General features: G+C 59.2%; 54 protein-coding genes, 2 pseudogenes and 1 riboswitch (1 of these 57 running past the window's edge). Of the genes and pseudogenes, 30 read left to right on the top strand and 26 right to left on the bottom strand.

Going from position 1 to position 57,083, the window contains the following annotated elements; all coding sequences use genetic code 11:
- The 3 genes from BM062_RS21170 to BM062_RS25335 form a co-directional block, all read right to left on the bottom strand.
- A protein-coding gene (locus BM062_RS21170; RefSeq protein ID WP_092400533.1) for an energy transducer TonB crosses the window boundary here: on the bottom strand, positions 1–149 show its start. 505 nt of this gene lie to the left of the window's left edge; the window shows 149 of its 654 coding nt (coding positions 1–149); the start codon lies at positions 147–149; its stop codon lies off the left edge, out of view.
- A 351-nt stretch (positions 150–500) separates the two neighbouring features.
- Entirely contained in the window at positions 501–3,182 is a 2,682-nt protein-coding gene (locus tag BM062_RS21165) for a TonB-dependent receptor (protein WP_092400531.1), read from the bottom strand.
- A gap of 54 nt (positions 3,183–3,236) precedes the next feature.
- Positions 3,237–3,467, bottom strand: a complete 231-nt coding sequence (locus BM062_RS25335; protein ID WP_139220152.1) for a hypothetical protein — start codon at positions 3,465–3,467, stop codon at positions 3,237–3,239.
- Between the two features lie 305 nt (positions 3,468–3,772).
- On the opposite strand from BM062_RS25335, the gene BM062_RS21160 reads away from it, so the two are divergent.
- The 10 genes and pseudogenes from BM062_RS21160 to BM062_RS21115 all read left to right on the top strand — a co-directional run bounded on the left by BM062_RS21160 (position 3,773) and on the right by BM062_RS21115 (position 17,485).
- Complete coding sequence (locus BM062_RS21160; RefSeq protein WP_254785198.1) at positions 3,773–5,446, top strand: ABC transporter substrate-binding protein; 1,674 nt, start codon at positions 3,773–3,775, stop codon at positions 5,444–5,446.
- Between the two features lie 337 nt (positions 5,447–5,783).
- A complete protein-coding gene (locus BM062_RS21155; protein WP_092400527.1) occupies positions 5,784–7,580 on the top strand; it encodes an ABC transporter substrate-binding protein in 1,797 nt (598 codons plus the stop codon).
- Positions 7,581–7,680: 100 nt separating this feature from the next.
- Entirely contained in the window at positions 7,681–9,480 is a 1,800-nt protein-coding gene (locus tag BM062_RS21150; RefSeq protein WP_092400525.1) for an ABC transporter substrate-binding protein, read from the top strand.
- 77 nt (positions 9,481–9,557) lie between these two features.
- Positions 9,558–11,573, top strand: coding sequence for a M3 family metallopeptidase (locus BM062_RS21145; RefSeq protein WP_175501113.1), 2,016 nt, complete (start codon positions 9,558–9,560; stop codon positions 11,571–11,573).
- Positions 11,574–11,584: 11 nt separating this feature from the next.
- Positions 11,585–12,523 carry an ABC transporter permease gene (locus BM062_RS21140; RefSeq protein WP_092400522.1) on the top strand — a complete coding sequence of 313 codons (939 nt, stop codon included), beginning with the start codon at positions 11,585–11,587 and terminating at the stop codon, positions 12,521–12,523.
- A gap of 9 nt (positions 12,524–12,532) precedes the next feature.
- Positions 12,533–13,723, top strand: coding sequence for an ABC transporter permease (locus BM062_RS21135; protein ID WP_254785197.1), 1,191 nt, complete (start codon positions 12,533–12,535; stop codon positions 13,721–13,723).
- Positions 13,724–13,731: 8 nt separating this feature from the next.
- A complete protein-coding gene (locus tag BM062_RS21130; protein WP_092400520.1) occupies positions 13,732–15,459 on the top strand; it encodes an ABC transporter ATP-binding protein in 1,728 nt (575 codons plus the stop codon).
- Positions 15,460–15,609: 150 nt separating this feature from the next.
- The gene (locus BM062_RS21125) at positions 15,610–16,242 is read left to right on the top strand and encodes a trimeric intracellular cation channel family protein (RefSeq protein WP_175501112.1); all 633 of its coding nucleotides are present in this window, start codon (positions 15,610–15,612) and stop codon (positions 16,240–16,242) included.
- A 50-nt stretch (positions 16,243–16,292) separates the two neighbouring features.
- A pseudogene (locus BM062_RS21120) lies at positions 16,293–16,496 on the top strand (MFS transporter); the annotation flags it as partial.
- A gap of 38 nt (positions 16,497–16,534) precedes the next feature.
- The gene (locus BM062_RS21115) at positions 16,535–17,485 is read left to right on the top strand and encodes an AraC family transcriptional regulator (RefSeq protein ID WP_092400518.1); all 951 of its coding nucleotides are present in this window, start codon (positions 16,535–16,537) and stop codon (positions 17,483–17,485) included.
- 71 nt (positions 17,486–17,556) lie between these two features.
- On the opposite strand, the gene BM062_RS21110 is transcribed toward BM062_RS21115, so the two are convergent.
- Positions 17,557–18,474, bottom strand: a complete 918-nt coding sequence (locus BM062_RS21110) for a LysR substrate-binding domain-containing protein (RefSeq protein WP_092400541.1) — start codon at positions 18,472–18,474, stop codon at positions 17,557–17,559.
- A 131-nt stretch (positions 18,475–18,605) separates the two neighbouring features.
- Between BM062_RS21110 and BM062_RS21105 the strand changes: the two genes are divergently transcribed.
- Positions 18,606–19,895 carry an MFS transporter gene (locus BM062_RS21105; protein ID WP_092400516.1) on the top strand — a complete coding sequence of 430 codons (1,290 nt, stop codon included), beginning with the start codon at positions 18,606–18,608 and terminating at the stop codon, positions 19,893–19,895.
- Positions 19,896–19,944: 49 nt separating this feature from the next.
- On the opposite strand, the gene BM062_RS21100 is transcribed toward BM062_RS21105, so the two are convergent.
- Entirely contained in the window at positions 19,945–21,372 is a 1,428-nt protein-coding gene (locus BM062_RS21100; RefSeq protein WP_092400514.1) for a MocR-like pyridoxine biosynthesis transcription factor PdxR, read from the bottom strand.
- Between the two features lie 115 nt (positions 21,373–21,487).
- Between BM062_RS21100 and BM062_RS21095 the strand changes: the two genes are divergently transcribed.
- The 4 genes from BM062_RS21095 (at position 21,488) to BM062_RS21080 (ending at position 23,889) form a co-directional block, all read left to right on the top strand.
- Positions 21,488–21,925: a carboxymuconolactone decarboxylase family protein gene (locus BM062_RS21095; RefSeq protein WP_092400512.1), complete on the top strand. Its 438-nt coding sequence runs from the start codon at positions 21,488–21,490 to the stop codon at positions 21,923–21,925.
- Between the two features lie 71 nt (positions 21,926–21,996).
- Positions 21,997–22,752 carry an SDR family oxidoreductase gene (locus tag BM062_RS21090; protein ID WP_092400510.1) on the top strand — a complete coding sequence of 252 codons (756 nt, stop codon included), beginning with the start codon at positions 21,997–21,999 and terminating at the stop codon, positions 22,750–22,752.
- Between the two features lie 76 nt (positions 22,753–22,828).
- Positions 22,829–23,281: a GNAT family N-acetyltransferase gene (locus BM062_RS21085; protein WP_092400508.1), complete on the top strand. Its 453-nt coding sequence runs from the start codon at positions 22,829–22,831 to the stop codon at positions 23,279–23,281.
- The gene (locus tag BM062_RS21080) at positions 23,278–23,889 is read left to right on the top strand and encodes an FMN-dependent NADH-azoreductase (protein ID WP_092400506.1); all 612 of its coding nucleotides are present in this window, start codon (positions 23,278–23,280) and stop codon (positions 23,887–23,889) included. The genes BM062_RS21085 and BM062_RS21080 overlap by 4 nt, the downstream gene beginning before the upstream one ends.
- Before the next feature lie 172 nt (positions 23,890–24,061).
- Here BM062_RS21080 and BM062_RS26005 read toward each other — a convergent pair whose 3' ends face one another.
- A complete protein-coding gene (locus tag BM062_RS26005) occupies positions 24,062–24,226 on the bottom strand; it encodes a hypothetical protein (protein WP_254785196.1) in 165 nt (54 codons plus the stop codon).
- On the opposite strand from BM062_RS26005, the gene BM062_RS21075 reads away from it, so the two are divergent.
- On the top strand, positions 24,225–25,040 hold the full coding sequence (locus tag BM062_RS21075; protein ID WP_254785195.1) for a polysaccharide deacetylase family protein: 816 nt from the start codon (positions 24,225–24,227) through the stop codon (positions 25,038–25,040). The genes BM062_RS26005 and BM062_RS21075 overlap by 2 nt on opposite strands.
- A 60-nt stretch (positions 25,041–25,100) precedes the next feature.
- Positions 25,101–25,406 (top strand): NIPSNAP family protein, encoded by a 306-nt coding sequence (locus BM062_RS21070; RefSeq protein WP_092400502.1) that lies wholly within the window; start codon positions 25,101–25,103, stop codon positions 25,404–25,406.
- Between the two features lie 13 nt (positions 25,407–25,419).
- Here the strand turns inward: BM062_RS21070 and arsH are convergent, their stop codons facing one another.
- The 6 genes from arsH to BM062_RS21040 form a co-directional block, all read right to left on the bottom strand.
- The gene (gene arsH / locus BM062_RS21065; protein ID WP_092400500.1) at positions 25,420–26,142 is read right to left on the bottom strand and encodes an arsenical resistance protein ArsH; all 723 of its coding nucleotides are present in this window, start codon (positions 26,140–26,142) and stop codon (positions 25,420–25,422) included.
- Positions 26,123–26,554, bottom strand: a complete 432-nt coding sequence (gene arsC / locus BM062_RS21060; protein WP_092400498.1) for an arsenate reductase (glutaredoxin) — start codon at positions 26,552–26,554, stop codon at positions 26,123–26,125. Before arsC ends, arsH begins: the two co-directional genes overlap by 20 nt.
- Positions 26,555–26,599: 45 nt before the next feature.
- Entirely contained in the window at positions 26,600–27,667 is a 1,068-nt protein-coding gene (arsB, locus tag BM062_RS21055) for an ACR3 family arsenite efflux transporter (protein ID WP_092400496.1), read from the bottom strand.
- Positions 27,668–27,690: 23 nt separating this feature from the next.
- The gene (locus tag BM062_RS21050) at positions 27,691–28,032 is read right to left on the bottom strand and encodes an ArsR/SmtB family transcription factor (protein ID WP_092400494.1); all 342 of its coding nucleotides are present in this window, start codon (positions 28,030–28,032) and stop codon (positions 27,691–27,693) included.
- A gap of 97 nt (positions 28,033–28,129) precedes the next feature.
- Positions 28,130–28,591, bottom strand: coding sequence for an SRPBCC family protein (locus tag BM062_RS21045; protein ID WP_092400539.1), 462 nt, complete (start codon positions 28,589–28,591; stop codon positions 28,130–28,132).
- Positions 28,592–28,656: 65 nt separating this feature from the next.
- Positions 28,657–29,592, bottom strand: a complete 936-nt coding sequence (locus BM062_RS21040) for a LysR family transcriptional regulator (RefSeq protein WP_092400492.1) — start codon at positions 29,590–29,592, stop codon at positions 28,657–28,659.
- A gap of 111 nt (positions 29,593–29,703) precedes the next feature.
- Between BM062_RS21040 and BM062_RS21035 the strand changes: the two genes are divergently transcribed.
- Entirely contained in the window at positions 29,704–30,561 is an 858-nt protein-coding gene (locus BM062_RS21035) for an NmrA family NAD(P)-binding protein (RefSeq protein ID WP_092400490.1), read from the top strand.
- Positions 30,562–30,748: 187 nt separating this feature from the next.
- Here the strand turns inward: BM062_RS21035 and BM062_RS21030 are convergent, their stop codons facing one another.
- Positions 30,749–31,195 (bottom strand): Lrp/AsnC family transcriptional regulator, encoded by a 447-nt coding sequence (locus tag BM062_RS21030; protein WP_092400488.1) that lies wholly within the window; start codon positions 31,193–31,195, stop codon positions 30,749–30,751.
- A gap of 142 nt (positions 31,196–31,337) precedes the next feature.
- Here BM062_RS21030 and BM062_RS21025 point away from each other — a divergent pair, with 142 nt between their 5' ends.
- On the top strand, positions 31,338–32,498 hold the full coding sequence (locus BM062_RS21025) for a saccharopine dehydrogenase family protein (RefSeq protein WP_092400486.1): 1,161 nt from the start codon (positions 31,338–31,340) through the stop codon (positions 32,496–32,498).
- 100 nt (positions 32,499–32,598) lie between these two features.
- On the opposite strand, the gene BM062_RS21020 is transcribed toward BM062_RS21025, so the two are convergent.
- Positions 32,599–35,328, bottom strand: a complete 2,730-nt coding sequence (locus tag BM062_RS21020; protein WP_254785194.1) for an autotransporter serine protease — start codon at positions 35,326–35,328, stop codon at positions 32,599–32,601.
- Here BM062_RS21020 and BM062_RS25700 point away from each other — a divergent pair.
- Complete coding sequence (locus tag BM062_RS25700; protein WP_175501110.1) at positions 35,327–35,542, top strand: hypothetical protein; 216 nt, start codon at positions 35,327–35,329, stop codon at positions 35,540–35,542. The two genes, BM062_RS21020 and BM062_RS25700, sit on opposite strands and share 2 nt — an antisense overlap.
- Before the next feature lie 181 nt (positions 35,543–35,723).
- Here BM062_RS25700 and BM062_RS21015 read toward each other — a convergent pair whose 3' ends face one another.
- Complete coding sequence (locus BM062_RS21015) at positions 35,724–36,422, bottom strand: glutathione S-transferase family protein (RefSeq protein ID WP_092400482.1); 699 nt, start codon at positions 36,420–36,422, stop codon at positions 35,724–35,726.
- Between the two features lie 121 nt (positions 36,423–36,543).
- Here BM062_RS21015 and BM062_RS21010 point away from each other — a divergent pair, with 121 nt between their 5' ends.
- Positions 36,544–37,494, top strand: coding sequence for a helix-turn-helix transcriptional regulator (locus BM062_RS21010; protein ID WP_092400537.1), 951 nt, complete (start codon positions 36,544–36,546; stop codon positions 37,492–37,494).
- 4 nt (positions 37,495–37,498) lie between these two features.
- Here BM062_RS21010 and BM062_RS21005 read toward each other — a convergent pair whose 3' ends face one another.
- Together BM062_RS21005 and BM062_RS21000 are read right to left on the bottom strand one after the other, a co-directional pair.
- Entirely contained in the window at positions 37,499–38,215 is a 717-nt protein-coding gene (locus tag BM062_RS21005; protein WP_092400480.1) for a DsbA family protein, read from the bottom strand.
- Entirely contained in the window at positions 38,209–39,093 is an 885-nt protein-coding gene (locus tag BM062_RS21000) for an MBL fold metallo-hydrolase (protein ID WP_092400478.1), read from the bottom strand. The genes BM062_RS21005 and BM062_RS21000 overlap by 7 nt, the downstream gene beginning before the upstream one ends.
- A 114-nt stretch (positions 39,094–39,207) precedes the next feature.
- Here BM062_RS21000 and BM062_RS20995 point away from each other — a divergent pair, with 114 nt between their 5' ends.
- Both BM062_RS20995 and BM062_RS20990 read left to right on the top strand, forming a co-directional pair.
- On the top strand, positions 39,208–40,116 hold the full coding sequence (locus tag BM062_RS20995) for a LysR family transcriptional regulator (protein ID WP_092400476.1): 909 nt from the start codon (positions 39,208–39,210) through the stop codon (positions 40,114–40,116).
- Between the two features lie 104 nt (positions 40,117–40,220).
- Positions 40,221–41,465: an MFS transporter gene (locus BM062_RS20990; RefSeq protein ID WP_092400474.1), complete on the top strand. Its 1,245-nt coding sequence runs from the start codon at positions 40,221–40,223 to the stop codon at positions 41,463–41,465.
- 50 nt (positions 41,466–41,515) lie between these two features.
- On the opposite strand, the gene folE is transcribed toward BM062_RS20990, so the two are convergent.
- The gene (gene folE / locus BM062_RS20985; protein ID WP_092400472.1) at positions 41,516–42,136 is read right to left on the bottom strand and encodes a GTP cyclohydrolase I FolE; all 621 of its coding nucleotides are present in this window, start codon (positions 42,134–42,136) and stop codon (positions 41,516–41,518) included.
- A gap of 232 nt (positions 42,137–42,368) precedes the next feature.
- Here folE and BM062_RS20980 point away from each other — a divergent pair, with 232 nt between their 5' ends.
- Together BM062_RS20980 and BM062_RS20975 are read left to right on the top strand one after the other, a co-directional pair.
- Positions 42,369–42,950 carry a DJ-1/PfpI family protein gene (locus BM062_RS20980; RefSeq protein WP_092400470.1) on the top strand — a complete coding sequence of 194 codons (582 nt, stop codon included), beginning with the start codon at positions 42,369–42,371 and terminating at the stop codon, positions 42,948–42,950.
- A gap of 66 nt (positions 42,951–43,016) precedes the next feature.
- On the top strand, positions 43,017–43,337 hold the full coding sequence (locus BM062_RS20975) for a ribbon-helix-helix domain-containing protein (RefSeq protein WP_061541128.1): 321 nt from the start codon (positions 43,017–43,019) through the stop codon (positions 43,335–43,337).
- 5 nt (positions 43,338–43,342) lie between these two features.
- Here BM062_RS20975 and sugE read toward each other — a convergent pair whose 3' ends face one another.
- Both sugE and BM062_RS20965 read right to left on the bottom strand, forming a co-directional pair.
- A complete protein-coding gene (sugE, locus tag BM062_RS20970) occupies positions 43,343–43,663 on the bottom strand; it encodes a quaternary ammonium compound efflux SMR transporter SugE (protein ID WP_092400468.1) in 321 nt (106 codons plus the stop codon).
- A 103-nt stretch (positions 43,664–43,766) separates the two neighbouring features.
- On the bottom strand, positions 43,767–44,771 hold the full coding sequence (locus tag BM062_RS20965; RefSeq protein WP_092400466.1) for a sodium:calcium antiporter: 1,005 nt from the start codon (positions 44,769–44,771) through the stop codon (positions 43,767–43,769).
- A gap of 124 nt (positions 44,772–44,895) precedes the next feature.
- Positions 44,896–45,073, bottom strand: a riboswitch (yybP-ykoY riboswitch).
- 195 nt (positions 45,074–45,268) lie between these two features.
- On the opposite strand from BM062_RS20965, the gene BM062_RS20960 reads away from it, so the two are divergent.
- A complete protein-coding gene (locus BM062_RS20960; protein WP_092400464.1) occupies positions 45,269–45,586 on the top strand; it encodes a hypothetical protein in 318 nt (105 codons plus the stop codon).
- 85 nt (positions 45,587–45,671) lie between these two features.
- Here BM062_RS20960 and BM062_RS25330 read toward each other — a convergent pair whose 3' ends face one another.
- Positions 45,672–45,860, bottom strand: coding sequence for a hypothetical protein (locus BM062_RS25330; RefSeq protein ID WP_139220151.1), 189 nt, complete (start codon positions 45,858–45,860; stop codon positions 45,672–45,674).
- Between the two features lie 1,040 nt (positions 45,861–46,900).
- Here BM062_RS25330 and BM062_RS20955 point away from each other — a divergent pair.
- On the top strand, positions 46,901–47,818 hold the full coding sequence (locus BM062_RS20955; protein ID WP_139220150.1) for a hypothetical protein: 918 nt from the start codon (positions 46,901–46,903) through the stop codon (positions 47,816–47,818).
- 184 nt (positions 47,819–48,002) lie between these two features.
- On the opposite strand, the gene BM062_RS20950 is transcribed toward BM062_RS20955, so the two are convergent.
- From BM062_RS20950 to BM062_RS20930, 5 genes are all read right to left on the bottom strand, one after another.
- Complete coding sequence (locus BM062_RS20950; RefSeq protein ID WP_092400535.1) at positions 48,003–48,923, bottom strand: alpha-amylase family protein; 921 nt, start codon at positions 48,921–48,923, stop codon at positions 48,003–48,005.
- A gap of 46 nt (positions 48,924–48,969) precedes the next feature.
- Entirely contained in the window at positions 48,970–51,195 is a 2,226-nt protein-coding gene (locus BM062_RS20945; RefSeq protein ID WP_092400460.1) for an NfrA family protein, read from the bottom strand.
- Positions 51,192–53,315: a glycosyl transferase family protein gene (locus BM062_RS20940; protein ID WP_092400458.1), complete on the bottom strand. Its 2,124-nt coding sequence runs from the start codon at positions 53,313–53,315 to the stop codon at positions 51,192–51,194. Before BM062_RS20940 ends, BM062_RS20945 begins: the two co-directional genes overlap by 4 nt.
- A gap of 62 nt (positions 53,316–53,377) precedes the next feature.
- Positions 53,378–54,568, bottom strand: a complete 1,191-nt coding sequence (wecB, locus tag BM062_RS20935; RefSeq protein ID WP_092400456.1) for a non-hydrolyzing UDP-N-acetylglucosamine 2-epimerase — start codon at positions 54,566–54,568, stop codon at positions 53,378–53,380.
- Between the two features lie 183 nt (positions 54,569–54,751).
- A complete protein-coding gene (locus BM062_RS20930) occupies positions 54,752–55,411 on the bottom strand; it encodes a type II secretion system protein N (protein ID WP_175501111.1) in 660 nt (219 codons plus the stop codon).
- Between the two features lie 244 nt (positions 55,412–55,655).
- On the opposite strand from BM062_RS20930, the gene BM062_RS25325 reads away from it, so the two are divergent.
- The 3 genes and pseudogenes from BM062_RS25325 to BM062_RS20920 all read left to right on the top strand — a co-directional run.
- A complete protein-coding gene (locus tag BM062_RS25325; RefSeq protein ID WP_139220149.1) occupies positions 55,656–56,189 on the top strand; it encodes a hypothetical protein in 534 nt (177 codons plus the stop codon).
- Positions 56,190–56,537: 348 nt separating this feature from the next.
- On the top strand, positions 56,538–56,798 hold the full coding sequence (locus tag BM062_RS20925) for a hypothetical protein (RefSeq protein WP_139220148.1): 261 nt from the start codon (positions 56,538–56,540) through the stop codon (positions 56,796–56,798).
- A pseudogene (locus tag BM062_RS20920) lies at positions 56,795–57,083 on the top strand (papd-like protein); the annotation flags it as partial. The gene BM062_RS20925 and the pseudogene BM062_RS20920, both read left to right, overlap by 4 nt.

Genomic DNA, 57,083 nt, shown 5'->3' with positions numbered 1-57,083 from the left:
TTGGTTTCGACCGGTTGTTGAATGACTTCGACAACCTTACGGGCTAGCCCTGTAATCAACGCATAAACTAGAGCTACATGCAGAAGAACCACCACGCTGATGCCAACTATATTCTTGGAAGGGTTTCTCCCATCCTGCGTGAAATCCATGCCTCTTTCCTCCGATACTACATTATTCAATTGCCAAAACTACATGCAATCAGATGAGTGAACTACTAGCCTGTTTACCTAACGCAAAAAATGTACCAATCAATCAGCGCCTGCTTTGCAAAATGATTTAGCACCTGGATGAACAATCAGACTTCCTTTCATTGCTAATCAAACAAAAGGATGACTGGTCATTCTCCCCTAATTAGTGCGCGTCTGTAAATACTACATCAATGACTTATAAAACAGCAGAAAGATCTTGCAGCTTACTCCATTCGAAAAAGCCAAAACCACCTGGAAAACTTCCCAGGTGGTTTGCTTGCGAAAAGAACTTAAGCCAATCGATTCCTGTGATTAAAAGAACTGATAGTTGGCGCGGACGAAGAACGCACGGCCGACGATGTCGCCATAACGTGGATCGTAGCCGATCTGGAAGTTATCAACCTGATTACTGGCAGGCGGTTTCTTATCAAGGATATTCTTGATACCACCTGTCAGCGTCAGATTCTTGATACCAGTGTATGTCAACGAAGTGTTGTAACGGGTATATGAACCAACGTTATGCGTATCGTACGGAGCCGACACAGCGTTGTTTGCATCTACGTAACCGGTACTGAAGGTTTGCTGGAACATTGCGCCCCATGGACCATTCTTCCAGTTAAGCGTCGCATTATGGCGCCACCGGAAAACCACTCCTGGCGTGGAGCCGACACCGCCAGCATAAACAGCCAGATTGTTCAGGTAAGGCCCACCCTTTTCGCTCTGGTAGTCATACTGCGTAACGTAAGTGCCGTCGATGGAAAATGCAAAGTCGCCAACGCGGGTCTTAGGCAAACGCCATCCGAGGCCCAAATCGAAACCTTGGGTGTGAACGTTACCCAGATTCTGGTTGGTCTGGACAATGTAGTCCAGCGAGCCATCAGGCTTACGGATGTACAGGTTTGCATACTTGTTAGGATCAGCAAAAATATCAGCTTCGGAAATCACGCCGATCTGGTTTTTGATCTTGATATTCCAGTAATCGATCGAAACAGTCACATCCTTGATCGGTTCAAAAACCGTACCCAGAGTGAACGAAGTCGATTTTTCTGGCTGCAAAGACTTGTTACCGCCGGTTTGCGTGAAGAATTGCGTATTGCAATCGCGCACTTCAACGCCGCCTGCAGCTACGTTACCGCCTGGGCACAGCTTCGGATCGTTATACGAACCGGAAGTGAAAGTGGTCGAGGCAGGCTGGTTCAGTTCGTACAAGCTTGGCGCCCGGAAGCCCGTGCTGTATGAACTGCGGAACATCAGGTTCTGGGCAGGCTGCCAGCGCAAGCCGATCTTTGGATTGATGGTGCTGCCGACGTCGCTGTAGTCATCGTAACGCACGGCTAACTGCGCTTCCAGATTCTTGACGATCGGGATGCTCAACTCAGAAAATACGGCGCCGACATTACGCTTGCCGGATTGAGATTGGGAAGTCGAAGAGCCAGTACTTTCGGACAGGTCGGCAACCGAGTGGATGATGTCGTATTCTGCTGTCTCATGCCGGTATTCGCCGCCGATAGCAAAACCGAGGGGACCAGCCGGCAATTGCGCGATTTCACGGCTTGCCGTGAAATCCAACGACGAGATGGTGGTTTTAGCATCCAGGTATTTACCTGTGTTCTTAATCGCGTCGTACACACCTGGATCAGAGGCGCCAAATGGATTCAGAGTACCGTTCAACAGCGCGGCTCTTACGGCATCGTTATTCAGATAGCCGCTAACCAGTGTTTCCTGCGCCTTGCTGACTGCATAGCTCAGGCCGGTCTTGTAATCCCATCCCCACATCGTGCCGTCAAGGCTCAACAGCAATCGGTCTGCCGTGTTTTTAGCTTCGCTTACGCGGCCGCCAAATCCCGCAGAACGGAAGTTGACCGACAATGGGTCGCCGCTCAGACCAGCGACAGCAGGCGTAGTACCGTTGCCTGGGTAATACTTGCTGGAGCTAGGCAGCAGATAGTCGCTACCGTTACCAGAAAACACGTCGCCCGCGACAGTTTGCTTTACCTTGCTCTCGGAATGCAGGTATTCGATCGACGCATTGTTATCGGCATTCAGCTTGAACGTACCCTTGCCGATCACGGCAAGTTCAGAGGTTTCTGGGACTACATCGATAGTTGAGGAATAATCGTAGCGGCAAGAAGTGCCCTTGGCGTTTGGCGCAAGGTGCGCTGCATTACAGCCGGTTGCCAGCAAAGGATTGCCAGAGACGCCGTTGCCGGTGTCGACAAAGTTAGCCGGAAAGGTATTACCGCTGGTTTGGCTCAAGCCAAGGCTTGGGACATTACCGGTAACTCCGCGCTGTCCGGCAGTGATCCTGCTTTGTTTATGGTAATCGACTACGCCAAAGAAGTTGTAGCCGTCTTTATCCAGGTCGCCGATACCGCCGGACACATTGATACGTCCTTCCTGACCGCCGCTTTTCGACGGGACGATGCCTTCGCCGGAAACGTTCAGGCCGGTATACGATCTTTTGGTGATGAAGTTGATCACCCCGCCGATCGCATCGGTTCCGTAAATTGCAGAAGCACCGTCGCGCAGGACTTCAACGCGGTCTAAGGCAGCAATAGGAATGATGTTCAAATCAACGGTGGAACCGTCAAATGCGCTATTGGCAAGACGACGGCCATTAAGCAGAACCAGCGTTTTGTTCGAGCCCAGACTACGCAAGTCGGCTGATGCACCAACGGTGCCGCCCTTGCCTACGTTAGTCGAAGTGGTAAATTGTGATTGATTTGCAGCGATACTACCCAACGCTTCTGAGGCAGTGGTAATACCGGCTTTGGCAAAATCGTCAGCCTTGATAATCGTGATAGGCGAAACACCTTCGTTCGCAACCCGTTTAATCGATGAGCCAGTAATTTCGACTCGTTGCATTTGTTGTGGAGCATCGTCCGTCTTCGTCTCCTGCGCCTGCACTGAGTGGGCCAACAGACCTAGCCCCACAGCAACGCCGCCTGAAAACATCAGTCGCAGCGAACGTGGCAATCCCCGTTCCTTCATCATAACCAAACTCCCTATGGGTAAAAGTTAGAGTTGAAATTTAAGTTTTGTAATAAATCAAACACGATTTGTTAATCGCCTTCTGAGCGATGCGTCAAAAATCTTTTCACAACAACGACCAAAAAGCAGATTTTCTTTCGCGTGTAAAACAGTACTGGCAGTTATTTTTCTGGGCCCAATTTGTGATTGTTTGCCAGAAATATTTCCACCGACACCTACAAGCAAAAAACATGCCACATGATGTAATGCAGCTAAAATAGTGTATCCTAAAAAAAATAAAAGCTGCATTTAATTTGGTAACGCCTGCGATACTGTTGCTTATATACGCCAAATAACAAATACGCATAGCTGTATAAGAAAAAATGTATAGGCCGGTTTAACGGCGTAACTACGCCATTTCTGACGCGAAAATACGAAACAGCGGGAAACAATCCGCTGTAAAAAAGACAAAAAAGCAAACTGAAACCATGTGGAACTTTAAACAATTCAATCGATCGTGCATTGCACCAATATTGCTCGTTTTTGGCGTTGCAGGCGCCGCGACTTCAGTGCAAGCGGGCAATAATCCAGCGGACCCGTCCAAAGTGGTGCGCGTGGCTCTCGAAGCCCCCGACGATGGCTTCGACTTGGTCCGCACCTACAATGCTTATTCAAACTGGATTGCCGAGGCAATTTTTGAGCGCTTGCTGACTTATGACTATCTGGCACGCCCCGCCAAGCTGGTACCGCAAGCCTCGGAAGCCATGCCCGAGGTGAGCGATGGCGGAAAAAGCTACGTGTTCCATATCAGGAAGGGCATTTATTTCGCCCCCGATCCTGCCTTCAAGGGAGTGCGTCGCGAGCTGACCGCCCAGGACTATGCTTATTCCTTCAAGCGATTTCTCGATCCCAAAAACCGTTCGCCATCGGCCAACGTACTGGAAGGAAAAATCGCCGGCATGGACGAAGCGGTAGCAAAAGCGAAAAAATCCGGTCGTTTCGATTACGATGCACCGGTAGCCGGCCTCCAGACGCCTGATCGCTACACCCTGAAGATCACGCTCACCGCCCCCGATTACAACTTCCTTTACATCATGGGATTCAACGCCTTGGGCGCCCAGGCACGCGAAGTGATCGACGCTTATGGCGAACAGAGCGGCGCCCATCCGGTCGGCACCGGCGCCTATATGCTGGAGCAATACGTACCGCGCAGCAAGATCGTGCTGGTCGCCAATCCTGAATACCGCGGCTATACCTGGGATTTCAAATCGACCGGCAGCGCCTGGGACGAGCAGCTGGTGCACGACATGAAGGGCAAGAAAATGCCGCAGGTCGGCCGAGTCGAGGTCAGCATCATCGAGGAAGAGCAGTCGCGCTGGCTGGCATTCCAGGGCAAGCAGATAGACTTCGACTTCCTGCCCCAAGCCGCAGCGCCGACTGTACTCGACGGCACGGAACTGAAGCCGTCGTTCAAGGCTGAAGGCATTCGCATGAATACCGTGATCGAGCCTGGGCTAGCCTACGTCATCATGAATTTCAGAGACCCCTTGCTCGGCGGCGACAGCCTGGAAAAGAATGCCTTGCGGCGCGCTATCGCCATGTCTTACAACGTCCAGGATGAAATTTCCCAGGTGCGCATGGGGCTTGCAGTAAAGGCGGAAATGGTGATTCCGGAAGGCGTGGTGGGCCACGACCCCAACTATCGCAGCAGCATCGCCTACGATCCGGCGCTGGCAAACAAATTGCTTGACCACTTCGGCTACAAGCGCGGGGCCGACGGTTATCGCACCCTGCCCGACGGTGGCCCGCTGGTTATCAAGATGGCGACCGAGGCCAGTGCGAAAAACGTGGTTTTCTCGGAAATCTGGAAGCGCGGGCTGGACAAGATCGGCATTCGGGTCGATTTCAAGGTCAGCAATTACGCCGACAACCTGAGAGCGGCGACCGAGTGCAAGCTGATGATGTGGAACGGCTCCTGGTCCGCGGATTACCCGGAAGGCGACAATTTCATGCAATTGCTGTACGGCCCCAATGCGGGGCAAGGCAACAACGGCTGCTATAGCTCGCCGGCCTTTGACGCGCTTTACGACAAAGCCAAGGTTTTGCCGCCCGGCCCGGAACGCAACCAGCTCTATATAGCCATGAGCCGCCAGATGGAAGCTGACACTGCCTGGGTGATTACCGTGTCGCGCTCGCGCAACTGGCTGATCAGGCCCTGGATCAAGGGCTTCAAGCGCCATCCCATCCTGCAGGCTGACTGGCAGTACCTGGATGTTGAAAAACACTAGAGAAGCTGTAATTTTTGCAATAACATCGATTTGATTATCTATCTTTTTACGCCGGATTCTGTACTATGCCGCCTTGACCTCGAACGCGCGCAGACCGTCAGGCATAAAAATCAACGACAACGAAGGAGACCAGTGAAATGAATGAATTCCACCCCAGCGCCACAGGCGACGCACTCCGGCTTTAACGGATTTTTAGTGGGAAACAGAAACTATTGATCGCCTATCCGCTTACCGGCGGAGAATGCGATGTCATCGGAGATGACGCTGTTTTGTGATCAGGATAAGCAATCTTGATCGCAGATAGAAAATAACCACTTGCTCAAAAGGCATAAAAAAAATGATCCGTAAAACGTCGAATTTCGTCAAGTTCAAGCATCTATTCCTGGCGCCCGTGCTGGCGCTGGCTACCTTCGCCGGCAGTGCCGAAGCCAATCCGGCGGATCCCGCGAAAGTGATACGCACCGCATTCGAAGCCGCAGACGATGGCTTCGACATGGCCCGCACCCAGAATTTCTATTCGGGCTGGGTCAGCGAAGTCATCTTTGAACCCCTGGTTACCTACGATTACCTGGCCCGCCCGGCCAAGCTGGTGACCAAGACGGTGGAAGCGATGCCGGAAATCAGCGAGGATGGCAAGACCTACACCTTCCACATCAAGAAGGGCATTTATTTCGCTCCCGACCCGGCTTTCAAAGGAGTACGGCGGGAATTGACCGCCGAAGACTACATTTACACTTTCAAGCGCGTCCTTGACCCGAAAAACCGCTCGCCGTCCGCCAATTTCCTGGCCGGCAAGATCGCCGGCCTTGACGAGCTGGCAGCGCAAGCCCAGAAAACCGGCCACTTCAACTACGAAACGCCGATAGCCGGCTTGCAGGCGCCTGACCGCTACACCCTCAAAGTCGTCCTGAACGCCAAGGACTACAACTTCCTGAACGTGGTCGCTTACAGCGCTTTCGGCGCCATGGCGCGCGAGGCCGTCGATGCCTATGGGCAGCAAACCGGCCAGCATCCGGTGGGAACCGGCCCTTATATGCTGGAACAGTATGTCCCGCGCAGTAAAATCGTCCTGGTCGCCAACCCTGAATACCGCGGGTACACCTGGGACTTCAAGCCTTCCACCGACGCCGTCGACAAACAGGTAATCAAGGATATGCAAGGCAAGAAAATGCCGCAGATCGGACGTGTCGAGATCAGCATCATTGAAGAAAACCAGTCGCGCTGGCTGGCGTTCCAGGGCAAGCAGATCGATTTCGACAAGATGCCCGATACTGCAGCGCTAAGCGTGCTGGACGGCGACAAACTCAAGCCGGCCTACGCTGAGCAAGGCATCCAGCTGCAACGCGTGGTCGATACCGGAATTACCTACACCGTCCTGAACATGAAAGACCCCGTCATAGGCGGTTACAGCAACGAAAAAATTGCATTGCGGCGCGCCATAGCAATGGCATATAACAACAAGGAAGAAGCCTCTTTATTGCGCAATGGCCAGGCCATGAAACTGGAAATGATCATTGCGCCCGGAGTCGGCGGCTACGATCCGGCGTACCGGACCAGCATCGATTACGATCCCGCACTGGCCAACAAACTGCTCGATCACTTCGGCTACAAGCGCGGCGCCGACGGCTATCGGACCATGCCCGACGGCTCGCCGCTGCTGCTCAAGTACACCTCCAACCAGGGCGGGATCGGCCAGGAAATGTCCGAGCTCTGGAAGCGCGGACTGGACCTGGTCGGCATCAAGACCAAATTCATCGTCAGCAATTTCGCCGACAACCTGAAGGCCGCCACTTCCTGCGAACTGACGATGTGGGGCGCCGCCTGGATGGCCGACTATCCCGAAGCAGAGAATTTCCTGCAGTTACTGTACGGGCCGAATTCCGGCCATGGCAACCACGGCTGCTACCAGTCCCCCGTTTTCGATTCGCTTTACGCCAAAGCGATGGCGCTGCCGCTCGGCCCCGAGCGCAACCAGATATACCAGCAGATGAACCGGCAGGTCGAGGCTGACACAGCCTGGGTCCTGAACACGACCAGGATCCGCAGCTGGCTGGTGCGGCCATGGGTCAAGGGTTTCAAGAAGCACCCTATCCTGCACGCCGAGTGGCCATACATCGATGTCGAAAAACACTAATTCATCACCTATTCAGTAACAGACAATCCAGCTGCGGCAAACATTGCCTGCCGCAGCTCCAATTTATTTAGCTAGAGATATTTAGAAGGAGACACATGGTATGAACTCGCTTTGGTTACGCGGGATATTGGTTGCGTGTTTGGCGTGCGCCCTGCCGATGAAGGTATCGGTGGCCGCGCCAACTTCACCGGCTGATCCCGACAAGGTATTGCGCTTCGTCTTCGTGGCGCCGGAAACCGGCTTCGACCCGGCCGTGACGCGCGACCTGTATTCGCAACTGGTGAACCAGTCGGTATTTGAAACGCTGTTCGCCTACGAATACCTGGCGCGGCCGGCCAAGCTGATGCCTTCGGCAGCGGCAGCCCTGCCGGAAGTCAGCGCCGACGGCATGACTTATACGATCCGCCTGAAAAAAGGGATCTACTTTGCCGATGATCCGGTATTCAACGGCAAGAAGCGCGAACTGACCATGGCCGATTTCGTCTATTCGTGGAAACGCCTGTTCGATCCGCAGCTGGCTTCGCCGCAAACCTGGCTGCTGGAAGGCAAAGTAGTCGGCCTCGACGAAATTGCCGCAACAGCCAAGAAAACCGGCCATTTCGACTACGACGCCAATGTTCCCGGTTTCGAACTGCTGGATCGCTATACCCTGCGCATCCACTTGAAACAGCCCGATTTCAACCTTGGCATGATCCTGGCGCACCAGCCGACCAGCGCGGTGGCGCGTGAAGTGATCGAAAAATACCGCGACGCCCAAGGCACCGTGATGGGGCATCCGGTCGGCACCGGCCCTTACATCCTGAGCAAATGGATACGCGGCTCGCGCATGGTCTTGACCGCCAACCCGGACTTCCGCGGTTACACATGGGATTTCCAGCCTAGCGCCGATCCTGGCGATGCCGCTATCGTGGCCAAGATGAAAGGCAAGCGCATGCCGCAGATCGGCCGCGTTGAAATCAGCGTGATGGTGGAAGACCAGTCGCGCCTGCTGGCATTCGAGGGAGACGAAGTCGACATCACCGAATTGCAAGGCCCGCTGGCGCCGCAAGTCATGGCCGGCGGCAAGCTGAAACCGGAATTCGTCAAGCGCGGTGTTCAGCTGTCGCGTATCGTCGACCCTGAAATCAGCTACTTCTACTGGAACATGAAGGACCCCGTGCTGGGCGGCCTGAGCAAGGAAAAGATCGCGCTCCGACGCGCCATCGCCATGGCGCACAACGTGCGCGAAGAAATCAAGGTGGTCTGGAACGACGAAGCAATCCCGCTGGAATACCCGATCCCGCCAGGCGTGGTCGGCTACGACCCTGGGTACAAGAGCAGTATCCAGTACGAACCGGAAGTCGCCAATGCCCTGCTCGACAAGTTCGGCTACAAGATCGGCAGCGACGGCTACCGCACCCTGCCGGACGGCAAACCGCTGACGGTACGCTATTCCGCCCGCGCCGATTCGAACGGCCAGCAGCAATCGGAAATGTGGAAAAAAACCTATGACACCATCCACATCCGCATGGTCGGCGACCTGAAAACCTTTCCTGACTTGCTCAAGGCAGAAAAAGAGTGCCAGCTGCAAACCCGCACTGCGCCATGGATCGCAGACTATCCTGACGGCGACAATTTCATGCAGCTGTTCTATGGACCGAATATCGGCCAGAACAACAATGGCTGCACCAAGATCCCTGAATTCGATACACTCTATGCCGCCTCGCAAAAGCTGCCGGACGGTCCCGAACGCGACCTGCTGTACCACAAGATGACGCGCATCCTGGAAGTCTATTCGCCATCGCGCATCGGTTATGCGCGTTACCGCAACATGATTGCGCAGCCAAGGGTGATCGGCTACAAGAAGCATCCGGTGATGCCTACCGAATGGATGTACTACGACATCGACAAAACCAAATAAGCCCGCGGACGGCAGGAAGCCGTCCACCCCTTTCCATATAACTTGAATTTTCACTCAGCCCTTATTTGAGGAAATGCATGAAACCATCATCATTTTTCTTGCCGGTCGCCACAACGTTATTCACGTTGATGCTGAACCAGGCAGCCGCCCAAGGCACGCAACGCCCGTTGATCCCGTTGCTGAAAGCGGACGACATCCCCACCCTGTGCGACAGCACGCTGACTACCCTGCGCAAGCGCGTGTCGACACTGGAAAAGCTGCCGCCGGCGCGCGCCAAGGACAGCAAGAAAGTACTCACCGAATGGAACGACCTGCAGATCGCCTTCGAAGACTTGCAAGGCCCGGTCGACATCCTCAACAATGTCTCGCCTGACGCCAAGGTCCGCAGCACCACCGAAGCCTGCCTGATCGACCTCAACAAGCTGTCGACCGAACTGTTCCAGAACGAAAAGCTGTACGCCCGCTTCAAGGCCATCCAGCCGGCCGATCCGGTGGAAAAAAAGCTGCGCCAGGATGTCCTCTACAGCTTCGACGATACCGGTGTCTCGCTGGCGCCCGAAAAACGGGCGCGCATGAAAGCCATCCTCGACAAACTCAACGAACTGAGCCAGGAATTCGCGCGCAACATCCGCGACAACAACCAGAAACTGGCATTCACCCCGGCCGAAGTGCAAGGCATGCCGGAAGCGTACCTGGCGCGCGCCAAGCGCGACGACAAGGGCAACTACCTGCTCGGTTTCGATTACCCCGACTACAAGCCCTTCATGGAATCGGCCGACAACAGCGATGCGCGCCGCCGCTACCAGATCGCGTTCGCCAACCACGGCACGCCAAAGAACCTGCCGATCCTGAAAGAGGCGATGGACCTGCGCCATGAAATGGCGACCCTGTTCGGCCTGCCTAGCTATGCCGACCTGGTTACCCGCCGCCGCATGGTCAAGAATCCGCAGACCGTGGACAAATTCCTGACGGAAGTGCAAACCGCCGTCACCCAGCTGGAAATCAAGGAAATCGAAGAACTGCGCGTGTTCAAGTCCGAGACGCTGAAGACGCCGCTGGCAGAAACCAAGCTGGAACGCTGGGATTCCGAATACTGGCAACAGAAAATCAAGCAGTCGCGCTACAAGGTCGACCAGGAAGCCTTGCGCAAATATTTCCCTACCGATGCCGCCGTGCCTTGGATCCTGAACGTTTCCAGCACTCTGTACGGCGTCGAATTCAAACGCGTCGAGGTGCCGGTATGGCATCCTGACGTGCAGTACTACGACGTCATCGACAGCGCCAGCAAGAAGCGCATCGCCGGCGTCTACCTCGACCTGTTCCCGCGCGAAGGCAAGTACGGCCATGCGGCAGCCTGGGCCACGCGCGGCGTCAGCACCCTGGCCCACCGCACGCCGGTTTCCACCCTGGTCACCAACTTCGACCGCAACGGCTTGAACAGCGACGAGCTGGAAACCCTGGTGCACGAATTTGGCCACGTCCTGCACGGCGTGCTGTCGAACACCAAGTATGTGACCCAGGCCGGCACCAACGTCGAGCTGGATTTTGTCGAAGCGCCATCGCAGATGTACGAAGAATGGGCGCGCCGCAAGGAATCGCTGACGCTGCTGGCCGGTTTCTGCAAGAGCCCCTGCCCGGCTATCGACGACGCCCTGCTGCAGCGCCTGACCGCAGCCCACAACTACGGCCGCGGCATACGCTATGCCCGCCAGCTGCTGTACGCCGGTTATGACATGGCCATCCACAACGACAAGGCCGACCAGGAACAGCCGCTCGCCGTCTGGCAAAAGATGGAAGGCGCGACGCCGCTCGGTTATGTGGCAGGCACCGAGTTCCCAGGCCAGTTCGGCCACCTGATGGGCGGCTATGCAGCCGGCTACTACGGCTACATGTGGTCGGAAGTGCTGGCGCTGGACATGCTGTCGCGCTATAACGATAAGCTGATGAACCCGGAAGTAGGCCACCTGTACCGCCAGGACATCCTGTCGCGCGGCGCCGAAAAGCCGGCTGGCGAAATGGTCAGCACCTTCCTCGGCCGCGAGCCTAACAGCAAGGCATTCTTTGCCGAAATTTCAGGCCAGCGCCTGCACTGAGGAGAATATCCATGACCGCTTATATCCTGCGCCGACTCTGGCAAATGCTGCCGACCATGCTCGGCGTTATCGTCCTGGTGTTTTTCCTGTTCAACTGGGTCGGCGGCGACCCGGCCTACATCCTGGCCGGGAAGATGTCGAACCCGCAACAGATCGCCAACATCCGCACCCAGCTGGGGATTGACCAGCCGTATTACATCCAGCTGTGGATCTTCATCAAGCAGATCGTCACCTTCAACTTCGGCAACAGCTGGAGCACCGGTGAATCGGTCGCCAATGTCATCATGACCCGCCTCGGGCCGTCCATGACCGTGCTGATCCCGCTGACCATCCTGGAAACCCTGATCGCCGTCGCGCTGGCGCTGGCCGTAGCCTTCATCCGCGGCTCCAAGGTCGACCGCATGGTGATGGTGGCTTGCACCGTCGGCATGTCGATCAGCATCCTGGTCTACATCATCCTGTTCCAGTACTGGTTCGCCTACAAGCTGAGCCTGTTCCCGGTGCAGGGCTGGGGCAACAGCTTCTGGGAAAACCTGTTCCACTATTCGGCGCTGCCGATCCTGATCATGCTGGCGGTCAGCATCGCTCCCAGCTTGCGCCTGTACCGCACTTTCGTGCTGGACGAAGTCAACCAGGACTACGTCCGCACCGCGCGCGCCAAGGGCGTCAAGGAACGCCGCATCCTGTGGGTGCACGTCTTGCGCAATGCCGCGATTCCTATCATCACCAACGTCATGTCGAACCTGCCCGCGCTGCTGATCGGCGCTTTCCTGATCGAGCGCTTCTTCTCGATCCCAGGCATTGGCCGCGAGGTGATCCTGGCGGTTGAACGCAGCGATTTCCCGGTGATCAAGGCGATCACGATCTACGTCGCCGCCGCCACCATGATATTCAACCTGCTCACCGACTTGCTGTATCAAGCAGTCGACCCACGCGTTCAACTGAAGTAAGGAGCCGCCATGACTCAAAGTATAAATTCGGCCCCTGCCCAGGCGGCGCCTGAAGCAACCGCAGCAACCGTAGCTCTCAACAGCGCTCCCGGCGCCACCCATTCGCCAGGCCTGTGGGCCCTGGCCTGGCGGCGCTTGCGCGCCGACCACGTCGCCATGGCGGCGATGGCCGTGGTCGGCCTGTACCTGATCATGCTGGTGCTGTCAGCCAGCGGCCTGCTGGCCAAGGACTGGGCCAAGGAAATCGGCGTCAACTATGCGCCGCCTACTTTCATGGGCGCCCAGACCGACGCCGAGCGCGGCTTCAGCGACAACGACGCCGTCGTCGCAGCGCCGCCGCCGGAAAACCCGGTCGACCCGCTGCGCGACATCTTGCGCGACCTGCGCAAGAGCGGCACGGTGGCCATCGCGCCGCCGGTGATCGCCAACGATTACGGCATCGCCGATCCGCTGGCGGCGGAAATGGCTGAAATCCGTGCCGAGCTGGCCAAGAAAGGCGGCAGCGTAGTGCAGGCCCGCCTGCCTACCCTGCCGTTCGGCGCCGACAAATGGGGCCACGACATCATCAAGAAAACCATCAAGGGCGCGGAAACCTCGATCATCGTCGGCCTGGTTGCGGCGCTGCTGGCGGTTGCCCTCGGCACCATCTTCGGCGCGGTGTCCGGCTACTTCGGCGGCTGGATCGACGACGCCTTCAACTGGTTCTACAGCATCTTCACTTCCATCCCCTACCTGCTGCTGATCCTGGCGGTCGCCGCGGTGCTGCAGCAAAAGGGCGTGATGGCGATCGTGCTGATCCTCGGCCTGACCGGCTGGACCGGGACCTACCGCCTGATCCGCGCCGAATACATGAAGCACAAGTCGCGCGAATACGTGATGGCGGCGGACGCCATCGGCGCCAGCCACTGGAGCAAGATGTTCGGCCATATCTTCCCTAACGTCAGCCATGTGTCGCTGGTGCAGCTGTCGATCTCGGTGGTCGGCTTCATCAAGTCGGAAGTGATCCTGAGCTTCCTCGGCTTCGGCGTGCCGGTCGGCGTCGTATCCTGGGGCAGCATGCTGAACGAAGCGCAAAACGAATTAATCCTTGGTAAATGGTGGCAGCTGGCGGCTGCAAGTATCGCCATGGCGATCCTGGTGACGGCGTTCTCGCTGTTCACCGATGCGCTGCGCGACGCCCTTGATCCGAAGCTGAAATAGGAGACATCATGCAATCGACCAACCACAACCAACCCGCAGCTGATCACAACGGCGCGCCTTTGCTGCGCGTGCGCGACTTGCGCGTCAGTTTCCGCACCGACAAAAAGACCATGGTGGAAACCGTCAAGGGCATTTCCTTTGACATTCCGCACAACACCACCGTCGCCCTGGTGGGCGAATCGGGCAGCGGCAAGTCGGTCAGCTCGCTGGCCGTGATGGGCCTGCTGCCGAAGGACAATTCCAGCATCGCCGCTACCAGCGTCATCGAGTTCGAAGGCCGCAACCTGCTGGCCATGACGCCCGATGAACGGCGCGACATGTGCGGCAAGGAAATCTCGATGATTTTCCAGGAACCGATGACCTCGCTCAACCCGGTGTTCACCGTCGGCTTCCAGATCGCCGAAGTGCTGCGGCTGCATATGGGCATGAACGCCAAGCAGGCGCGCGCGCGCGCCATCGCCTTGCTGGAAGAAGTCGGGATTCCTTCGCCGGCGACCAAGATCGACGCCTATCCGAGCCAGATGTCGGGCGGCCAGCAGCAGCGCGTGATGATCGCCATGGCGATCGCCTGCGAACCCAAGCTGCTGATTGCCGACGAGCCGACCACCGCGCTCGACGTCACGATCCAGAAGCAGATCATCGACCTCATCGAGGCCCTGCGCAAACGCCACAAGATGTCGGTGCTGTTCATCACCCATGACCTGGCGCTGGTCGGTGAAATCGCCGATGAAGTGATCGTCATGCGCCACGGCGAAGTACGCGAAAAAGGCGACGTGCGGCAAATCTTTGAAGCGCCGCAGGACCCGTACACCAAAGCCTTGCTGATGTGCCGTCCTTCGCTCGACACCCGTCCATGGCGCTTGCCGGTGATCAACGACTACATGAACGGCAACAACGGCGCCGACCTCGACCTGCGCGAACGCAGCCGCGGCTGCAGCGGCCAGGAAGATACCTTGCTGGAAGTGCGCAACCTGGGCAAGAGTTTTTATTTCCGCGAAGGCCTGTTCGGCCGCAAGGAATTCAAGGCGGTGCAAGACGTCTCGTTCAAGCTGGCGCGCGGCAAGACGCTGGGCGTGGTGGGCGAATCCGGTTCCGGCAAGACCACCGTCGGCCTGACCCTGATGCGCCTGCACCAGGCGACATCAGGACAGGCGCTGTTCGAAGGCAAGGACATCATCGGCATGTCCAACAGCGAGTTCATGTCCTACAAGCGGCGCATCCAGATCATTTTCCAGAATCCCTACGCCTCGCTCAACCCGCGCTTCACCATCGGCCAGATCCTGCTGGAGCCGATGCGTATCCACCAGATCGGCAGCGACGACAACGAGCGCACCGAGATGGCCATGCAGCTGCTGCAAAAGGTTGGCCTGCCGCCTGTCGCCTACCATCGTTATCCGCACGAATTCTCGGGCGGCCAGCGGCAGCGGATTGCAATTGCGCGCTGCCTGACCATGCGTCCGGAAATCCTGGTGTGCGACGAATCGGTCTCGGCGCTGGACGTTTCGGTGCAGGCCCAGGTGTTGAACCTGCTGCAGGACTTGCAGGAAGAGTTCGGCATGAGCTACATCTTCATCTCGCATGACCTGTCGGTAGTCAAATACCTGGCCGACCAGGTGATGGTGATGCACCAGGGCAAAGTGGTGGAGCTGGCCAATTCGGATGAGCTGTACCACAATCCGACCCATCCTTACACTCGCCAGTTGCTGAGCGCGATCCCTCGCGGTCTGCAAAACTGACGGACGGGCAGCTGCGGCAAGCCGCAGCCTGCGCTTCAACCACGGGGTACAGCGTGAGCTGTGCCCCGTTCTCGTTTACGCCGCGGATTGACGTCCCGGATATTTCGATATAGCTTGCCTGCACCCATCACAAAACAGGCGCCGCCGTCAATGAACAGGATAAAGCTGAAGACCGAAACCATCGTGCTGGCAGCCGACCTGGCCGGCACCCTGGTGTTTGCAATCGAAGGCGCCCTGAGCGCAATGCGCGGCGGTCTCGACTTGCTTGGGGTGATGGTGATTTCCTTCGTCGCGGCGCTTGGAGGCGGCGTCATACGCGACCTGCTGATAGGCGCCGCGCCACCGAACGCCATCCGCGACTGGCGCTACCCGGTGCTGACCTTCCTGGCCGGCCTGCTGACCTTTGTGTTCCATTCGACGGTGCAGGGTTTCCCGGCGACGCTGGTCCTGGTGCTGGACGCCGCCGGCCTGGCCCTGTTCGCCGTGGCGGGCGTGGAAAAAGCCGTCCTGTTCGGCATCCGGCCATTCGTCGCCATGCTGATGGGCACGGTCACCGGAGTGGGCGGCGGCGTGGTGCGCGACATCTTGCTGGCGCGCGTGCCGGCTGTGCTGCAAACGGACATCTACGCCACCGCGGCTTTCTTCGGCGCTTTTTCGGTACTGGCCGCGCGCCGCCTTGGCATGGCACCAGGTCCCGCCGCCTTGCTTGGCGGAGCCGCCTGCTTCACCCTGCGCCTGGCCGCGGTCTCATACGGCTGGCATCTGCCGAAAGCCGTGCTTTGACAAACGCAGTCGGCCGCCCTGCTTGCTGCCGACCTTGCGCACCACCCTAGCTGGTCACCTGCTACATGATTTTCTATGCGGTGGGCAGCGGCCTGGGCGCCATCGCCTCGACCAGCGCCTATGCCGCCGCCGGATGGAACGGCGTGTGCCTGCTCGGCGCTGCCGTCAGCCTGACGGCCCTGCTGTTCTGGGCGACGAGCCTGCGCCATATGCCGCGCCAGAAAGCAGTGGCGCATGGCCAAGGCTCGGACTAAGATTGCGGCTGGGACAAGCAACGGATACCGGATCAGCCATGACATCCCAGGAAAACCAGGCAGCCTACGCCAGGCGCATGCACAAGGTGATCGAGCATATCGACCGCCATATCGACCAGACGCTCGAACTAAGCACGCTGGCCGAAGTCGCCCATTTTTCCGCGTTTCATTTTCACCGCCTGTTCTCGGCCTGGATGGGCGAAACCCTGGGCGATTACCTGCGCCGGCGCCGGCTGGAAATGGCGGCGTTGCGGCTGATCGGCCAGCCCGCCGTGCCGGTGCTGGAAATCGCGCTCGCGGTAGGTTTCGGTTCCGCCGAAGCGTTTGCGCGCGCGTTCAAGACCAGGTTCGGCTGCACCGCCAGCGAGTGGCGCCAGGGACAGGCGGACCGCTGGGCCGCGCAGCTTGCGGCTGGCCGCAACAGCAATCCTGGTCAGCCGCATCGCAAGCAGGATCAGGAAAACAAACGCAGTGCGGACCATCATGGAAACTCCCAAACAGACATGACGGAGATTCCCATGAAAGTCAAAATCGTCCAGCGCCAAGCCACCAAAATCGCTTACATGCGCTACATCGGCCCCTATGGCCATCCGATCGCGGAATTCTGGGTGGAGACTGTCAGCCCATGGATGGAAACCAATAACCTGTTCGGCCGCCCGCGCTACGGCATCAGCCACGACGACCCGGGCATCGCCAGCTCTGACAAGTGCCGCTACGACGCCGGCGTCGAAGTGCCGGACGACTTTGTCGCCAGCGGCAAATCGTTCACCACCACCGTTCCAGGCGGCAGTTATGCGGTGACCCGCTACAGCGGCACCGGCGGCGACATCGGTGCAACCTGGACCCGCCTGCTGCGCGACTGGCTGCCGGCCAGCGGCATGCAGCTCGACACCCGCCCGTTCTTCGAGTACTACCCGGTCGACGCCGCCTGCGACGACAAGACCGGCACATTCGAGTGCGATCTCTGCATCCCGGTGACGCCGCTTTAAACCGGCTGCAATATCCGGCGCCAGGCCAGTGCAGCGGCCAGCCGTAGGATGGCTGGGGCGCTCGCAACCGGTCAGGCCGCCGTGACCCTGCGGATGGTTTCGTGCACCGCCTGCAGCAGCAGTTCCTCCAGCCGGTTCACCGCCGGCCCCGCCATCGTTTGCGCCCTGTATAGGGACAAGCCGATCTGCGGCAGCGTAGGCAAGCCGGCCGCTTGCGGCTCGATGATGCGCAGGCTGGCCGGCAGGCCGACCGGCGTGCGCACGGTCAGGCCCAGTCCCGCCGCCGATGCCGCCCACAGCGCGGACAGGCTGGCACTGGTGAAGGCGTGGCGCCAGGCGATGCCGGCGGCGTCCAGCGTATTCGAGGCGATATCGCGCAGCATGCAAGGCGCATCCAGCAATACCAGCGACAATGGCGAACCGGCGTCATGCTGGCCGCCCGCTTGTCCGTTCCAGGCCAGGCCATCCTGCGCGGGGCCGATCCAGCATAGAGGCAGGTCGGCGACCCGCTGCGCATTCAGCGCCGGCGCGCCGCCCTCCCACAGCAGCGCCAGGTCAATCCGGCCCAAGGTCACGCGCTCGCGCAATTCCGAGCTGCGCGCGACGCAGACTTCGACCCGCACCTTCGGATGGGCGCGCATGAAACGCCCCAGCACATCCGACAGCACCGCTTCGCCGAAATCTTCCTGCAGGCCCAGCTTTACCTCCCCTTCCAGCTCGACGCCGCGCACCGCGCTGGCGGTTTCGTCGTTGAGGTCGAGCAAACGGCGCGCATAACCCAGCAGGGTCTGGCCGGCTTCGGTCAGTGCCAGGCCGCGCCCGGCTTTGCGGAAAATCGGCGCGCCGGCCTGCTCCTCCAGCTTCTTCAGCTGGGCGCTCACGGCCGAGGTGGAGCGGCCCAGGCGATCGGCGGCCTTGGCGTAGCTGCCAAGGTCGATGCCGGTGGTAAAGGTGCGCAGCACGTCGAGGTCAAAACTGATTTGTCGCATGGCAACCATCCTGTTTTTCAAAACTGTTAATTCGAAACTATCTGATATTCAAAAGTATCGCGCAAAGCGATACTTGCCGCAAGCGCATAAATCGGCACATAGCCAGCGCATATCGTTACAGGAGAATCAAGATGGCCTTATCCGCTATTGCCGCCAATGCAACATCTAATAATCGTCGCCATCGCTGGAAGGTGCTGGGCGTCGGCGTCGCCGCCAACGCCAGCTTTTCAGCCGCCTTCAGCGGCATTCCGACCACTGCCGTCCTGATACGCTCGGGTTACCACCTGGGCAATGCAGAACTGGGACTGGTGCTGGGCCTGATGGGTCTCGGCATCGCTTTAAGCGAGCTGCCCTGGGGCTTGCTGACCGACCGCTGGGGCGACCGTCCGGTGCTGTTGTCCGGCCTGGCCGCTACCGCGGTGGCGCTAGCCTTGATGGCTTTGTTTGTTGCGCCCGTCCCGGGCCATGTGCCGGGCCTGCCGCTGCTTGGCGCCGGCCTGCTGCTGGTCGGCCTGCTTGGCGGCAGCGTCAACGGCTCCAGCGGCCGCGCGGTGATGACCTGGTTCGGCGAAGAAGAACGCGGCATGGCGATGAGCATCCGCCAGACCGCGGTGCCGCTGGGCGGCGCCACCGGCGCCCTGATCCTGCCGGCGCTGACCGCGCATGCCGGCTTTGCCGCCGCGTACGGCGTACTCGCCTTGTTCTGCGCAGTGACGCTGTTTTTCACCTGGCTCTGGCTGTACGAGCCAGCCGCAACCGGCGCAGACAAAGCGCATGCGGCCCAGCATCCATCAACGCCGGCGCCATTGAAGGATCGCCAGCTGTGGCGCATCGTCGCCGCCATCGGCATCCTGTGCGCCCCACAGTTCGCGATCCTGTCCTTCGGCACCGTATTCCTGCACGATTTCAGCCACGCCGGCATCGCCGCCATCACCGTCGCCATGGCGACCCTGCAATGCGGCGCCATGGCCATGCGCGTATGGAGCGGCCGCTGGACCGACCGCAAGCGCAACCGGCGCGAATTCCTGCGTTTCTGCACCATCGCCAGCGCCGTCGCCTTCGCTGCGCTGGCAGCGCTGGTGACGCTGGCCGGCCAGTTGCCCAGCGTCGGCCCGGTGATGGCGACGCTGCTGATCGCCATGCTGGTGCTGACCGGCGTCAGCGTCTCCGCCTGGCATGGCGTTGCCTACACCGAGCTGGCGACCATCGCCGGCGCCCGCAGCGCCGGCACGGCGCTGGGCATGGCGAACACCAGCGTGTTCGTGATGTGTTTCCTGACGCCGCTGGCGATCCCGCACATCCTCACGTTCGGCAGCTGGCCTGCAGTGTGGCTGCTGGGCAGCGCATGCGCGTTGACCGCCTTGCGCTTTTTCCCAAGGCCCGTGCAGGCGGCGCCGGCCGGCGTGCCTTGCCCGCAATGACAGCCGCCGGTAAAAATTGAAAAGACCGGCTTCAGGCGCCGGCGCGGCGTTATGCCATCGCCTGCTTCAGTTTCAGCGCCAGGCGCCTTGCCTCCTTCTCATCGATGACATTGGCAAAGCCCAGCAGCAATCCCTGCCGCGGCTTTGCATCGATGTACCAGCGCGACAAAGGATGCACGCCCAAACCGGCAGCCTGCGCATGGCCTGCCAGCGCAACGTCGTCTTCGCGATCGGCCAGCTGCGCCAGTATGTGCAGGCCGCCCGGCTGCAAATCGATCCGTATCCGGTCGCCCAGTATTTCCTGGAAAACGCGTGACGTCACCGCACGGCGTTCTGCGTACAACAAGCGCATTTTTTTCAAGTGCCTTGAGAAATGGCCTTCCGCGATAAAGTCGGCGACGCCTGCCTGGAACAGGTATGGGCAGCCTGCCTTCAAGTTGTAGGATGCGGCCTGGAAGCGTGCAACCGCACTGGCCGGCGCCACCACATAAGCCAGCCTTAATCCAGGAAACATCGCCTTGCTGAAGGTGCCGCTGTAGATGACGCGATCATTGCGGTCCAGGCTTTTCAGCGCCGGCAGCGGCCGCCCCTGGTAACGGAACTCGCTATCGTAGTCATCTTCGATAATCCAGCTGCCGGCCTTGCTGGCCCATTCCAGCAGCGCCATCCGGCGTTCCAGCGACAGCGTCACGCCGAGCGGGCTTTGGTGCGACGGCGTAACGATCGCAAATTTTGCATACGGACTGAGGCGCTTGCCGGCTTCGACCATCAACCCGTGTTCATCGACGGGCACCGGCACCACCTTGAGCGCCGCATTCTGCAGGAACAGGCGCGCAAAGATGTAGCCGGGATCTTCGAACCATAACGCATCGCCGGCGGTGGAAAGGCTGCTGAACGTCAGTTCCAGCGTGTCGCGCAAGCCGGTCGTGACGAACACCTGCTCCGGCAGGCAGGTCACGCCGCGCGAGACGCCCAGGTAAGTGGCAATCCTTTCACGCAAACGGTCGTAACCGGCAGGGTCGGGATAAGCCAGCCGCGCCGGTTCGCTGCCGCGCAGGCGATGCCCGACCAGCCGGTTCCACACCTTGCGCGGAAATGCGTCGAGCGCAGGCAGACCCATCTGCAGCGGCTTCGGCGCCTTGCCGTCGTGCTCGACGATGACCGCATGCGCTTGTCCGGCCACGGCTGCCTGCGGCTTGAGGACAGCCGGCGGCGGCAAGGACGGCGATACCACGGTGCCGGCCGCGCCCCTGACCTGCAGATATCCCTCGTCCGCCAGGATCCGATAAGCCATTTCCACCGTGCCGCGCGCCAGGTTAAGTTCGGTCGCCAGCGCCCGCACTGCCGGCACGCGATCCCCCGCACGCAGGTTTCCCTGCTCGATCGCGGTCTTGAAACGCTGGCATATCTGCAGGTACATGGGCAATTCCAGGGTGCGGTCGACCTGCAGGTCCAGGTCAGGCTTGGCGGTTTTCATGGACTAGTCCTTTTTCAATTTCTTGGCCCTTCTGATATGGCCATGATTCTCGCATACTACTTCTCAAGCAAACACCGATTCATTCACTTCGATTCACCTGACCAAGGAGCTTCAAATGCAAAACCGCCTCGATTTCTACAGTGCCGGCAAAGACGCCATCAAGGCATTGATCGGCGTTGAAAACCAGATCAACAAAAGCTCGCTGGACATCCTGCTCAAGGAACTTGTCCGCCTGCGCGCATCGCAGATCAACGGCTGCGCATTCTGCCTCGACATGCACGTTACCGACGCCCGCAAGGCTGGTGAATCGGAACGCCGCATGGCTACCGTCGCGGCATGGCGCGAAACGCCGTTCTTCAGCGAACGCGAGCGCGCCGCGCTGGAATGGACCGAATCGCTGACGCTGGTTTCGCAAAACCACGTGCCGGATGCGGTGTGGGAAGCAGTCCGCCCGCATTTCACCGATACCGAACTGGTCGAACTGACATTGCTCGTGACCTCGATCAACAGCTGGAACCGCTTTGCCATCGCGTTCCGCAAGATGCCGGAGTAATTATCGGCAGCTTCTGCAATTCGGCTCGCCAACCTGTCGCCCGCTGATGGGCACACCTTGAAAGGTATCGCATGAAAATCCTCATCATCGGCGGCAGCGGCCTGATCGGATCGAAAGTCGCCGCCAACCTGCGCCAGCTCGGTTACGACATCGTGGCCGGCTCGCCAAGCACCGGCCTCGACACATTGACCGGCAAGGGATTGGCGGACGCGGTCAAAGGCGCTCAGGTCGTCATCGACCTGAGCAACTCCCCGTCGTTCGAAGACAAGGCGGTGCTCGCATTCTTTGAGACATCCGGCCGCAACCTGCTCGCCGCGGAGCAGGCCGCCGGCGTCAAACACCATATCGCGCTGTCGGTCGTGGGCACCGAACGCATGCTCGGCAGCGGCTACTTCCGCGCCAAGATGGCGCAGGAAAACCTGGTCAAGGCATCGAAGGTGCCGTACACCATCGTGCGCTCCACGCAGTTCTTCGAATTCCTCGGCGGCATCGCCCAATCCGGCACGGTCGGCAACCAGATCCGCCTGTCGCCGGCGCTGGTGCAGCCGATTTCATCGGACGACATCGCGGCCATCGTATCGGACACGGCGCTGATGCAGCCGATCAACGGCACATTCGATGCAGCCGGGCCCGAGAAGGTCGGGCTCGCCGATTTGATGACACGCTACCTGGACGCCCTGGGCGACAAACGCATCGTCGTCGCGGATGCCGGCGCCGCGTACTACGGTGCCCAGATCGACGATCAATCGCTGACCCCAGCCGGCGATGCACGCCTCGGCGACATGGGGTTCGCGGCGTGGTTCAGCAAATCGCAAGCGGCTCGATAAACCGCAACGCGTACAGCGGCTCGCCCTCGCTCCATCGGCACAACGATAGAACGGCGCCAATTTTTTGGAGAAATGCATGCAGTCCCAGGTAGAAATAAGACACATTGAAAGCGACGTAGAGGTGGAGGCGTCGTTCCCGGTGATGAAGGAATTGCGGCCGCACCTGAGCGATCGCGCAGCATACGGCGCACAGATCGCGCAGCAACGCGCGCAAGGATATCGCTTGCTTGCGGCATGGCGCGATGGCGCAATTGTCGGCCTTGCCGGCTATCGGCTGCAAGACAATCTGCTCTACGGCCGTTTCATCTACGTCGATGACCTGGTGGTGACGGCTTCCTTGCATCGTTCCGGGTTCGGCGAACGCCTGTTGCAGGCAGCACGGCAACAAGCCGTCGCATTGCACTGCAAACATTTTGTATTGGATACCGGCCTGCACATGGCGCTGGCGCAACGTTTTTATTTCCGGCAGGGGCTGCTTGCAAAGGGCATGCATTTTGTCGAACCACTCACACAAGGAACAACCACATGACGCGCATCCTGTTATTGAACAGCGGCCCGCACAGCGATGCGAGCCATGGCTACCGCCTCGCAAGGGAAGCGATTGCAGCATCGGGCATCGACAACGTACAGGTCACCGAACGCGACCTGGTGAAGTCGCCCCTGCCGCCAATCGGCCGCGACTACGCCATTGCCGTCACTTCGCAAGCGGCGCCGGATGCGAAAGAATTCGACTGGTCGGAACGCCTGATCGCCGAACTGGAACAGCACGACATGTTGTTCATCGTCACCCCGATGCATAACTTCACCGTGCCCGCCGCGCTCAAGCTGTGGATCGACCATGTGATCCGCATCAACCGCAGTTTCCACGCGACGCCGCAAGGCAAGGTCGGACTGATGAAAGACCGCGCGACTTTTGTACTGGTCAGCTCTGGCGGCTTCCATGTGGGAGAACGGGCGAAACAGGCCGACTTCCTGACGCCGTACTTGCGCTATGCGCTGGCGTCGATCGGCATCAGCGATGTGCATTTTTTCCCGCTGCAGGGACTGGTATTCGGCTCGGAAGCAGTGGCCCAGGCGGTGGATGAAGCACGTCGGCAAATGTCTGAGAAATTGTCACTGGCCGGTGCATGCCTATAGGCGCAAGAGTCACGAAGAATCACAAAGACTCACGAAGAGTCACAAGGCAAGGTTCGATGCGCGTACTGCCTGTTCCAGGCGGTCGCCGTAACTGTAGATGTTTGTAACAGCTGGCTGGCGGCGCAGGTCGAGGGCGTATCATTGACCCCGCATCACACTCTGACATCAACTATTACCTTACCATCCGCCGCCTCGTGTCCTCGTTTTCCGTTTCATTCATGCCATTGCGCAGCGTAATTTCCAGCTCGGCGCAGCATGTCAAAAAGATCATTTCCTGTTTGGTCGTGGCTTCCGTGACGATCGGCGCCGCAGGTTGCGCCATTGAACCGGTTCCCATGTCGCTCCAAACTGCCGAGCGATTGAAATCCCAGCCGCCGATCCGCTTCCTGTTGACTTTCGACGATGGCCCGGCCAGGCCAAGGAACGACAATCCGACGCTGTCCATACTGGACACGCTTGCGCGCAATCCGCTGCAACCCGGCATCAAAGCCCTCTTTTTTGTGCAAACCCGTTCGTCCGGCGCCGGCGAGACGGATTTCGGGCGCAGCATATTGCGGCGTGAAATCGACGAAGGCCATTTGCTTGGCTTCCATACCGCCACGCCGCATCACGCAAACCATCGTTTCCTTGACCCCGCCGTATTCGAGCAATCGCTGGACGACGGCGTCGCCGACATTGCATCCATCCAGGGCCGCGCGCCGACGCTGGTCCGCCCGCCGTTCTGGAACTATGACAAGCGCACTTTTGCAATTTACCAACAGCACGGCTTGCATATCTTGCTGACGGACCTGAGCGCCAACGACGGCAAGATATACGGCTTCAAGGCCAGCCCGACAAGACGCTCCAACATGCTGCACCTGTTAACCGGCGTGCGTGAACGGATTGCCGCGGGCGAGTTGCCGGAGGTCGATGGCAGCATCCCGGTGGTGGTGACTTTTCACGATATCAACAGCTACACCGCCGACCACATGGCGGAATACCTGCAGATACTGATGGATTGCGCGCGTGCGGTCCAGCTGCCGACTGCAGCCAAGCCGTTTTACGACGACAAGGGCGCGCTGGAGCGTGCCGCCCTGGCAAGAAGCATACGGGACGGCGCCCAAGCCGCCCCTTTGCCCGGATTCTGGAACTGGCTGTGGGAATTGATATAAGCAACCGTTGTTAGCCGGCGGCACAGCAGCTATAGTTGCGATTTGCCGACAAGGACTCTCATGGTTACCTGCTACCTGCGTTACATCATCGATCCATACAAGCTCAAGGAGTTCGAGCACTACGGGAAAATCTGGATTCCGCTGGTAGAAAAATTCGGCGGGATACACCATGGCTACTTCCTCCCCTCCGAGGGAAGCAGCAACGTGGCGCTCGCGATGTTCACGTTTCCCTCGCTCGCGCTGTATGAGGAATACAGGACCAAGTCGATGCAGGATGCGGAATGCCAGGCTGCCTTCAGGTATGCCGAGGAAACCCGTTGCATCCTCAGCTACGAACGCAGCTTTTTCCGCCCGGTCTTCAAGTAAGGCCAGGCGCTTTTCAAATCTGCTTCTGGTTCACACGCTTGCCGAGTTCTTCGGCGCTTTCCCTGCGCTCGCTGTAGCGGTCGCCCAGGAATGAAGAAACATCGCGGGTAAGCAAGGTGAACTTGAACAGCTCTTCCATCACGTCGACTACGCGTTCATAATAAGACGAAGGTTTCATGCGGCCTTCGTCGTCGAACTCCAGGAACGCCTTGGCAACCGAGGACTGGTTAGGAATAGTGATCATCCGCATCCAGCGGCCCAGTATGCGCATCTGGTTGACCGCGTTGAACGATTGCGAGCCGCCGGATACTTCCATCAGCGCCAGCGTTTTTCCCTGCGTCGGCCGCAGCGCGCCGATGGACAAGGGAATCCAGTCGATCTGCGCTTTCATGATGCCGGTCATGGCGCCATGGCGCTCGGGCGAGGTCCAGACCATGCCTTCGGCCCATTGCGCCAACTCTCGCAATTCCTGGACTTTAGGATGGCTGTCGGGTTCGCCGTCAGGCAACGGCAATCCGTGCGGATCGAATATGTGAACTTCGCCGCCCATCGCTTCCAGCAAGCGCGCAGCCTCCTGCGTGAGCAAGCGGCTATAGGATCTCTCGCGCAGCGAACCATATAGCAGCAGGAAACGCGGTGCGTGCGATGAGCGCCCGACCTCCTCAAAGTCCGATGCAAGCGGCGTACGAAAGAGTCCTGCGTCAACGTTCGGCAGCTTAATCAGATGTTGTGACACGGCGCCCCTCCGAATCAATGACGACTTCGCCGTCTTCCTTGGTGAACGGTCCCTTTTGCGGCAACGGCAAGATGTCGAGCACCAGTTCGGACGGGCGGCACAGGCGAGTGCCGTTTGGCGTAACCACAAATGGCCGGTTGATCAGGATCGGATGCGCCAGCATGGCGTCCAGCAAATGCGCGTCTGTCAGGCCTGGCGCGTCTAGGCCTAGCTCTGCATAAGGCGTCCCCTTTTGCCGGATCGCCGCTCGCACCGTCAAGCCTGCATCTGCAATCAGCTTGGCCAGTGTTTCCAGCGACGGCGGCTGCTTCAGGTATTCGATCACTTCAGGCTCGACACCGGTATTGCGTATCAACGCCAGCGTGTTGCGAGACGTGCCGCATTCGGGGTTGTGGTAAATCGTGATGTGCATGGTTCGACTTTCTTGAAAGCCGGCAGCCGGTCTGCCGGTCGTGGATCAGCGGCCTTCGTACCAGCCTTGGGTGCGGTTCACGATGCCGACAATCAGCAGCATGACAGGCACTTCGATCAGTACTCCGACCACGGTGGCAAGCGCGGCGCCGGATTTGAAGCCAAACAGGCTGATCGCCGCCGCCACGGCCAGCTCGAAGAAATTCGACGCGCCGATCAGCGCAGAGGGACAAGCGATGGAATGCTTCTCGCCGACGATCTTGTTGAGCCAATAGGCCAGCGCGGAATTGAAAAAAACCTGTATCAGGATAGGAATCGCCAGCAATGCGATGACCAGCGGCTGCTCGATGATCGCATTGCCCTGGAATGCAAACAGCAGCACCAGGGTCAGCAACAGCGCCGAAACCGACCATGGCTGGATGCGTTCCATCAGCTGGTCGAAGCTGGCCTGGCCGCGGCGCAACAGGGATTTGCGCCAGATTTGCGCGATGATCACTGGAACGACGATATATAAAACCACTGAAGCCAGCAGCGTCGCCCACGGTACGGCGATGCTAGAAACGCCCAGCAGGAGAGCGACCAGCGGCGCAAATGCGAACACCATGATCAGATCGTTCAGCGCCACCTGCGACAGCGTGAAGTACGGATCGCCGCCGGTGAGGCGGCTCCACACGAACACCATGGCCGTGCACGGCGCCGCCGCCAGCAGGATCAGCCCGGCCACGTAGGAATCCAGCTGTCCGGCAGGCAGGTACGGCGCGAACCAGTGGCGGATAAACACCCAGGCAAGCAAGGCCATCGAGAACGGCTTGACCGCCCAGTTGATGAACAAGGTCACGCCGATGCCGCGTACATGCCCCTTGACCTGGTTCCAGGCAGAGAAGTCGATCTTCAGCAGCATCGGGATGATCATCACCCAGATCAGGAGACCGACCGGCAAGTTCACCTTGGCGATTTCGAGCGCACCTATCGCTTGCACCCCGGCAGGGAAAAGCTGCCCGAGCAAAATGCCGGCAACGATGCATAACGCCACCCAGACAGTCAGGTAACGCTCAAAAAAATTCATGGATCCGGACGCGGCGCGTTTGCCGATAACTTCGCATTGGACTGACATCGGCGACTCTCAGATAAAAACCGTCATGGCGAAGCGTCCTCGGCGACGTTGCATGCGGGACTGCAGGTGGTCATGCAGGGATTCCCGCCGCAACAATTTTCGGTGAGAAATGCCAGCAATTGATTCATGGTGGCGAAGTCGGCGGAATAGATCACGAACCGCCCTTCGTTGCGCGACGCCACCATGTCGGCATGGAACAGTTCCTTCATATGGAACGACACGGAGGATGGCGAGATGCCTGTGATTTCCCCGATTTTTCCGGCGGGCAGCCCTTCGGGCCCGGCCTGTACCAAGGCGCGGAAGATCGCCAGGCGAGAATCTTGGGCAAGCGCCGCAAGGGCGGCGACGACTGATTTTGTTTTCATATTTCAATGATAGTTGAAATATTGAATAAATCAAGGATTTTCTGCTCCCATAACGCAAGCAGACGGCCCCCTGCCCGTCTGCCTGCCTCCATCCGAACTAGGATGCCGCAACATGCTTTTCGATATTCTTCATCTGCGCGTCCCAACCGCCGCTGTTCATGCTGAACGCTTCCTGGCGCCGCGCAGCCGGGATATTGTCGAACCCCGATTCGACCACGCGCAGCAAAGTGCCCTCCTCGACAGCAATCAGCTCGAACACCACCAGCGTGGTCGGTTCCTGCGAATAGTCGACGGCAGCGTCAACCGCATAGGGATGCCAGCGGAAAGACAGCAAGCCTTCCGGCTCCACGCGATCGATCACCACGTTCCAGGCCAGGTGTTCGTAGCCTGGATAAGTGATCTGCCCCTGCACGGCCTGGCCGGCGGCGAAAGTTTTTCCCTTCAGCGCCACGCCGAACCAGCCGCCGAATTCCTCGGCGTGCGATAACGCGCGCCAGACCCGCGAACGCGCGGCCTTGAGCACAATTTCTCTTTCAATCCGATCCGTAGAATTATTTATATTCATTTGTCACCTCCTGGCTGCATATTAGTCCAAGCCGGGAAAATGCAGCCATAAAATTGCGCTCATTTTTTACCCGGTCCGGCGCCGGCTCCGACCGCACACAAACCAGTCACAAATTCCAGGAAAGCCGTCACCTTGGCAGGCGCCAGGTGGCGCGACGGATACAGGGCATAGAGGGGAAACGTCTCGTCAGGCCAATCCGGAAACAGTTCGACCAGCCGCCCTGATTGCAAGGCTTGCTCGACCCCGAGTTCAAACACCTGGGCAATCGCATGCCCGGCCTCGCACACGCTATACAGCGTACCGGCGTCGTTGAGAATCAGCCGGCCGTTGGTGGCAATCGTGACGCGCTCGGCGCCGCGATGGAATTCCCAGGGAAACGGCCTGCCCGAGATGGAGTCGCGGAATTCGATGCAGATGTGCTTGCCGCCTTCCAGCTCGGCGGGTGTTCGCGGCCGGCCGTAACGCTCCAGGTAGGCTGGCGCCGCCACCGTCAGGACCCGCGTCTCCAGCAGTTTCCTGGCGACCAGCGACGACGATGCCGGATAGCCGAAACGCAGCGCCAGGTCGACGCCGTCGGCCACCAGGTCGCCGAGCTGGTTGCTGGTGAACAGCTCCAGCCGCAACTCCGGGTAACCCTCCATGAAACGGTCGAGCGCAGGCCCGAGGACGAGGCGGGAAAAATACGGGTCGATATTTACGCGCAAACGCCCGCGCACCGCTTTCGCGCTGGCGGCCGCGCCGTCGGCGGCCTGCTCCAGGCTGGCCAGCAAGGGCGCGATCTCCTGGTACAGGCGGCGCCCTTCATCGGTGAGCGTGACCGAACGCGTGGTGCGGTCGAACAGGCGGATGCCGAGACGCTTTTCGAGCCGGGCAATCGCTCGGCTGACGCCGGACGGAGTCATGTCCAGCGTCTCGGCGGCCTGCACGAAGCTGCCGCCGTCCACCACCGCCGACAACACTGCCATGCCGTTGGCCAGACGCCCATCGAAACTCATTGATGATTCCTCGTCACTTATTCAATGACACTCATGCTATCGGAGAATTGCAGCCAGCGCCGCATACTTCTCGCCAACGCGACAAAAGTCGCCTTCAACAGGAGCAACCAGATGTATGCAATCACAGGAATCAGCGGCCAGGTCGGCGGCGCGGTGGCACGTTCTTTATTGGCCGCGGGGCAACCCGTGCGCGCCGTGATGCGCAACGCCGGCAAGGGTGAGGCGTGGGCAGCGCAAGGGTGCCAGGTGACGCTGGCGGAAATGAATGATGCGGCAGCGTTGCAAGCGGCGTTTACCGGAGTCGAAGGGGTGTTTATCCTGCTCCCTCCGATTTTCGCGCCGTCTCCCGGATTCCAGGAAACGCGGCGCATCGTCGCCGCGCTGCACCAGGCGCTAGCGGCGGCCCGGCCCGCCAAAGTGGTCTGCCTGTCGACCATAGGCGCGCAAGCTGAACCAGAGAACCTGCTCACCCAGCTGCAGATCATGGAACAAGAGCTGGGCCGCCTGGATCTGCCGCTGGCGTTCCTGCGCCCGGCCTGGTTCATGGAAAACGCCTTGTGGGACATCGCCCCCGCGCGGAGCACCGGCGTGATCCCGAGTTTCCTGCAGCCGCTGGACAAACCGGTGCCGATGGTCGCCACGGCCGATGTCGGACAGGTCGCCGCCGAATTGCTGCTCGAACAGTGGCAGGGCAAGCGTGTGGTCGAGCTGGAGGGTCCGCAGCGGATAACGCCGAACCAGATCGCGGCGACTTTTTCCGAGCTGCTCGGCAAGCCGGTGCATATGGAGGCCGTGGCGCGGGATGAATGGCCCGCCGTCTTTGCTGCTCAAGGTCCAGGCAACCATGCGCCGCGCATGCAGATGCTCGACGGTTTCAATCAGGGCTGGATCGCATTCGCCGGGCCGGCGCGCAAAGGGGCGGTGACGCTCAAGACGGTTTTAAAGGATTTGCTGGCGGCCAACGGATAGCAAGTTTTTCCCGGGCAAAAAAAAACCCGCCTGACCTTGCGGTAGCGGGTTGAATCCAAACCTTAGGAGGTGTTGGAGGAGACAGGTGTAACTATATGGCGGCGCAGCATCGATGTCTGCTTTATTATTCGTATAACTGTTATAGATAAAACACATATCTGCTGCACTGCAATAGTGCTCCTCTGCCCTAAATCGGACCGCGATCGATGCGCTTGCTGAGGATGATCGAGGTCGAAGTATGGCGCACCCCCTCCATTGCACCGATCTGGTCCAGCAAGCGGTCCAGCTCATCGGTGGATTGGCAGCGCAAGGTCAGCATGTAGTCGATCACGCCGCTCACCGCGCACAGGGTTTCCACCTGCGACATCTGCTGCAGCTGCTGGACCAGTAATGGTGCATTGCGGGAGTCAATCGAGATGCCGACGTAAGCACGCACTGCGGGCTGGTAAAGCCCGAGGTCGAGACGTACGCCGTAGCCGGCGATCACGCCCTTCTTTTCCATCGCCGCCAGCCGCGCTATGGCGGTGGTCCTGGCAATCCCGACACGCTTGGCGACGGTGGCCATGGACAGGCGCGCATCGTCCATCAGCAGTGCCAGGATTTTGTGGTCGACTTCATCCAGTTTATCTCTCATCGCTACAATCCATCTTCAATATTCGTCAATGTGTATCGTTATTATACATTTCGACGACTATTTACACTCTATTATCTGACTTCACTCGAATTTACAATGGTTGCAGCAGCAACATTGACTAAAACGACAAGCGAGTGACGACATGACTACCAAACTGATCCTTCTGGGCGCCGGCAAAATCGGCGACGCCATCCTCAACCTGCTGTCCCATACCGGCGATTATGTACTGACCGTGGCCGACCGCGATCCGCAACGGCTGGAATACGTGAAGCAGGCAGGTTTTCCCAATGTCACCACGATCCTGGCGGACATCTCGCACGCGCCCACCGTGACCAAGCTGATCAGCGGCCACGACGTGACGCTGTCGGCCTGCCCTTATTTCCTGACGCCGGTCATTGCCGCCGCCGCCAAGGCAGCGCACTCGCACTATTTCGACCTGACCGAAGATGTCGAAAGCACCCGCTTCGTCAAATCGCTGGCGCTCGATTCCAGCACCGCCTTCGTGCCGCAATGCGGCCTGGCGCCCGGCTTCATTTCGATCGTGGCGAACGACGTCGCGAGCCGCTTCGAACAGCTGCATGACGTCAAGATGCGCGTCGGCGCGCTGCCGACCTTCCCGAGCAACGCGCTCAAGTACAACCTGACCTGGAGCACCGACGGCCTGATCAACGAGTACTGCAATCCTTGCGAAGCGATTGTCGACGGCGTGCTGCGCGAAACCTCGCCGCTGGAAGAGCTGGAACACTTCTCGCTCGACGGCGTCGACTACGAAGCGTTCAACACATCCGGCGGCCTCGGCACCTTGTGCGAAAGCCTGCGCGACCGGGTGCAGAACCTGGATTACAAGACCGTGCGTTATCCCGGCCATCGCGACATCATCAAGATCCTGGTGCGCGACCTGCAGCTGGGCAAGCTGGAACGCCGTCCGATCCTGAAGGAAGTGCTGGAAACCTCGATCCCGATCACCAAGCAAGACGTGGTGCTGACCTTCGTCAGTGTCAGCGGCATGCGCGACGGCCGCCTTGAGCAGGAAACCTATGCTCAAAAGACCTATAGCCAGCAGGTCAACGGCCAGCTGCTGTCGGCGATCCAGCTGACTACCGCGGCCGGCATCTGCGCCATGGTCGACCTGGTTGTCACGGGCGTGCTGCCGCAAAGCGGTTTTGTGCGGCAAGAGCAAGTCACGCTGGCGGATTTCCTGGCCAACCGTTTCGGTAAGTTCTACGCCGGCCACGCACCTGCGCACGGCGGCTTCGCACCGGCCAGCAACACCGATTTCAACAAACTGAAAGCGGTTGCTTAAGCACACGGCACGAAGTACCCGGCAAAACGGCCTGCATGACTCGCGCGAGTCTTGCAGGCCGTTTTTTTATCGCTGCCGGATCACGCCGGCGCCGGGGTCGTCAGAACGATTTGCGCATGCCAACCGAAAATACATTGTTGACCAGTCCGCCTTTGCCGAACTGCGCATCGTAGTTGCCGTACCAGCTCCAGTTGCTGGCCAGCGCGCTGGAGATGCCGATGCCGGCCCAGCCGCTGTTGCGCGCCAATCCTATGCCTTGCACCGAAAACCCGGCAGCCGGCGCACCGACGAAAGCCGCGTTGAAATCCAGCTTGCCATCGTTGAAGCCGTGCTGCCAGGCCGCGTAAGCTTGAACATTGGTATGGCCGCCCAGCCAGTCGAAACCTGTGTCGCCGCGCAAGCCAAGTACGCTCGCAGCCTGGCGGTAGCTGCTGCTGCCGGCGGTGAGGCCGAAGGGGCTGCCGGTTTCCGTGAATGCGCCGCGCTTGAGGCGGTCGTAGCTGATGCCGGCAAACGGGGTCAGCGTCGTGGCCGCCGACAGCTTGCGCACGTAGCCGGTTTCGGCATAGGCCGAAATCATGCTGTCGGCATGATTGGCGGACAGGCTGTCGACCTCGCTGCCGAGGATCACGCTGCGATTGATCTTGCTGGTCACGCGGGCGACGCCGGCGCGGCCGGAAACGTAGATGCCGTCATGGCTAAGCGCATAGCGGCCATACAGCGACAGGCCGGTATCCTGGCTGTTCGCGGCGCCGCCGAAACGGTCGAAGCTGGCTTTGCTTTCCGAGTAGGACAACGCCACGCCGACAATCGCCTTGTCATTCAAATGCGTATCGAAACCGAACTGGCCGCCCCAGGTGGATGTGTCGGCAGAAGCATAACCCGATTCGCCCAGCTTGCCGCTGGCGCCGATCACGCTGGCCCACAAGCCGGCCTTGGCGCTGCCCGCAACCGGATTGGCCAGCAGCGACAGCCGGTTCGACAGATCGCGGTTGACTGCTTGCGACTGCTGGAAAGTCAGCGCCTGCGAAGAGGCATGGATCTGCCCCGACAGGCTGTCCAGCACCTGGGCCGCGGCGGCGAGATCCGCAGTGCGCTGCAGCGCTGCGGCGCTGTTCAGGAAGGCGCTGTTGCTGCCGCCGGTGTTGCCGCCGGCGGCCATGGCGTCGGCCGCCTTGAGTCCCGTCTCGAGGTTGGCGGCGCTGTTGTTGCGCGTAGGGTCGGCGGCAAACGCTTGCGCTGCCACCACCTTGACATCGTTGCGCGCTATGCTCAGGTCGACTTCGTTGGCGGTATATGCCAGCGTAGCGCTCAAGAAGGTGCCCGGGTTGAAAACCGTACCGTCGTGTTCGAACGACACATCCTGGAACACGCCAGACACACCGCTGGCAGCAGTCAGCACCTTGCCCTTGACGCCCACTTGCTGCGCCACGTAGCCGGACGGGTCGCTGCTGCCGACGGGCGTGGTCGCCACCAGGTGCGAATTGCCGAGCGCGGCGCTGCCGCCTACGGCCAGGGTCGCATTGAACTGGTTGGCCAGCACGGCGCTGGCCGAGGCCGTGTAGTTGCCGGCAATCGTCATGCCGCTGCCGGTATTGCTGAGACGGCCGTTGTTGGAGACGCTGCCGCCGATGCGGCCGCCGTCGCCGGACAACACGCCGGCGCTGTCGATGGCGACTGTGGAAGCAACCGACCCGGTCACGTTCAGCGTGCCCTTCACGATTTCACTGGCGCCGCTGTAGGTGTTGTTGCCTGCCAGGGTCAGCGTGCCGCTGCCGTCTTTCTGCAAACCGGCATTGCCGCCGATGTTATTGGCGAAGGTTGAACTGACGGCATCGAAACTGGCGACGAAATTGCCGCCCAGGGTCAGCCGGGTGTCGAACAATGCCGGACCGCTGGCGGCTTTGCTGGCGTTCAGCAAACCCCAGCCGTATGTGGCGGTGTCGCCCATGCCGGTCGCGGTTGACAAGATGGTTTGCCGGATCTGGTCGGCGTTCATCCAGGGATAAGCTTGCTGCACCAGGGCAGCTGCGCCGGTCACCGCCGGCGCGGCGAACGAGGTGCCGTAGACCCGGCGTCCGGCGGTGGCGGAAATAAAATCGCCCGGCGCCGCCAGGCACCAGTTGGCGGCTTCGCCGCAGCGGTTCGAGTAGCTGGAAATCACGCCCGGCGTAGTGTCGCTGCTGCTGTATCCCTGGGCGCCGCCGGCGGCGTTCACCGCCACCACCGCCAGCCAGCCTTTTTGCAGGTCTGGATACAAGGCCGGCAGCCCTGCCGTCAGGCTGGGATGGGCGCTGCCATCGTTGCCGGCGGCCCAGATGAACAAGCTGCCTTTGCTCACGAAAGGCTGGTAGATATTGTAGAAAGTCGGGCCGCTGCCGCCCGGCGCCGCGATCGAACCAAAAGTGTTCGACTGGTTGAAGAGGCGCGCGCCCTTGTTGAACAGGTCCTGGTAAACCGAGGCATTCAAAGTGACGTTTTCGCCGCCGGTGCCGACCGCGGCGCCCAGCATGCTGACTGCCGGCGCCACGCCGTAGCTGCTGCCGCCCAGCGCTTCCGCCGCTTCGCTGCCGTGGCTGTCGCCGGCGCCGCCGCTGGAATACACGGTCTTGCTAAGGCGTCCGCCAAATTCAGGATCGCTGACATTGAAATCCGTATCGACCACCGCCACCGTTACGCCGGCGCCGGTAATGCCGCGTGCATGGGCGGCGCCGGCATTGCTTGGATCGTTGGGATTGAGCGCAGGAGTGGCGCTGCTGGTCGATACCGGCGGCAAGCTGGCCGGCCCGCTGGAGCCGCCGCCTCCACCGCCGCCGCATGCGGATAGCATGGTGATCGCTGCGGCAGACATGACGGATAAAGGAAAACGATTTGCAGGTTCTCGGTTCATAGACTTACTCGGGCGGTTAACTTGCAGCAAACGCCTGGCGAGCGCAGTCGTAGTCGTTCTTGCGTCAAATTACTGGATTAAAAAAGTGAGTGCACAATACTCCCGGCGGCTGGCCGATACAATGCAAGGCCGTCATGAATTGCCAGAAAAATGAACAGATAATTTGTAAATTTCGTGATTAATGGCAAGTAGTTGTCAACAAATGACGGCAGATAAACAACTAAATGCCACGTCAACAACACTCCACGCATCGCCGCACGGCCTGCCGGGGAATACCTTAAAAAAAACAAAAGCCCGCGCAAAAGCAGGTTTTTTTTCAGCCAGCCGCCGCCCGCCTATGCGAGCATCGGCTCAACTTCATCCAGCGTCACATGGCCGCGGAACCGGCCGCCGCTTTTTGCTTCGATCTGCCGTTCAATCGCATCCGCAAAAATCACGGCCGGATCGGTCCGCAGTTTTTGCAGATGGCGCGACAGGTGCGGATGCTGCCGCACATCCAGCACCTTGTGATATTCCGCCCAGCGCGCAATCGCCGCGAAATACGCGTCGGCCACGGTACGCTTGCTGCCGCCGTCAATCCATTCCCGCTCCGCCAGCAGGCCGTCGAGATAGGCGCATGCCTGCTGCACCCGTGGATTTCCCAGGTTGCGCAACATCTCTTGCACCGGCGGGTTGGCCGCCATTTCGCAGGCGATCCAGAGCGGCCTGAAGGCCGAGAAAAATTCCGTGTTGAGGTAGGCCAGCATCCGGTTGAGACGATCGTATTCCGGCGTGCCCTGCGCATAACCCAGCAGGTTGTTGCGGCGCGCCGCGAGGTGCAGCAGGATGGCTGAGCTTTCGTTGACGATGTGGCGCTCGGCGGTCAGGTAGGCAGGCGTCAGGTTCAGCGGATTGATGCGTGCGAACGCGGCCGGCCACGGATGTTCCAGCATTTCTATGCGAGACAGCCGGTACGGCTCGCCCAGCCATTCAAGGGCGATGATGCTGCCCAGCGAACAGCCTTGCGGTACGCCATAAAACAGTATGGGCTCCATGTTCTTCCTTTGCTTTGACGGGTTTAAGCGGATGCCGCTGCACGACTGCAGCGGCATGGGGAAGAAGATAAAATCAAAGGCGGTCATAATCCGTCCGCATTTAACCGGCGCCCTGAAAAACATGTCAAAACCAGCCATCCGCATGCTCGCAGTCCTGGAACTGCTGCAAACCCATGACCGCATCTCCGGCGTCGAACTGGCGCGCCGGCTGGAAGTAGACGGCCGCACGCTCAGGCGCTACATCGCCGGGCTGGAGGAACTGGGGATTCCGGTCATGTCGGAACTGGGGCGCCACGGCGGTTATTCGCTGGTGGCCGGTTTCAAGCTGCCGCCCATGATGCTCACCAACGACGAGGCGCTGGCGATGTCGCTAGGCCTGATCGCGGCGGAAAGCATGGGCATGGCCGAAACCGTCTCGGCAGTGGCCAGTGCGCAAGCCAAGCTCGAACGTGTGCTGCCGGCGCAGCTCAAGCAGCGTGTGCGCGCTCTCAGTGAAACCGCCACTATCGATAAGGCGGCTGCAGTTGCCGGCGCCAGCCAGGAAACGCTGGCAGCGATTGCTTCAGGCGCAGAAGCCCGCCGCAGCGTGCGCTTCGCGTATCAGTCAAGGCTGGGGGAAGCCAGTACACGCACTTTCGATCCCTACGGGCTGGTGTTCCGCGGCGGCGCCTGGTATGCCAGCGGCATGTGCCAGCTGCGCCGGCAGCTGCGCTCGTTCCGGCTCGACCGCATGCAGCAGGTCGAGCTGACCGCGGAGCGTTTCAAACGGCCGGCGGATTTCGATAGCGCAGCCTACCTGGCGCACAGCATCGCCACCATGCCGCGCGCCCACGCGGTCGAAGTCTTGCTGCACACCGACCTGCAGGCCGCGGCAGCCGAGCTCGGCCGCAGCGTCGGCTTGCTGGAACCGCGGCAAGACAGCGTGCTGCTGCGCACCAGCACCGACAGCATCCCGTGGTTCGCGCGCCAGCTGGCGCGCTTGCCGTTTTCCTTCGAAGTGCGCGAACCGCAGGCGCTGCTGGCCGCGGTGCACGCCCACGGCCAGCACTTGCTGCAAATCCGGGCCGGCTGAAATCCTAAGCGCCCAACGCAGCTTTCCAGGCTTGCGCCTGGCCAAAGAAACGGCCGGCGTCCAGCACTTCGATTTGCGTTTCGCGCTGCAGTGCGAAGGTGGGAAAACCCTGGCCGCCGACACGCGCCAGCAAGCTGCGGCTGGCGGCGATATGGGCTTGCGTGGCAGCGCCGCCGAGCTCGGCGAACTTGCTGTCGAACAGCGCCGGATCAAGGCCCGCCTCCATTGCCAGCGTATGCAACACCGCGGCATCGGCAACCCGCAAGCCGCGCACATAGTGCGCCGCCTGTATCCGCGCCAGCATGGCCAGTCCCTGCCCGGCAACCGCTTCGGCCGCCAGGATCGCGGTAATCGGCGGCGCGGAATCAAAGATCGCCGTGGTGTCCAGCAGCAGGCCGTTGAAGTAGTCGTCGCCGAACGGCTGGCCGGTCATTGCCGCGATCCGCTGGTCGTGCTGCATCACGTAGTTGCGCAATTGCGGACTGACCTGCCTGCGGTTGCTGCCGGTCATCATGCCGCCGCCGTGCAGCACGATGTGCAGGCCTTCGATCTCGCGGGCAGCCTGCAGCAAAGGCGCTGCGCCGTAGCACCAGCCGCACAGCGGATCATAGATGTAATGCAGCACCGTACCCTGTGCCGCCGCCGGCGCCGCTGCGTCCGTACTTTCCGCGGCGGCGGGCAGCGCACAGCTGCTGTCGCCGCAATCGTGGCTGCTTACCATTTCATTTCACCTTTGCTGACCTTGGCGCCCAGTTCCAGCGACGATACGCCTTCCAGGTTTGGATAATGTTTCTTCATCGCCTCGATCAAGGCGGCGGAATCCTTGGCTTTGGCGGTTTCCGCTTCATAGGTCTTCAGGTAGTTCCTGGTGAAGCGCACCGATTCGATATTTTGCGGCGCACCGGCGCTGAAATGCCCCGGCACCACTACCTTCGGATGCAAGGCTGCAATCTTGTCCAGCATCTTGATCCATTGCCGGCGCGAAGCCAGGGTCTGGGTGTCTGCAGTCCAGACATGTTCGTTGCCGGCCACCAGCACGCCGCCAACCACCGCTTTCAATGAAGGAATCCAGACGAAACTGCGGTCCGGGCTGGCGCCGTCCAGGCCGACCACTTCCAGCTTGCGGCCTTCCAGGGTCAGCGTGCTGCCTTCCAGCGGTTCCGGCACGATCAGCTGCCTGGGCGCGCTGACGCCCAGCTTGGGACCCCAGAATGCCAGCTTGTCCTGCATGGTGGCCTTGATGTGAGCGATCACCGGCGCCGGCGCCAGCACCTTGGCGTCGGGATAAGCTTCCTTCAGCACTTCGAGGCCGAAGTAGTAGTCGGGATCGCCGTGGCTGATGTAGATCGTGGTCAGTTTCTTGCCGCTGTCCTGGATCTTTTTCAGCAGCTGGGCGGCATTGGCGCGGTCAAACTGGGCATCGATCACGATGGCCTCGGTGCTGCCGGTAACCAGCTCGGAAGACACCGGGAACATGCCGTTGGCGCCGGGATTGTAGACCTCCAGCTGCAAGGGTTGCGGCGCCGCCGCAGCCGAGCCGGCGATCGTCAGGCCGGCAGCGGCGGCGAGCAGCGAACGGAAAAATTTGCGTTTCAACATGGAATCTCCAGGGGTGATGAGAAAGAACCATCATCATAGTTGACTAAAATGAGTCAAAAAACCGCATAATAGTGCCTAGTTAGTTGCACAAATCGATCTAATAGATTACACGCCATGGACAGACTGGTCGCAATGCAGGTATTCGTCGAAGTCGCGGACCGGGGCAGCCTGACCGCTGCCGCCGACAAACTCGACATGTCGCGCGCCATGGTGTCGCGTTACCTGGCCGAACTCGAAACATGGGTGGGCGCCCGCCTGTTCCATCGCACCACGCGCAAGCTGAGCCTGACCTCGGCCGGCAGCGACACCCTGCCGCGCTGCCGCCAGCTGCTGGACATGGCCGGCGGCATCCAGGCCTCCGCCGCCAATCCCGAGAATACTCCGCGCGGCACGCTGCGCCTGACTTGCAGCATGTCGCTGGGACAGGCCTACCTGGCGCCGCTGCTGGCGCGTTTCTTGAAACGCTATCCGGACACCGCGGTCGACATGCTGCTGGTCGACCGCGCAGTCAACCTGGTCGAAGAACGGGTGGACCTGGCGATCCGCATCACCAACGCGCTCGATCCCAACCTGATCGCGCGCAAGCTGGCGGTGTGCCGCTCGGTGGTGTGCGCCTCGCCGGCCTACCTGCAGGAACACGGCACGCCGAACAGCGCGGAAGACCTGGCCCTGCACAATTGCCTGACCTACTCTTACTTCGGCAAGAGCCTGTGGGAATTCGAGAAAGACGGCGCGCCGGTGGCGGTGCCGGTGGGCGGCAACATGAGCGCCAATGAATCGTCGGTATTGCTGGAAGCGGCAGTCGCCGGCGCCGGCATCAGCATGCAACCGGTGTATGCGGCCACAGGATTGCTGCGTAGTGGTAAACTACGCGCGCTGCTCGGAGAATACCAACCGCGCGAAATGAGTATTTACGGCGTCTACGCTTCGCGCCGCCAAATGCCTGCCATCCTGCGCGCCATGCTCGATTTCCTGGTCGAGGAATTCAGCGCAGACCCGGACTGGGCAACACCAGTCATTTAAATCAAGCAAAGAATCAAGCAAATCCGTCCGTGACACCCGTAAGGCAGCCACTGCCCGCGCGTTAGCCAATGCTTCCAGCCGTCACAGCTTCACCTAGTAAAAAAATGCAAAAAATCTCGACGCTTACCCGTAATACCCTGATGTTTCCGCTGGCTCTGGTGCTGTTCGAGTTTTCGGTCTACATCGCCAACGACATGATCCAGCCGGGCATGCTGACGGTGACCCGCGAATTCGGCGCCAGCGCGGCCTGGATGGCGTCCGCCATGACCGCGTTCCTGGTCGGCGGCGCCGTGTTCCAATGGCTGTTCGGGCCGCTCTCCGACCGTATCGGGCGCCGCCCCGTGATGCTGGGCGGCACCGTGTTCTTCATCCTGTCCTGCCTGGCGACGCTGTTCTCGCAAAGCATCGAAAGCTTCATCATCTTGCGCGTGCTGCAAGGCGTGGGCTTGTGTTTCATTTCTTCGGTCGGTTATGCCGTGGTGCAGGAAGCGTTTGAAGAAAAAGCCGCGATACGCGTCACGGCGCTGATGGCCAATGTCGCCTTGATTGCGCCGCTGGTCGGCCCGGTGGCCGGCGCTTTCATGATTGAAATCCTGCCTTGGCGCATGGTGTTTGTATTCATCGCTGCCATCGCCACCGTTTCCCTGGTCGGCCTGGCGCGGCACATGCCGGAAACCGTCAAGCAGCGCAAAGAGAAACTGCCGCTGGTGCAGATCTGGCACGACTACCGTGCGGTGGTGGGCAACTGCCATTTCCTGAAGGCCGCGATGTGCATGCCTTTACTGGCGATTCCGCTGATCGGCTGGATCGCCATGTCGCCGGAAATCCTGGTGGCCGACGGCCACCTGAGCGTGATCGAATACGGTTACTGGCAGATCCCGGTGTTCGGCTGCCTGATCGCCGGCAACCTGGTGCTGGCGCGCCAGGTCGACCGCTGGCGCCTGGGCAGCTCGACCAGGATCGCGCTGTATCCGATCGCCCTGGGTGTGCTGATCATGCTGTTCGGCGCGGCCTTCCTCGACAAGCCCTATTTCCTGGTGGCGGCAATCAGCGTGATTGCTTTCGGCGAAGGCTTGTCGGCAGCGGTGATGATCCGCTTCACGCTGACAGAAAGCACGGTCTCGAAGGCTACCGTGGCTGCCACCATGGGCATGATCAACATGACCTTGTACGGCGTCGGCATCGAGCTGTACAAGGTGTTTTACCAGCACGCGGGCATGATGGGTTTTGCGCTGTTTTCGCTGGCGGTGATTGCGCTGTACTGGCACCTGTCGCGCAGCGTGGTGGCGCGCGCCATGCTGGCTCGGGTTACCGGGCATGAAGAGAAAGAGGATGGACCGCTGATCTGATGGATGCTCCCGATCCGGCCGGCGCCGGATCGGGAGCGGCAATGCAGTTGTTATTCGCCGTGCTTCTGGCTGATGATGCTCATGAATTCGCGCCGCGTCGACGGATCGTCACGGAACGCGCCCAGCATGCGGCTGGTCACCAGGCTGGTGCCCGGTTTGTGGATGCCGCGCGTGGTCATGCATTCATGCGATGCTTCGATCACCACCGCAACGCCCTTGGGCAGCAGTACTTGCTGCAAGGTGTCGGCAATCTGCACCGTCATTTTTTCCTGGATCTGCAGGCGCTTGGCGAAGATATCGACCAGCCGCGCCAGCTTCGAGATGCCGACTACGCGCCGGTCCGGCAGGTAAGCCACGTGCGCCTTGCCGATGATGGGCGCCATGTGGTGCTCGCAATGGCTCTCGAAACGGATGTTGGTCAGCACCACCATCTCGTCGTAGCCTTCAACTTCTGAAAACGTGGTCGACAGGATTTCGACCGGGTCCTTGCTGTAGCCGGCAAAGAATTCTTCATACGCCCGCGCCACGCGCGCCGGCGTGTCCAGCAAACCTTCGCGGTCAGGATCGTCGCCGGCCCAGCGCAACAGGGTGCGGATCGCCGATTCCGCCTCGGCGCGGCTTGGACGTTCTGACAAGGCGCTAGCCGCCGGCACTGGATCTTTTGAAGCCATCTGTTTACCTTTTTCTGAAAAATTTTACTTGCCGTTGTGCAGCGCTGCGCTGCGGCTGATGCCGACAGTGTAATTCAGCTGTCGCATTACTGCAGCGCATTCCTCAAAGGCGGGTGTATTGCGCAACGCAGCATCGAAACCTGGGCAGGTAATAGCCTGCTATTACCTGCCGCATCCCTGCTGTTCCATACTCAAGCTTTACTGCCCCACCCACTTCACTGAAGGACCTATCATGAGCGCAAAGAAAATCCTGATCCTGGCCGGCGATTATGTCGAAGATTATGAATTGATGGTGCCGTTCCAGGCGCTGCAGATGGTCGGCCACCAGGTCGACGTGGTGTGCCCGGACAAAGCCGCCGGCGCCCAGGTCCGCACCGCCATCCACGATTTCGAAGGCGACCAGACCTATAGCGAGAAACCCGGCCACAACTTTACCCTGAACGCCGCTTTCAGCGATGTCGATGTCAGCCGCTACGATGCGTTGCTGATCCCGGGCGGCCGCGCTCCGGAATACCTGCGCCTGAATCCGCGCGTGATCGAAATCGTCCAGCAGTTCCATGCCGCCGACAAGCCGATCGCTGCGGTCTGCCACGGCCCGCAACTGCTGGCGGCGGCCGGCGTGCTGGAAGGAAAAACCTGTTCCGCCTATCCGGCCTGCGCCCCGGAAGTCAAGCTGGCGGGCGGCAAATATGCGGAAATCGACGTTACCGCCGCCCACCGCGACGGCAACCTGGTGACCGCGCCGGCATGGCCGGCCCATCCGGCCTGGCTGGCGCTGTTCCTGGCCGCATTGGGAACCCGCATCGAGTTATGATGGATGCGATGCGGCCGGCCGCAAGGCGGGCCGCTCACTGCGATTGTTCAAGAAACGAGGTATCCGATGTGTCAGATTTATGCCCAAGCCGATCCCATCCTGTACGAATCGCGCGCCCGTTCGGTGCGCATCATGGGCGTCATCACCACCATCAAGCTGGAAAACCTGTTCTGGCAAACCCTGGCGGAACTGGCGGCGGATAACGATTTGACCACCAACCAGCTGATCGCCAAACTGCACGACGAAGTCACCACGCATCTGGGCGAGGCCAGCAATTTCGCCTCTTTCCTGCGCGTCACCTGCCTGCGCTACCAAGCCTTGAGAGCGCATGCCGGATTCGAATCGAAAGCGGTCAGCGCCGCCACCAAGATCAACGCCGCCGCATAGAAGTATCAGCCTGCGGTCGACAGTTTCAGCCCGATCAAACCCAGCACGATCAGGCTGACGCTGGCGACGCGCGCCAGGCTCGCCGTTTCGCCCAGCAGCACGATGCCGGCGATGAAGGAGCCGACCGCGCCGATGCCGGTCCATACCGCATAAGCGGTACCGAGCGGCAAAGTGCGCATCGCCAACGCCAGCAGCCAGATGCTGACAGCCATGCCGGCCACCGTGATCACGGACGGCCACAGGCGGCTGAACCCTTCGGAATATTTGAGGCCGACAGCCCAGACGATTTCGGCCAGGCCAGCGAGAAAGAGAATGATCCAGGCCATGCGACCTCCGGAAAGATGGGGTCGTCCCCGGATAAAGATACGGCGCCGGGTCGTCCCGGCGCCGAGATGAAAACAACAACATTATAGGGCGTTTTGCTTCAGCTCAGTGCACGCCGATCCACCCCAGGCCGGCGGCAAATACCAGGTACAGCAAACCGAACACTGCCAGCCGGCCGCCGCTCAGCATGCCTTTGCGCAGCAGCACGTAGAGGCCGAACATCGACATCATCGTCACCGCCGCCGCCCACACCAGCGCCGGTCCCAGCATCCATGGCGTAAAGATCAGCACCAGCGCAGTCGGGATAGTCGCCTGGATCATCATGGCGCCGCTGATATTGCTCAAGGCCAGGTTCTGCTTGCCCTGCCTGACCCAGATTACCGCATTCAGGATTTCCGGCAACTCGGTCGCGACCGGGCTCAGCAGCAGCGCAGCCAGTTGCGGCGAGATGCCCAGCCATGGCGCGATATCGCCCAGCTGATGCACGAACAGCTGCGAACTGAGGAAAATCACCACCAGCGCCACCAGGGTCTGCAGCAAGGCCCAGCCGATGCCCGGCTGGGCATCGTGCGGCCGGAATTTCAAGGGTTCCAGGTCGTTTATCTCGGCATCGGCGTCTTCTTCCTTGCGCATCTCGCCCCAGATATATGCGCCGTAGGCCAGCAGGAAAAACACACCGAGCCAAGGCTTGACCGCAAACGCCACCAGCCCCAGGCCGACCTTGACCACGAAGATCCCGATGAACCAGGCCTGGTCCCGGCTCAGCCGCTGCGCAGCGCTGGCCGACAGCAGCATGCCGCCGATTTTTTTGCGGTTCAGGATGAACATCAGGCCCACCACCGCATAAGCAATGGTCGCCAGCACCAGCGGCCCGCCCAGCGCCGCGCCGACGCCGATTTCCCGGTGCGCCGCATCGCGCCCGAACACCACGGCGACAAATGTCACCACGCTTTCCGGCAAGGCCGTGCCGAACGCCGCCAGTACCGTGCCTACCGCGCTTTGCGCGATGCCGAGCCGGCGTCCGACCCATTCGATGCTGTTGACGAAATATTCACAGGAAAGGTAGATCACTACGGCCGAACCGAGCAGCAGAGCAAAGCTGAGCATCATGAGCGTGCCTCCGTCGGATAAACCACGGATGCCGGCGAAAGAAAAAATGAAAGGTGAAGCGGCTTGGCGGAACTGGCTGTGGCAGCATCCTGGCGCTGCCATTGGCGATGAATAAGCATGTGGAATCCTGAGGGCCGGGCACTGACGAATGGCGCGACGCCTTCGCCCGGCCGGGTAAAGGGAAGCACCATAGGTCTTGCCAAACCGTGCGGTCGCGCATGCCATGGCGTAAATCGGATACAGCGCCAAGTATGTTGACATGCGCTCTTCGAAAGACGAAGGCGGCTACTCCCCTAAGGAGGTTGCATTATATGGCTTTTATAGCCATTTTAAAAAAATTTATTTCCACAATTTACTTTTCTCAAAGAAATAAATTATATCGATTTAGCAAATCATAACAATACTGATATATGAAATTGAAAACAATTTTGCTATATTGGACATTGTCTCTGTGTTAATGATTGTAATGTTTAGTACAACATGAGGAGTCACTTGACATGAACACCACCTCCGCCTCCGCCGATCCAGGCAAGAACCAGGTCAACGAGCAGGAAACCTATGATCCAAATCACCTGCTTGATTCTTTGATTGAGAAATTACATTTGAAAAATGATGCGGCCCTGGCACGCGCGCTCGAAGTCGCACCACCAGTCATCAGCAAGCTTCGCCATCATCGTTTGCCAGTTGGCGCGTCGCTTCTGATCCAGATGCAAGAAATCAGCGACCTCAAGATCAAAGAATTGCGCGCCTTGATGGGAGATCACAGAGATAAATTTCGTATGGGCGGCCATCACCTCAAATCAAAGGATGCTTGAAGTCAATTACGCAGGATTTGCGAGTGAACGGGATCCAAGCTTGCAGTAACCGGCGCGAAAATGGCGTCATTGTAAATTCCCTTCTTCATTCTGCCAAAGCAGTTATAGCCGCCCCCGCTTCTAAAAAAAATCCTTCATCAAGTGGCGACGGCGACCGGTATGAAACAGGAAGTTCTGCATTCAAATTTTCTGTCAAGTTTAGAAAAATATCACGTATCCGCGTGTATTTTCTGGCATCTCCCGGTAAATTTTGACAATATTCATCACTAAACATTGATTAATCCATTCTGAACGATAGCTAGAATAAATTCCTGAGACAGAAGTGTTAGGTATACTTCGCCCATGGAAAAACAATATGAAGCCCCCTATTGTTCCCAAGGCCGACTTTCGCAAGCTGTCAAGAGGATTATGGGAAATGCAAGCTCTTGTCACGCGGCAAGCGTCACTGCTGTTCGATCGACGAATGCAGGGAAGAACGCTAATTGGCCGGTGGTTAGAGCATCTCCCCTGCACTCGCTTACACATTCAACCGTAAAGCAGTTTGTGGCATGACGCGCCGGGATGTTCGCTTCACAGCGCAAACTCGAACTACGGCCGTGGCCGAGTCGCGCCGAATAGCTGGATTTTCTTCCCCCGCTTCTGACCTAGCCACGCTTCCGCACTCTCAAGCCAAAGATCTCCGCGGAGACCATCTCAGCTGCACCAGCCTGCTGTTCCATGAGGATCTCAGGGAATTGGCGGGCTATTTTGCATTGGTAAACGATGTAATTTCACTGAAGGCAGCTGAGCCGTCAATCAATCTGAGCACCACAACTGAAGGAAGGAGGTAACGAATGAAATAATCCCAGGCGTTTGCGCTGTGCAGCCTTGATACCCATGCCGTCCATAGCCTGTGGCTGTCGCCACGAGCTTGTTCGGTGGCGCTAGCGCGTCCCCGTTTCCGCGGGTCATATACTTTTTTGGGGATGGACCTGGGCTCGCATGCACGCCAGAGTTGTATGCGTCCGCACATCAGGCAGGGGGATAAGTATGCCAATCGGTTGACCAGCTGCACGGTCGACCAGGCTTGGCAATGAATTCCGATTTATCACCCGCAGCAGTGCAAGACGTTTTTCAAGATTTTTCTTCTTCGCCAAGATACCAGCCGTTTCTTGGTCGAATGATGCTGCTCGTTCGGACATGAATCAAGCAGCGATGGTTCACGCTGACCTGAATTCGGCGTATCCGATGCCCCAATGCGGAAAGGGGCTCGCAATGGACACGGCGACTAAAGGTTGCAAATAACAAATTATTTCTCAATCTTATGGAATTGTAATGTATAAATTGAAATCTGTCACCATCATTTTAGGCGTCATGCTCGGTATGGTTTTACATGGCGAGGCGAACGCATGGAGATCGCGGACCCCGGCGCCAGCGCCGACGACAACGACTACCACTACTACTGCAGTCAGTTACGCCAACCAGCAAATGTACGGCATAACCATTGACGACATATCGGGATTGACTGCCACCACCGCCGCCCTGTCCCAACTGTCGAAAAAGCCGACCACTCGCATTGTGTTCGACGAATGGCAGCCTGCATCCGGCTACCGCAACGCGGCTGTAGCGATCAACAAAGTCAGTTATGTGATGGGTGAGATCCTTGACTCCTCGGCGATGGATCAATACACGGTCCAGCAATACCTGAACCGCACAAGCGAATACATGGCAGCCCTTGGCGACGTGGTGAACATCTGGGAAATCGGTAACGAAATCAATGGTGAGTGGCTAGGCAAAAACGCCGACGTAGTCGCCAAGATGACCGGTGCTTACGATCTGGCCAAAGGGCAAGGCAAGACTGCCGCTCTGACGCTGTACTACAACCAGGACTGCTGGTCCAATCCAGCGAACGAGATGTTCACCTGGGCGAATGCGAATATTCCGGCGCGCATGAAAACCGGGCTTGACTACGTGCTGGTCAGCTACTACGAAGAGGACTGCAACGGCTTGGTTCCTGACTGGAATGCCGTGTTTACGAAGCTGTCGGCCATGTTTCCGAACTCCAAGGTCGGATTTGGCGAAACCGGCACCACCACTACCAACAAGGCAGCCTACCTGACGCGCTACTACACCTTGAAGCCACCTGTGAAAAACTATATCGGCGGCTATTTCTGGTGGTATGGCAAAGAAGACTTGGTGCCGTCCACACAACCGCTGTGGTCGACATTCAATAACGTATTGTCGGGCAGTTAAGAACAATCCGCTCCTGCTGCCTTGAAGGACTATCTCAGGCGCGTTCGTTTCAGCGCTCCTGACCAATAATGGCTTCCACAACTTCCATTCCTGGCTGAGGGCACGGACTTGGGTAGTCCTTCATAGCATCTGCGGCAAGGGGCTGAGGCTCAGTCGAATGCCCCTAGCGGTATTCGACTGAGCCTCAGCCCCCATTTTCTGCAGCATTTTCAGGACCGGCCAGCTCATTCACCAGGTCGCGGTTCAGGTAATGCGGGCCATCGAACAAGTAAACGGAAAAACCGTCATAGACGGCAAGTTGCGGCTTGAGTTCTGCGGCTGTGGCCGGGCGGAATCCTCCTCCCTGGCGAGGTCGAAACGCTTCGGCGATGATACGTACCCGCTGTTTTCCAAAACGAGCAGCCAGCACGTCTGCATAATGCCGGGCCACGCTTGCCTCGCGCGCGTGGATACCGACGCCATCCTGAAAGAAAATACCCACGTCTGGCGGCAGCCAGGAAGCAAGCCATTGCGATAACGTATCGGCACCGACATTGGCGCTGTCATATACGCTGATCCACAGTGGCCGCGGCAAAGCTGCCAGCAGCGGGCCAAGGCGAGCTGCATCGGACCAGCTCGAATCAACCTCCAGTGGAAAGAACCAACCCGCCACATGCAGCGGCGTCGGCAACGCGGCAAGCTTGCGCGACTCTTCAATTAGCGCGGCAACATTTGCGCGGGCCGCCGTTTCGTCGAACCTGCCTGCCAATCCGACAATCACTTTGTTCGCCCAAGGTTCAGCTGCAATCCGCTGCCAATCAGGAAATCTCGCGGCAGCGCGGCCCTCGGCGCCTGGCAGGTAGTTGATGCCATCCACGGCCGTCCATTGGATGAGCAGCTCACGCGCCCCTAGCCTTTCCCAGTTTCCCATAGGATGCAGCGTCTGGTCATCGAGCTGCCACACGATTCCTCGCACCCGCGTCGGCGGAGATTGCTTGAGCCTGGCTTGCAGCGGGTCCTGCTGGCAACCGCAGAGCGTTGCCACCACAAGCATGCCTAATATGCGGCGCCGATTGAACCTGCGCAAATTCGCCCTCGACTTCACATTGCAAACGGCGAGGTGCATCTTCATGGTTCACTTCCTTGATCAGGCGCGCCGGTGCATCGCTTGCTCAATACGAGGCGCTGAGCCGGATGAACCAGCCTTCGGCCCGCTTGTCGCCGGCGATGCGCCAGCGGTACTGCAGCGACAGGTCGAAATAGGAGCGCGGCGCGTTATAGTAATCCTGCCGGAACCAGTAACGCATATTGGTTCCGATGCCGCTTCCGATTGCTTTTTTGTCGTGCTCAATGAGGCCGGAATCATAGTCCGCCCCCATCACGAGGTGCGGAAACAGGACCAGGGTCGACCCGCTTTCGCCAAGCCGATAACTACGCCCCAATTGCCCTTCAAGAGTGGCATAGCTTTGCGGATGCTGGAAGTAATGCCCTGCTTCAGCATACACGTGCGTACTCAGCCAGCTGGTTTGCTCCGCGTGCAAATCCAGTCCGGCATCCGAAGAGAAGCCAGCCCGGGCAAGCCAGTCGCCGCTGGTAGCGTCCCCCAATGGCACCAGGCGCTCGAGCGCCAGTATGGCGTTGACCTCGCTGAACGGTTTCACGCGTGCGCCGAGCGCAGCCTGGGCTGTGGCAGATCCGGTCGGGACCCCCGATCCGCCGCTTAATGTTTCATTGACCCGGCCATAGACCTCCACCAGCGCCCCATTCTGCAATCCAAACGGGCGCCAGTATACTTCCGCGGCGATGTCCTTGCCGTCGATCGTGCCGCCACGCGGCACCCCGATGCCCGCCGCGGCAACGCCTCTATCGCTCAGTGTTGCCCGCATCCCCCAGCGGCGCTCCAGGTCAGCGGATTCGCGTCGCACATCGTAGACCTGCTGCGCATCCAGCGTAAGACGGCCTGCTTGCGCCGCATCGACAGTCCGGTTGAGGTATCCGATTGCCTGTTCATTGCGACCCTGGCGCGCGGCGGTGTAGGCTGCGTCGTGGCGAGCGGCATCGGTGAGCGTGCCCTGCGCCTCCGCACGGTTGAACAGCTCGAGCGCATCCTGGTTATCTCCCGCCTGGAGGGCAAGATAGGCTAGCTCAAGTTCGGATCCTTTCTCTGGAGAGCTGGCCGCCGCTGCCAGGCGCGCGCGCGCGTCTTCTTTCCGGCCGAGCCCGATCAATGCCGAGATCTCGGTCCTGGTGGTTTTGTCCGGCGCGCTCAGCACGGCAGCATAATCAGCCTGGGCTGCATCCAGGTTTCCGCGGCGTTTTCGTATATCGGCGCGCGCCAGCAGCATGTCGGCATCGTTTCCGAAGTCGGCCAAGGCGGCATTTGCAGCCTGTTCTGCCTCGGCCAGCGATCCCTGCGCGCTCAGCGCCTGCACCTGCAAGCGGCGATAGCTAAGGTCGCGAGGAGACAATTGGGTCGCTTCGCCGGCCTTGCTGCTCGCTAGAGCGTAGTTCTTGTCGGCGAAAGCGCGATATGCTTGATCGGCAAGCATGAATCCCGGATCCGCAGACGTTGCACCGGGATTGATGTCGCATGCCGAGACCAAGTCAGGTCCGGACGTGCAGCTGACAAGCGGGAAGCTGAACGCCAGGGCGGCGTGGCTTGTGCCGGACCGGCCACGCATGATTGTCGCCAGCGCACGCCGCGCTGCCGCTTCCTTGTCCTCCCTGCCCTGCAGAGGTTCGAGCAGACGCAGCGCCCGCTGTGGATCGCCATTGGCCAACGCGGCGTCGGCAGCCACCAGCCGGATGCCTCGCTGCGCAGCGGGGCCTGCACTCGACAGCGCTTGATCGAAGTCTGTTTGCGCAGATTCGACAGCACCGCGTTGCTGGCGTATTGCACCGCGCAGTAGCAGCGCTTCGCTCGACGACGTGTCTGGCTTGATCATGTCGGAAGCAGCTTGCTCCGCTTGCTCAAGCTCTCCCGCCGCAACCAGCGCATTGATCAGGGCGATGCGAAATGCCGGCACGGCGGGCAGGTAATCCACCGCCTTGCGCGCCAGCTCTACCGCCTGCGCGAAGTCGCGGCGCTCCAGGGCCTGATAAGAAGCCGCGGAAGCGTTGAAGGCAAGCTGCGCCTGCATCGTGCGGCGCGCCAGCTCAGCCTTTTGCAGGAGGTCGCGAAGACGCGCGACATCCGGCCGCAAGCGGATCGCCTCGCGCGCCTTTGCCGCCGCGACATCATATTCCCCTTGTGCAAAAGCCTTGTAGGCCTCATCGGCAATCCGATATGCCTGGCCGCTAAGCGGCCGCTCCGCGGCGCTGGCGCCAGTGGCTACAAGCAAGGTGACGGCAGCAAGACTGCTGCCCAGGAAACGCAGCGAAACCGGGTATTTTCTCATGCCACTCCCAATGCTAGTCTGAGCAGAGCCATTTGCTGCTGCACAGTTTCTTCGATAACCTCGCGCGACACCAGCCCGCGACCGACGAGATAGTCGCCAATGCGGCCATGCTGCGGAGAGATATAGTGCTGCATCGCCTGCTCCAGCGTTTCCCGCGTGATTTTCCCATTATGGATCAGTAGTTCGCCAAGGAGCGATGCGCCTTTAAATTCTCTTTTGATGGATTTTGCATTCATTTCGGCCATGGCCAGGCGCAATCCGGAGACTATTTCGCTGTCCCGCGCAATATGTTGCACGGGCTGTGTGCCAAAGGCCGAGGCAAGCTCCCTGAGCGCATCATCGGCAAGCGGCTTGCCGACTGCGACAATCGGCTTGCCATTGGCGTCCTGCCCGATCGGCATCGCGCCCAGCCTTACACACATATCAAGCGATACCGGGGCGGGCAAGGAGGCCGCGATCCTGATTTCGGCGCGCGACAGGTCGGACTGGAAGGCGATTGCTTCCGCCAGGGTTTCTTCGTCGATATAACCGCGGGCCACTAATATGTGCCCAAGGGGAAGGTGCATCTCCGTATGTTCCTGCAATCCCTTTTTCATGTCCTCCTCGGTGATTGCCTGCCATGAAACCAGCAGTTCACCGAGGCGTTGGCGCGTGCGCATGAGGCGGTCGTCGGAGGGGAAGTCGTGCATGGTCTTGTCCCATGCCAGGCGCTTCCCGAACAGCAGGTGCGCCAGGAACAATTTCCAGGCCCGAGCCACTGCCACGAAGTTAATAAAATTGGCAACCACCATGCGCGGCGCGGAAAGCAACCCATGTACAGGTCCGTACAGGCGACTGACAAAATAGGCGCGTTGGGAGGCGCGCAACGCCAGTGCGGACAGGTTGGCGTAGAGCACGTAATGGAGCCATGTTTGCGATTGCAGCACTGACCCGGAGGCGAGTTTCCAAAATCCGAAATGGTCGGCGATCCAGAACGGCAGGAATTGCAACAGCAGCAGATAAGCAGGAACGCTGACGAGGGCGGTGACGATGCCTTTGCGGTCCCGAAACAACAGGTATTTGTTTGCAAGCGAGCCGCTCCAGCCGATTTGCGCCCATCCTTGCAGGCTGATGCCCAATACCCATCGCGTTTTTTGCCGGTAGGCCGTCTTGAAGTGGTCGGGAAAATACTCGCGCACGCATAGCGGCATCTTGAGCGTGACCTGGCGCTCCTTTCCGAAACCGAACCATGTTTTGCGGTTGACCGAAAAATGGACAGGAAAACGGGCAAATATGGATGTCATCCCTATGCTCGCCAGACGCGCGCCAATGTCATAGTCTTCAGTCAGGGTGTCCGTGTTGAAAGGCTGGTTTTGATTGTCGCTGGCCAGCGCCTGCAGGGCGCGCCGAGAAAAACAGGTCCCGACGCCAGCCGAAGGCACCATGCCGCTGATGCTTTCCCTGACAACGATGTCCTTGGCATGCGACTCCGCGAACTCATCCATATAGGTTCCTGCCACCAGCTCGGACCATTTGCGTTCGAGCGACATCACAGGAAGCTGGATCATGTCCTTGCGCGGCAACAGGTAATTGAAGAATTTCAGTTCGAGAGAATGCAGCACATCTTCGCTATCATGAAGAATGACGCCGGCAAATTGATAACCGCGCTTCTTCTCATACAGGAAAATCGCGTTGATGATCCAATTCAGGCAGTCCGCCTTGCAGGTAGGCCCCGCATGGGGCACTTCGACCCGATGCAATTGCTTGTAGCGGCGACGCATCCGCTCCACCTCTGCAATGGTGTGCGCATCATTGACATAGGTTCCAACGAAAATCACATAGTTGCGGTAGTTGAGAACCGTCACCATGTTTTCGATCATCTGGGCGATCACATCGTACTCTAGCCACGCCGGCACCATGATCGCAAGCGGCTGCTCGACGTGTTGCTCCAGTTGCCGTTCCGTGACCGGCCGATAGGTGCGCGTTCTGGTCAGCCGACGGTAAGCCTGGCGGATCCAGTACCAGGCATCGACAAACAGATCGTCAGCCGCCGACACCAGAAACAATACCGCGACAACGCAGGTGGTAAGTTCCAGCAGCGCATAATAATCAGCAAGGAAATGTAGCCAGTTGGTTGTCATGATGCCCTGAAAAATCAATGCAAGAAGACTTTACAATCGAACGAAATCCCAGGACATGGACGCTAAATGACTACGGGATCCTCTTGACCATCTACTGCTACCTGATGCGATATTTCCGGCTGCGCGGCGAATTCCGATACGGTCCGGTTGAGCAAGGCTGCCACGATGCGCTGCGAGGCGTAGCCGTCTCCATAGGGATTGTGGTGTTGGGCAAACGACCTCCATGCGGCTTCATCGTCATACAGCCTGTGGACAGCCGTAACGATGCGCTCCACGTCGGTGCCCACCAGTTCGACCGTGCCTGCGAGAACCGCCTCCGGCCTTTCGGTGACGTCGCGCATCACCAGCACCGGCTTGCCCAGGGACGGCGCTTCTTCCTGGACGCCGCCGGAGTCAGTGAGAATGACATGCGCGCGCTGCATCAAACGTACGAACGAGAGATAATCCAGCGGCGCAATCAGGTGTACGTTGGGCAGATGAGACAGGGCTGTCGATACCGGTTGCTGCACATTGGGATTAAGATGCACCGGATAGACGATATCAATGTCGGAACGCGCGGAAAGCTCGGCCAGCGCCGTGCAGATATTCTGAAATCCTGGCCCGAAATTTTCCCTCCGGTGGCCGGTAACCAGCAGAATCTTGCGGCCCGATTGGAGGAAGGGGAATTGCGCATCGAGCCCGGCGCGCAATGCGTCGTCAAGCGAAATCCGCGTACTGGAAACCATCAAGGCATCGATCACCGTATTGCCAGTGATATAGACCTTGCCGGCCAGATTTTCCCTGCATAGATTTTGTTTCGATCCTTCAGTTGGCGCAAACAGCAAGTCGCTGACGACGTCCACCACCCTGCGATTCATCTCTTCAGGCCAGGGTTGTTTCAAATTGCCGGTACGCAGTCCGGCCTCGACATGCGCAACCGGGATCCCGCGATGGAACGCAGCAACGGCGCCCACCATAGCCGTCGTCGTGTCCCCATGCACCAGCACGCGATCCGGCTTTACTTGCTCTATCAAGGGATCGAGTGCCGTGAAAAGACGGGAGCTTAGGCCATTCAATGTCTGGTTCGACACCATCAGGTCCAGATCGAAATCGGTCTGCAATTCGAAAACGTCCAGTACCTGCCGCAGCATGCTGCGGTGTTGCCCGGTGGTGCAGACAAGGGACTCGATTTCTGCCTCCAACGCGAGACTCTTGAGCACCGGCGCCATCTTGATGGCTTCCGGGCGGGTGCCGAATATGGAGAGAATTTTCATAAGTCCCCCTTATGAATTCGGAGATGCAATGCGGTCATTGCCCCGAATTATTTTAACTGTAACTACTTGTTATTCATTGTTACATTGGTGACAGTTTATAGGATGAATGTCTTTTTTGCCAATAGAATTCTTTGTAACAAACGATGCCTGTGCAAATACTGCGCTTTGATTCAATAAAAACGGCTAACGGTTGGCATGATGCGGCCTGCCGGGTCGTGTCGCAGGCGCTGTGGATGGGGTCGCGGACGCCGCAGATGGGGTGGCCACCGCGGGCGGGGTCGCTGACGCAGCAGGCGGGATTGCCGGCGCGGTGGGTAGAGCTACGGGCACCTCAGGTGGAGCCGCAGGCAGCGGCACCGGCGCCGCAGGCGGACCCGCTGACGCCATCTCCAGTTTGGTCTCGGCGTGCTCGGGCAGGATTAACCGTTTGAGAATGCCGCCTTCCGACAGCAGCACATAGGTCTTATGCACTTCCTTGATGCCGGTTCCCGGCTGCACTTCTTTGCCGACCCGGACTACTTGCGCGGGCTGGCCCTCTGCGCTCAGGATAGCCACGCTTTCCGCAGCATTTTGCGCTACTACCACCCCCGTCAGCCGGTAGTTGCTGGCAGCCGTGCTTTCATGGCCGCCAAACAATCCGGCCGCTTGAGAAATATCAATCCGTGGCGCCTCTGTTTGAGGCGGCGGTGCAACCGCACGTAGCGGCGGCTTGAGCAACGTCATGCCCCAGTACGCGGCGCAGGCACATAGCAGCATGAACAAAACCAGGCTGACGAACGCGGGCATGCGCGCGCTATGGCGGCGCATGTTTTTGCCGATAATATTTTTGAAATAGCCGCCCATGTTCCTATTGCTCCCTGGTCCACAGCATCGTGCCATGGCTGGATTCGCGCATCATCAATGACATGGAGTCGCTTGCCGTGCGGCACATGCGGACCTTGCCATTGTCCCAAAGGAGCTGGTGGGAAACGCCACCGGTTCCGGATTGTCGGTTGCCGAGATCTCCTTGGCGCCAGGCAAGCGCGTCGAAAAAATCGGCCGCGGCGACGGCCAGATCCGGCGGCAAATGTAGGCCGCCGGCAGACGCTTGAAGATCGCCATTCCATCTGGACCGAGAACGCCGTCGGTACTCGAATTGGTCGGCTTGCAGCGCGATAGTGCATCGGCGATATTGCCGGCTTTTATATTTTCAGCGCCTGCATCAAGGTCGCAATATCCCGGCGGGCTGCGAGAATCCGTGCATCATCGGTGCCTCCCATCAACTTGGAAAAAATCAGCGTCGCTAAGTATCCCCATGAGCGCCACTGCCAACCATGATTTCGACCAGTGCAAAGCCACATTGCGTGACAGCCGCGCAGAGATGTTGGACAGCGGGAATATTGCATTGCTCAGTTGCTTCCCGATTAAAAATGGCGCGGTATATTTTCCAGTTGCCATTCTATTTTTATGCAGCAACAAGCCTGCTTGCCCTTCATCAATTTGTGAAAATTTAGTGCGCGGGTGTTGTCGTCATGACGAGCATACTCCAAATTTTATTTCAGCGAAAAGCGGGTTTATTACCCCGCGGAAAACAATAATTTCGACGACATTTTTTTGCGCAAGATGCCGCAACGAGCCCTAGTTAAAATGGCACTTTCGTCTATACTTTAAGCTAACATTCCGCGGTACGAAAACGACCATTCTCATGAGAAAGAATTGGTGCGTTTTCTATTTCATTCCGAGATTGCATCGTAGAAAGACGGATCATGATTGCTGTCAAGAAAATTCTCGGATGCAGGTCGATTGCCCCCCCTCCTCGTCATTTTCTCCGCACTGTTTTGACGCGCACGAAATCAAACAGCGACGTCATGCGAGACGGTCAGCAACATCCCACATTCAAAGTTTGCATTGCTAGTTTCCGGATGCGATATCCCAGCCCGACTTAAAGAGAAGGCTGGCGCTGAAGTACTCATCTTCAATGGGAGAAATCATGAAAGCTACAGGTAAAACGCCGTTGCGCATTTTCATGGCGGGCATCGGCGCGGCAATTGGTTTTGCTGCCTCCGCCAATGCGGGCAATGTCGACATCCCGCCTCCTCCGAAACCAGTTTTTGGCACGGTGGTCACGCCGGGCCAGGTGCCCGGAAAAGACATCCAGCGCGGTCATCATCATAAGGGTGACATCAAGAAGAATAAATCCAGCGATGATGAAGAGCGTAAACAAACCGGAAAAACAGGTGGCCAATCATGAAAAAGATTGCAGCTATTTTCGTACTGATCGCTGAGCTGTTTTTGCTTAACCCGTCACCAGCAACAGCGCAAATCCTAACCACACCGATAAAAGTATTGATTGTGTACGATGCCCCTTCTCCTGATCAGTATGAGAAGCTGGGATTTGCCTACGCCATCATGCTGCGTAATCTGATTGGACATTTCAACAGTGCCGTCGATCTGGTGCCGATACAAAACTATAGCGCCGGAAAAATCGAATCCTATCAGGCCACTTTCTATCTGGGGTCGTACTATAACAATCCGA

This window comes from Collimonas sp. OK412 (genome assembly GCF_900112135.1).
GTDB lineage: Bacteria > Pseudomonadota > Gammaproteobacteria > Burkholderiales > Burkholderiaceae_D > Collimonas > Collimonas rhizosphaerae.
This window is presented reverse-complemented; position numbering and strand designations above follow the sequence as displayed.

Coding starts and splice junctions, on each gene's coding strand:
- BM062_RS21165 (WP_092400531.1), bottom strand. CDS start 3,182: ATGATGAAGGAACGGGGATTGCCACGTTCGCTGCGACTGATGTTTTCA.
- BM062_RS25335 (WP_139220152.1), bottom strand. CDS start 3,467: ATGCAGCTTTTATTTTTTTTAGGATACACTATTTTAGCTGCATTACAT.
- BM062_RS21155 (WP_092400527.1), top strand. CDS start 5,784: ATGATCCGTAAAACGTCGAATTTCGTCAAGTTCAAGCATCTATTCCTG.
- BM062_RS21150 (WP_092400525.1), top strand. CDS start 7,681: ATGAACTCGCTTTGGTTACGCGGGATATTGGTTGCGTGTTTGGCGTGC.
- BM062_RS21145 (WP_175501113.1), top strand. CDS start 9,558: ATGAAACCATCATCATTTTTCTTGCCGGTCGCCACAACGTTATTCACG.
- BM062_RS21140 (WP_092400522.1), top strand. CDS start 11,585: ATGACCGCTTATATCCTGCGCCGACTCTGGCAAATGCTGCCGACCATG.
- BM062_RS21135 (WP_254785197.1), top strand. CDS start 12,533: ATGACTCAAAGTATAAATTCGGCCCCTGCCCAGGCGGCGCCTGAAGCA.
- BM062_RS21130 (WP_092400520.1), top strand. CDS start 13,732: ATGCAATCGACCAACCACAACCAACCCGCAGCTGATCACAACGGCGCG.
- BM062_RS21125 (WP_175501112.1), top strand. CDS start 15,610: ATGAACAGGATAAAGCTGAAGACCGAAACCATCGTGCTGGCAGCCGAC.
- BM062_RS21115 (WP_092400518.1), top strand. CDS start 16,535: ATGACATCCCAGGAAAACCAGGCAGCCTACGCCAGGCGCATGCACAAG.
- BM062_RS21110 (WP_092400541.1), bottom strand. CDS start 18,474: ATGCGACAAATCAGTTTTGACCTCGACGTGCTGCGCACCTTTACCACC.
- BM062_RS21105 (WP_092400516.1), top strand. CDS start 18,606: ATGGCCTTATCCGCTATTGCCGCCAATGCAACATCTAATAATCGTCGC.
- BM062_RS21100 (WP_092400514.1), bottom strand. CDS start 21,372: ATGAAAACCGCCAAGCCTGACCTGGACCTGCAGGTCGACCGCACCCTG.
- BM062_RS21095 (WP_092400512.1), top strand. CDS start 21,488: ATGCAAAACCGCCTCGATTTCTACAGTGCCGGCAAAGACGCCATCAAG.
- BM062_RS21090 (WP_092400510.1), top strand. CDS start 21,997: ATGAAAATCCTCATCATCGGCGGCAGCGGCCTGATCGGATCGAAAGTC.
- BM062_RS21085 (WP_092400508.1), top strand. CDS start 22,829: ATGCAGTCCCAGGTAGAAATAAGACACATTGAAAGCGACGTAGAGGTG.
- BM062_RS21080 (WP_092400506.1), top strand. CDS start 23,278: ATGACGCGCATCCTGTTATTGAACAGCGGCCCGCACAGCGATGCGAGC.
- BM062_RS21075 (WP_254785195.1), top strand. CDS start 24,225: ATGTCGCTCCAAACTGCCGAGCGATTGAAATCCCAGCCGCCGATCCGC.
- BM062_RS26005 (WP_254785196.1), bottom strand. CDS start 24,226: ATGGGAACCGGTTCAATGGCGCAACCTGCGGCGCCGATCGTCACGGAA.
- BM062_RS21070 (WP_092400502.1), top strand. CDS start 25,101: ATGGTTACCTGCTACCTGCGTTACATCATCGATCCATACAAGCTCAAG.
- arsC (WP_092400498.1), bottom strand. CDS start 26,554: ATGCACATCACGATTTACCACAACCCCGAATGCGGCACGTCTCGCAAC.
- arsB (WP_092400496.1), bottom strand. CDS start 27,667: ATGTCAGTCCAATGCGAAGTTATCGGCAAACGCGCCGCGTCCGGATCC.
- BM062_RS21050 (WP_092400494.1), bottom strand. CDS start 28,032: ATGAAAACAAAATCAGTCGTCGCCGCCCTTGCGGCGCTTGCCCAAGAT.
- BM062_RS21040 (WP_092400492.1), bottom strand. CDS start 29,592: ATGAGTTTCGATGGGCGTCTGGCCAACGGCATGGCAGTGTTGTCGGCG.
- BM062_RS21035 (WP_092400490.1), top strand. CDS start 29,704: ATGTATGCAATCACAGGAATCAGCGGCCAGGTCGGCGGCGCGGTGGCA.
- BM062_RS21030 (WP_092400488.1), bottom strand. CDS start 31,195: ATGAGAGATAAACTGGATGAAGTCGACCACAAAATCCTGGCACTGCTG.
- BM062_RS21025 (WP_092400486.1), top strand. CDS start 31,338: ATGACTACCAAACTGATCCTTCTGGGCGCCGGCAAAATCGGCGACGCC.
- BM062_RS25700 (WP_175501110.1), top strand. CDS start 35,327: ATGGTGATCGCTGCGGCAGACATGACGGATAAAGGAAAACGATTTGCA.
- BM062_RS21020 (WP_254785194.1), bottom strand. CDS start 35,328: ATGCTATCCGCATGCGGCGGCGGTGGAGGCGGCGGCTCCAGCGGGCCG.
- BM062_RS21015 (WP_092400482.1), bottom strand. CDS start 36,422: ATGGAGCCCATACTGTTTTATGGCGTACCGCAAGGCTGTTCGCTGGGC.
- BM062_RS21010 (WP_092400537.1), top strand. CDS start 36,544: ATGTCAAAACCAGCCATCCGCATGCTCGCAGTCCTGGAACTGCTGCAA.
- BM062_RS21005 (WP_092400480.1), bottom strand. CDS start 38,215: ATGGTAAGCAGCCACGATTGCGGCGACAGCAGCTGTGCGCTGCCCGCC.
- BM062_RS21000 (WP_092400478.1), bottom strand. CDS start 39,093: ATGTTGAAACGCAAATTTTTCCGTTCGCTGCTCGCCGCCGCTGCCGGC.
- BM062_RS20995 (WP_092400476.1), top strand. CDS start 39,208: ATGGACAGACTGGTCGCAATGCAGGTATTCGTCGAAGTCGCGGACCGG.
- BM062_RS20990 (WP_092400474.1), top strand. CDS start 40,221: ATGCAAAAAATCTCGACGCTTACCCGTAATACCCTGATGTTTCCGCTG.
- folE (WP_092400472.1), bottom strand. CDS start 42,136: ATGGCTTCAAAAGATCCAGTGCCGGCGGCTAGCGCCTTGTCAGAACGT.
- BM062_RS20980 (WP_092400470.1), top strand. CDS start 42,369: ATGAGCGCAAAGAAAATCCTGATCCTGGCCGGCGATTATGTCGAAGAT.
- BM062_RS20975 (WP_061541128.1), top strand. CDS start 43,017: ATGTGTCAGATTTATGCCCAAGCCGATCCCATCCTGTACGAATCGCGC.
- sugE (WP_092400468.1), bottom strand. CDS start 43,663: ATGGCCTGGATCATTCTCTTTCTCGCTGGCCTGGCCGAAATCGTCTGG.
- BM062_RS20965 (WP_092400466.1), bottom strand. CDS start 44,771: ATGATGCTCAGCTTTGCTCTGCTGCTCGGTTCGGCCGTAGTGATCTAC.
- BM062_RS20960 (WP_092400464.1), top strand. CDS start 45,269: ATGAACACCACCTCCGCCTCCGCCGATCCAGGCAAGAACCAGGTCAAC.
- BM062_RS25330 (WP_139220151.1), bottom strand. CDS start 45,860: ATGTTTAGTGATGAATATTGTCAAAATTTACCGGGAGATGCCAGAAAA.
- BM062_RS20955 (WP_139220150.1), top strand. CDS start 46,901: ATGTATAAATTGAAATCTGTCACCATCATTTTAGGCGTCATGCTCGGT.
- BM062_RS20950 (WP_092400535.1), bottom strand. CDS start 48,923: ATGCACCTCGCCGTTTGCAATGTGAAGTCGAGGGCGAATTTGCGCAGG.
- BM062_RS20945 (WP_092400460.1), bottom strand. CDS start 51,195: ATGAGAAAATACCCGGTTTCGCTGCGTTTCCTGGGCAGCAGTCTTGCT.
- BM062_RS20940 (WP_092400458.1), bottom strand. CDS start 53,315: ATGACAACCAACTGGCTACATTTCCTTGCTGATTATTATGCGCTGCTG.
- wecB (WP_092400456.1), bottom strand. CDS start 54,568: ATGAAAATTCTCTCCATATTCGGCACCCGCCCGGAAGCCATCAAGATG.
- BM062_RS20930 (WP_175501111.1), bottom strand. CDS start 55,411: ATGGGCGGCTATTTCAAAAATATTATCGGCAAAAACATGCGCCGCCAT.
- BM062_RS20925 (WP_139220148.1), top strand. CDS start 56,538: ATGAAAGCTACAGGTAAAACGCCGTTGCGCATTTTCATGGCGGGCATC.